The organism is Salegentibacter sp. UBA1130 (assembly GCF_002311535.1).
In the GTDB taxonomy this organism is placed as follows: Bacteria; Bacteroidota; Bacteroidia; order Flavobacteriales; family Flavobacteriaceae; genus Salegentibacter; species Salegentibacter agarivorans.
Genome location: NZ_DCAP01000002.1, coordinates 1 through 57671 on the forward strand (window position 1 = coordinate 1; position 57671 = coordinate 57671).

The following is a 57671-nucleotide window of genomic DNA, read 5'->3' on the forward strand; positions in this document are numbered from 1 at the left end:
GCGATTATTGCTTTTCATAGGATATGTTGTTAGCAAACGTTTCTTGTTTTATTGCGATTATTCTAATCCTTTTATAGTCAGCAAACCATTTCCCGTCAATTAAACATTTTTCTTTTATATTTTCTTGTACTTCATTTTTAATTTCCTCAATATGATTATTGGTGACTCCGAAGAAAAAACTCCCTGCAAACATTGAAATCCAATCCTTTATTCCAGAATTCTCGTCTGCAAGTTCTGTCGGTCGATCATAATGCTCTGCGAAAAGCACCCTGAAACCAGCCGATTCAAGTTCAGTTGAATATTCACCTATTGATGGGAAATACCATAAATCCAAATTAGATTGTTTTATATAACCTCTGTTTCGCAAAGAATCTCTCAATTGCTGCACTATAGTTTGCACATTTCCTTTTCCTCCAAATTCAACCACAACTTTTCCAGTCGGCTTCAGATTTTCATACATACATTTTACTGCACTCTTATAGTCTTTTACCCAATGAAGTGCTGCGTTTGAAAAAATCGAGTCAAATTTTTTATCGAAACTAAAATTTCCGGCATCTGCAACCTGAAATTTAACATCAGGGAATTTTAATTTGGCATCTGCAATCATCTCATCAGATTTATCAATGCCCACTGCTTCTTTTGCTAGTTCGTTTATTTTAAAAGTCAATTGTCCAGATCCACACCCTAAATCCAAAATCCGTTCATTATTTTTTGGATCGAGCAATTTTATCAGATTTTCTCCGTAATGATAAACGAATGAATGTTTATCATTATACAGTTCGGGTTTCCATTTTGATATTGTATCGTTCATTTTTATTAATGTTTGCTAACGTCTCGTATAAAAACTGTGCGAGCAGGCGAGCGTGATTGTCCGAAGGACAATCAGCGCAGCAAGCGATTACGAAACTTCGATTTGGCATTAAAATAGCATTGTTTTTATATATTGTTACCCACTTTTGCGACACGTTTGAGTAAGCACGTTACCTGATCCGTAACTTTATAAGTGGCTGAGTGAAAGTCCGCCCAATTGTTAAGTCCTATTCCATCCCCAGCAATCAGATCCGATTTTTTTTATTCGGTCTGCTAATAAGTCCGATTTGCTACTTTTAAGATCTATTTCTAAAGCTCGGAATTTTCTTTTTGATCCTTACTAATTTGAGAATATAATCCTGCAATTATTATTACTCCAGTAGCGATACTTACACCTTTTCCATTGGTTCCATTATATATGAGGTAACTTCCTATAATCCATATAAAAATAGAGACAATCCCGATAATTTTAACCTTGGTAGATATTTTCTTCATTATTTATTTTTAAATATTATTCGGAGCAATTGTGGGTAACGTCCCGTATAAAAACTGTGCGAGATGGTGAGCGTGATTGTCCGCAGGACAATCCGCTATGCAAGCGAACACGGGGTTTCGATTCAAGAACAAATTGAGCATTGTTTTTATATATTGTTGGCAACTGGCTTTATTTCAGTGTTTTTATCGATTCATCAAAAAGTTCTTTATCAGCTGGTGAAACATTTAGATAGCCAATAAACTCTTCACCTACTTTTATTTCTTTCCAAAAAAGTCCATTGTCCTGTTGTCCGTGAACAATTGTATCTTTTTTCTTATTCAAAAGATCAAATCCCAGCCAACCTATAGTTTCATAGTTCTTGAAATTTGGAGTTGCGATAGCGTCATCATTGGTATAATAAATTATTGAAGAGTCCGCATAAACAACTCTAAATCCGTGTCCGTGCCCTCCGAATTCTTGGAGTATTGTCTTTTCGTTTTCCTCAAGATCGGGTACTCGAATCGTGTAGGTTTTTCTAATTCCAGTATCTTCTGGTTTAAAAACTATTTTTTCTTTTTCTAATCCGTTATTTATGCTTCCACAGCCAATAATGGTCAGAAGAAATAAAGCGAATATGAAATGTTGTCTTTTCATTTTTCGGAGCTTGTTGCCAACGTCCCGTATAAAAACAGTGCGGCGATCGCAGGCGATGATTTTCCGCAGGAAAATCAGACGCAGCAAGTACGCACAGATTTTCGATTAGGTACTAAAATAGCATTGTTTTTATACATTGTTGCCAAATGCACCGCACGCCCGAGTGAGCCGCTTCGCTCTTGAATCCGCTGCGTTTTGCTTTTTAAAGTTTAAATTTTCTTACCTCTCAAAAAGGGCATTTTTACGTCCGTTTTTTTCTCCGCTTGAGTAAGAAAGTCCGCTGTATTTTAGTTTGAAACTTTGATGTTCTTACCTCTCCAAAATGATATTTTTAGTGCTTCTTTTTTTCTTCGCTTGAGTGAGAAATCCGCTGCTTTTCAAATCTGTGTAAAACTGGCACACTGAAAATCAGAATAAAACCAAATGTAAGTGTGTATTTATTTATATAATTATTGCCAAATATGTAAAGGGTGAAGATTATAATACTAACAACTAAAAATAGATACTTTAAGTAAGGCAAAAATTTCATAACTCTTTAAAATTGATTATTTACGTCCTGTTTATCAGCGGTGTTTTTGGCAACGTCCCGTATAAAAACTGTGCGAGCGGGCGAGCGTGATTGTCCGCAGGACAATCCGCTGAGCTAGCGAGCAATGATTTTCGATTCAAGACAAGATTTAGCATTGTTTTTATATATTGTTGCCAGCAGTATTTTTTTCGAGAGGCACTATTGAATCTTTAAAATTAACTCTCAAGTAGATTAAAGCCAGGATCATTATTAAAGCCACAAGGTTTATTAGAAGAAAGTGAGACTCAGAGTCATCCCGAAGGTAGATTATAGATGTCCCCGTAAAATATTCGTAGTCTATCCAAAAGTTATAATCCGAAGTGGCAGGTTTTTGGTATCCAAAACTAACATAAGGTCCGATAAAATAATACCAATAAATTCCAAAGAAACTAAACTGAAATAATTGTAATGCAAAATTAAAAATAGAAAGAGCGATGCCTATTGGTCTATTAAGAATCAAATGCGTTCCTGCATATATACATATACCAATTAGAATTAATAAAGGCAAGGTAACTGTGAGAAAACTAACCATTCCAACTTCTGCTAATCTATTAAAAAAGGCGTAAACTAATATCAATCCGCCTACGATTTGAATAACACCAATAAAAAGTCTTAGAATTTTATCCATTTATTTTTTCCTTTACCTGTTTGGTTATATTGCTGGCAACGTCCCGTATAAAAACCGTGCGAGATGGCGAGCTTGATTGTCCGCAGGACAATCAGGCGTTGCAAGCGAGCATGGAGTTTAAATTCAAAACCTAAGTAAGCATTGTTTTTATATGTTGTTAGCAAACGGTGTTTTGTCCGCTGGCAGATCCAACTTCGAAAGGATTCGCTCGAGTTCGATTAAAGACTTTTCATCAACCACCCCCGAATTAATAGTTAATTCCTCCGTGTCAGTTTTTAAGATATAATCACCAGCGAATTTTTTAATCCAGTTTATATCGGATAGGTAGAGTTTTTTTCCAGAAAGAGAATTTTTCTTGATCGATTTATCATCGATGGTCAGGTATTGATTGCTTTTTTCGTAAAAAAAACTACTCCAGTAGAGTATTGCTATTACTAAAAATCCGTAATCCATCCAGTTATTTTCAACGGAATAGTTCAAATTAAGAAAACCTAAAATTGTCCATAGAATTCCAAAAATAAGGTATCGATTGAACCGCTTTTTCTTGTATTTTATTTTCATTTTTTTACTGTTTGCTAACGGTCTCGTATAACCGTCAGTTACGGGTTAATATGTGTTAATTTTCGGTTTGGCACAGACGTTAGCAATTCCGAGTGGATTCGGACGTAGTCGAATCCGCCGTAATTGCGGTTATACATTGTTGTAAAACGTTTTTTATTTCCAAAATTTCCAGCTCTTTTTGTTTCCTCCATTTTTCCATTTACTGTATCGTTTGTCAAGAACTTTTGAAAGTCGGTCATAATTCTCCCAGGTATTTGGAATTTCATAAAGCGATTCACAGTCAATATCGTCAAATTCGTCAAGATAATCGTCAAGGTATTGTCCATAAGATTCTTCAGGGTCAGAACTTTGATAATAGAATTCGGTAAATTTTAGTCCTTCTTCATTAAAATCTTCTTCCCATAATTTTTCATCGCATTCCGAAAACAGAAAATCTCTACCTGTTTTTTCTCGTTTTTTTACTTTTTCAATTTCCGATTTTGAGTTTTCAATATGAGTTTGTCCAATTAAATCATTATTAATTATCCAAGTCAAATACATTCCAATATGGGTTCCACCATTCTCAATTGGTAAATCTTTCGGATAATCTCCACCATAATGCCAATCAGCTCTGTCAATACTTGCCATAGTTTTTCTTAAATGTTTTACAACGTCTCGTATAAAAACTGTGCGAGCGGGTGAGCGTGATTGTCCGCAGGACAATCCGCTGAGCAAGCGAGCACGCATTTTCGATTTGAGATGGGGTTGAGCATTGTTTTTATATAATGTTGGCAACTGGCTTTGGCCGCTTTATTTTTCTAGAAGAATAAATACTACAGCGATTAAGTTTCTTAAAGAATGAATAGAAGTAGTAATCCAAAAACTTGATTCCTTTCTTTGTTGGAATATAATGTAAGACTTTGCTAATATTATTCCTGTTGGAAATGTTAATAAACTATACCAGGAACTGTAACCAAAATGCATTAGTGCAAAAAGCACCGAAGAAAATAATATTATCAAAATTTCATATTTTCTTTTTAAAAATCCTTGTAAAAGTTTTATTGGAAATGCTTGTAAAAATAAGGTTTCCAAAATCGGGGCAAACACAACCGCCATTAAAAAAAGGCTAATTGGAGTATAGTTGTCGGAGTCAATCCCTCCTACTTCATCATCAGAAATATTCAAATATTCTAATAAAACCGCGAAAGGTATAAGTGAAATTAAAATTAATAAAGTAGTAGCTAAAATGAAATTGAAATAGCTTAAACCTTGCCATTTTATATATCCGCGATTTACTAAATCCATCATTTAAAGAATTTCAGCTTGTTGCCAACGTCTCGTATAAAAACTGTGCGAGCCGGCGAGCGTGATTGCCCGCAGGACGATCAGGCGTTGCAAGCGAGCGCAGAGTTTCGATTCAAGACAATATTTGAGCATTGTTTTTATATTTTGTTGTGCAATGTTTGTTTTCAAATTTCTTAATTGGGGAATAAAATATTCTTATTAATAGCGCACATCAAAACGTCCGTTTCTAACTTTTACAATTTCTGCATTATTATTAACTGCATCAAACCAAAAGGTACCGCTTAAAATCCTATTACTTTCATCTAAATTGGTTATAGTAAATTCTCCTGTTACTTCATCTGTTGTAGAGTAGCCAATTAAACCATTTAGATAAACACCTGTTGTACTTATGTCCGAAGATTTTTTCATAGAATAGGTATCACCTTCTTCTAATTTCTCATCCTTTGATTCTATCATAACCATTTTGTTACCATTATTTCGATTACGAATAGATACTCCAAAAATATATTTTCCGTTATGAAAAACATATTGGGCTTTTAAAACCGAGCCACTATTTAAACTTTGTCCGCCTGGTAAAAAAACTTGTCCATCCACTAAACAACCCGCAGTATTAGCTCCCGTTTGGGTAGCAGCTGGTAGACAATCCACAGGATTGTAACAATCTTCTTCTTTGGAGCAGGAAGAAGTAAGCAGAAACATAATGAATAACAGAGGAATTAACGTAGGTTTCATAGGTTTATGATTTTTTGCAATATTGCACAACGTCCCGTATAAAAACTGTGCGAGCTGGCGAGCTTGATTGTCCGCAGGACAATCCGCTGAGCAAGCGAGCACGGAGTTTCGATTTGAGACAGGTTTTAGCATTGTTTTTATATACTGTTGTAAGTAGTGCTTGCCGCAGGGTTATTGAGCTTTATATAAATCCGTTACTTTTTTTAAATCGGTTGAATAAGTAATTTCGTGAAAATAGTTTAACTGCCATTTTTGAGTTTTTCCCGCTTGTTTATTATTTGCAATGACCCAACTCGGATAAACTCGAAATGCCCTTTTCCCTTCTTTTTTGTCCGTTGATATTATTCCTTTTTTTATCAACACAGATTTTGGAAAAACAAATTGTCCGAACTGGTTTTCGGTCCTTACGTTCACAACAAAAAAATCAAATTGGTCATTTACTTCAAAAGGTTCAATCGGTCCGTTTCCATTCCGTTTCCAGAATGTTACAAACTGTCCTACTTTTTTAGGGGTAATTTTAGCGTTTCTGCTTATAATTTTTCGTCCGTTTAAATCAAATCGGCAAGCAATATATTCTTTACTTTCTGTTTCAAGTTGGAAATCCGATATTTTCAATCCGCATTTTTCATAAATTTCCATTTTTATTCGGTTAAGATTACAATCCATATTCCTTACTTAGTTTGATTTTAAACGAAATTATGTCTGCATTACTTACAACGTTGATCTAACTGCCGTAGTCGCATTTTTGCGGCTATTGCAGTTAGATGGTGTTGTATGCTGTTTATCTTATCTGCCAGGATCAGGTTAACAGAGACTGTTGATTGAAGCGCAAAAATAAAAATACTTCTTTTAAGGTCCGTGCCCCGTTTACATTGTGTTTAGAAGTAGATCTAAACATCCGTGAAATAAGGGGAGGGCTTTTCAAATTGTCCGTATAGCTAAAGTAAAAAATTAAGGGAGTTGCCCCATAGACTATTTCCAAAACTTCAACTACCTTAACCTCAAGTATTAGTAACGTGATAACGTTTGGATAGTTAAAAAACTCTCCACGATCTCATCGCTAAATACTTGGGGACACTACCAAAAAGTATGTCCTTCTCTTTCCTTTAGCTATACCTCCTAAAATCAGCCCAGGATCCTCAAAAGAAGACCATTCGCTGCCAGCAATAGTATACAACGTACGTATAAATGCAGTATTACATTTATATCTATTATGTCTTTACATGACTAATCTAATGGATTTTTAATCTTAAAAAAAATATTTGTAGCCACGTGCGTGTAAATTTCTGTTGTTTTGGTGCTTCTATGCCCAAGGAGTACCTGGATATATCGTAAATCGGTTCCACTCTCCAAAAGATGGGTTGCAAAGGAATGTCGTAACATATGGGGTGTCACCCGCTTCTTGATCTTCGCTTTTTTCGCAGCATTCTTTACTATACTCGAAACACTTTCGGGACTATAGGCTTTCCTGCCCGGGCCTTCAAACAAAAAATTAGTCGGTCGCCATTCTTTATAGTATTTTCGTAAATCACCAAGTAGTTTTTCGCTTAAGATTGTAAACCTATCTTTATTTCCTTTGCCCGATCTTACCTTAATCACCATTCTCTTACTATCTATATCTTCCAGTTTTAAATTTAAGAGCTCAATTCTTCTTAAACCGGCCGAATAAAGCAAACTTACTATACATCGGTGTTTAATGTTATTAGTATGCTCAATAATAGCCATTATTTCCTCTTTTGCCAGGACCTTCGGCAGTTGTTCTATAGGTCTGGGACGTTCTATGGCATAAAACCTATTGGGCATTTCCAGTACCACTTCATAATAGAATTTAATAGCATTAATGGCCTGGTTAATATAGGAATGAGAAAAATCCTCTCGTATCAATTTCTGAAGATATAATCTTATATCCTCTTCGTTCAAATCCTTTATCTCCCTGTCACTGTAATGATTTATGAATGTTTCGAAACAAGAAACATAGGTTTTGATCGTGCTATTGGCATACCGTTTTAATTCTAATTTTCTAAGGTAGCTTCCAGGGCAATATCGCTTTCCGCTTACCTCTTCCCTATTTTGCAGCTGTTGAATGTTCACAGGCTCTTCCTCTCTTCCAAAACTAGCCTTGGAATAAAAATGATTGCAATTGATCCAGGCAACACCACGAAAGGTCTTAAAAACAAGCTCCAGGTTAGCCGGTGTGTTTAAGATATAATTCATGCGAAACTTCTCACTCCACTGTACATCGGGTAAGTTGTCCACCATAACCTGCACTACTTTATCGGTAAAGAATTTTAACCCTATACATTTTTCTTTATCAATGATTAAATTCTTTAGAGTAATATACTTCCTATCCATATGGCCTGCGCATTTATTGGTATATAAATGTAAACAGACTTAAACCCTAAAACGTTTATTATCCGTATATTATACGACTAAAACGGCTTTATAATTATGGAAACTGAAAAACATTGTCTGGCCTGTAATAAAAAACTGGAAGGCCGTCCAGATAAAAAGTTTTGCGATCCCTATTGTAAAAGTGCCTGGCATTATCAAAAAACCAAAGAAGGAGCTGCCGGATTCTATGCAAAAGTAGACCGCCAATTAAAAACTAATCGAAGGATTTTAAAAAGCTTCAACAAAGCAGGGAAAGCCACGGTTAGAGCTGACATTTTAAAACAACACGGCTTCGATCCTAATTACTTTACGCACTATTGGAAAAACAGCAAGAAGGAAGTTTATCTCTTTGTATATGAATTTGGTTTTCTAACCCGGTATGAAAACGGAAAAAAGAAATATGTTCTTGTAACCTGGCAAAACTATATGGAGAAAACTACTTAACCTTTATGCCTATATATCAAAATTCATCCTGGTTATTCTCTTTCTTAAAGCATAAATCTTAATCAAAAAATTACATGGCTTCGCCACAGTCACTCCCATTGGTCTTTCTTTTAAGCAATTACGAATTACTTACAGCTATCAACCTCAAATTGCCTTAAATTTAATTCGAGATAGCTTTAAAAATAATCAATGTATAAAGTAAAATTGGTGGTTAATTAAATGAGTAGGGATTCCAAATTTAAAAAATATCTAATTCTAGGTTTATATTACTATCTATAGTTATTAACAAGATATTAAGAATAAAATAGAGAATTGAATAATTTTTGGAGTTAAATGAGGGGTTTTCATTCCATTCAGCACTTTAGTCTTACGTACCTCCAGGCTAAAGAGCCTCATTCACTGGCACCGGACACAAGCGAAAAATCTTCACCTTCCATTTCGCTTATTCCGCAAAAACGGCGGAATGCTTCATTCTCGGTTCTGGTTTTCCACTTAAGTCCTCAAATTGGATTCCATAATTAATTTAATTCCACTTCCTGCTCCTTCCCTACTCTTCCATTTACCTATTTGAAGTATTTTCGGCCTTCACTGTTACCTTTTTCTGTAATGCAAAATACCAAGATTTAGAAGTTAGTCCGCACTGCATAAAGCCAGTCCCTGCGCTCCCTTTTTATAAGTCCTCCCTAATTCTAAATCTTGAAAATGTATCAGCATCAGAAAAAGGTAACAGTGAAGGCGCTACGGGAAGTAAATCTAAAAACGGAAAAATGAAATCATACAAAATCTACAAAAAAGGAAGCGGAATTAAAAAAATCAAAAAAGGAAAACGCTCAGGATACAATAAGTAAATCAGTTAAAAATCAATTATAAACCTTTAAATCTTTTAATTATGAAAACGCTTAGAAACACAGTACAGTTAATTGGAAACGTAGGGGAAGATCCAAAATCTCACAGGTTTGAAAATGGTATGTTGGTTTGCCGATTCTCTTTGGCCACCAATGAACAATTTTTTAAAGACGGAGAGAAAATTCAGGAAACACAATGGCACCAGCTTGTAACCTGGAGTAAGCAGGCAGAACTTGCCAGTAAGTATATCGCTAAGGGAAAGGAAATTGCTATTAAAGGCAAATTAACTTATCGCTCGTATAACAACGAAGCTGGGGAAAAACAGTACATCACCGAAATTCTGGTAAATGAGATCCTTTTATTGAGCAGCTCAAAACGGGATAATAATTAATTAAAAGCAAAGAGGGCGTCATCGTCGAAAATTGCGCCCTCTTTCATTATTTAACTTTAAACAAATCAATAATGGAAACCAAAGTTAATGAAATCGCAATAAGTTACAGCGGAAGTATTAAAACAAAATTACTTCCAAAAATATCTTCTTCCCGTGATGCTGCTAACCTTCTATTCGAGCATTGGGATAAACACAACATTGAACTCTTTGAAAATTTTTAAAATGTTGCTCCTTAATAATTCTAATAAGGTAAAAGGTATTTACACCCTCTCTACAGGAGGCATCACCGGAACTTTAGTGGATATAAGAATCGTATTCGCGGTAGTCCTAAAGTCCGTTACGACCTCTATAATTTTAGCACATAACCATCCATCGGGAACCCTTCAGCCCAGTCAACCCGATAAATTGCTAACGGAAAAGATCAAAAAAGCAGAGGAACTTTTTGATATTAAGGTATTGGATCATTTAATACTAACTCCCGATGGGGATTACTTCAGCTTTGCCGATGAAGGCATTTTATAACAGGAAATAATTAGTTTCTCAATTATTCTTCCAATTCTCTACAGTTAATTTTAAAGATTTTCTTTTCCAATCATAAAAAATGGGATTCAGTTTCTCACTAATTAAAGCGCTATTAAATTCAATTTAAAAGTTGAAATTTTTGTCCCTGCGGGACGAAAAGGTAAAGGAAAAGGTAAAGGAAAAGGTAAAGGAAAAGGTAAAGGAAAAGGTAAAGCAAGAGGGTAACGGGCAGAGCCACGTTAAGAATTACCTTTTAAAATATAAACGACTGTTTAACAGCTATTTAAATAATTTTATCCAATGGTAAAAATTAAAAAGAGGCTGTTTTATTACTAAAAACCCTTGAAACCCATTGAAAAATGGTAGAAATTTTACTAAAAAATGGATGAAGAATATAAAAAAGAGAAGTTCGAGACTCTAAAGATCAAGACTTCCGTAGCCAAAAAATTTAGAAGGTTCAGCCGGGTGTAAGCTTCCCTTAAAAACGAACTGTTTAAAATTATAATATATTTTATAACTTTAAACAGTAATTATGAAGAAGAGTAGATATTCACCACAGCAAATCGCAAAGATTTTAAAGGAGTTTGATAACGGAAAAACGGCCGCAGAGATCAGCCGTGAATATAGCATTAGCACAGCTGCATTCTACAAGTGGCGGGAACGCTATGGCGGGATGAACGGCAAAGAGCTTAAGCGCCTGAAGGACCTTGAGGAGGAGAACCGAAGGCTGAAGCAGATGTATGCCAATCTATCCCTGGATCATCAAATGGCCAAAGAAATCATCGAAAAAAAGCTTTAAAGCCCTGCCGTAAAAGAATCATAGCCAAAGAACTTACGCGTTACGGTATTAGCAGGGCGTGCCGTGTTTTAAATATGAGCAAAAGCGTTTTTTATTACAGGCCAATTCCAAAGGACGATACTGCTATCGAGGAGGCTTTACAACAGAAAGCTAAAGAACATAGCGAAGAAGGCTTCTGGATGGCTTACGATCGTCTAAGGAGTGAAGGCAAGCCCTGGAACCATAAACGGGTGTACAGGGTCTATAAAAAGCTTGGCCTGAGTTTGAGACGCAAGGTTAAAAAGCGTTTAACTGCCAGGGTCAAAGAACCCTTGGAGGCTCCCATAGCTCCCAATCACAGCTGGAGTATTGATTTTGTGACCGACGTTTTAGAAAATAAAAGGCGCTTCCGCGGCTTAACTGTAATCGATGATTACAACCGGGAAGCATTGCATATAGAAATTGATTTTTCACTGCCCAGCAAGCGCGTCGTCTGGGTACTAAACCATTTAATTAATCGCAGGGGAAAACCCCAAAAAATAAGAATGGATAATGGTCCTGAATTTGTTGCTAAGATCGCTTCAGAATGGAGCCAGATGCAAGAAATCGACTTTCAGTATATTCAACCCGGAAAACCAACCCAGAATGCTTTTATAGAGAGATTCAATGGAACCTATCGAAGAGGCGTTCTCAATAAGTACCTCTTTGAAGATCTCAATCAGGTAAGGGAACAAACCGAGACCTGGATGAAAGATTACAACAATGTAAGACCACATAATGCACTGGGAAAAATGGCCCCCGTAGCATACGCGAAAAGTCATTCTCCTGGCGGTACCGCCAGGAGAATGAAAAATGATATTTTTGGACAATCAAGCAGTTCTAATTAGGGGAAGCTTACACGGGCTTTATCTAAATCTCAATCAATGACATTATTATCGAGGGTCGAATTTTTTGAAATGAATAGTATTTCTCCCAATGAAATGATGGGTCCAAAAATGGAGACTCTGGAAAACCTTGTCAAAAAAAGAATAAATGCAGTAATCGCAATTTTGAAAGATATAGAGAAGAATAAAGTAAACCCCACTTTAGGCATTTTGGAATCTCTAATGGAAGCTGCAGATCCCAAAAATAACTACGAAAATCGAATAAGGGACTATGAGGAAGACGATATTCATCCTGATTTTTATAAATAAAACCCCTGGTTAAAATTGCAGGTTTTATTTCGGTTATTTCTTTTCCAACACCTTACCTTTTGCTACGAAAGCACCAAGCTTTGAAATTAACCGGACCGCATAAACCGGCAGGCTATTTATAGCTCCTCTATAATTTCAAAGCTTGAAAATGAAAGAGCATCAAAAGATAATCCGAAAGCGCTGAAAGAAGTAATGAAAAGACGGACTCAAAAACTGTCATTTCAATCTACTTTTTGCTCCTTTCCGACGTCAAAAAGGAAAATGCTCCAGATGAAAATAGTAATTGTTAAAAAAGCTATCATTTTATTTAGTGTCATTTGGTTGATTTTGTGATCTTGAAGGCAGCTTTCTAAGTTTTAGATTTTCAAAATATCCCAAACGGTAACAAATTTAATGTTACCAAAAAAATTACTCTTAAGTGTTTTATAATCAATTTATTGCATATTTTTAAAGAGATGAATTACAGTAGTTTTTTAAAGTGCTTAGTTGTCCATTTTTTGTTTGACTTCGAAGACATAAGCATATAAATATTAAAAACGTTTTTGGTTTTTTTACTGGGTTAACCACTTGTTGGTTAAGCTAAGCTTGTATAAAATTTTTGCTTCCTAGAACAATTTTCTGAAAAAAGAAAGCTGCCAGAAGGTAAAAAAATTAAGTAATGGTAATTTTTAAAATAATAACAGATCATAAACTAATGAAATTATGAAAGAAAGCATCCATCCATTTATGGTCAGTATGCATTCCCTGGAAGCTAAAATAGAACAGCTCACCAGGGAATTCAGGATCAGGCAGATTAAAGATCCCTGTCTCATCCTTCTGGATAATGCTGATTTTATCCAGCTATTTAAAATAAGTGCGAAAACAGCTCAAACCTGGCGGGAAGAAGGGCTGATTGAATACGCACAGGTGAAAGGAAAGATCTACTACAGTCTCAAGGATATCCAGGCATTTATAAATCGTCACCGAAAAAATAGGAAGGATGCTAACTCTTAAGTAAGATGACTCCGGAGATTTCAGTTCCCATTCAGCTATTTATTGATGCACAGCAAAAAGGCTATGCTAAAAAGCTGCAATTCTTTCTATCCTTGAAGCTAATCTACAAGTGCGGAAAGGCAAAACTGGATGATGGGGAACTGTTATTTTTAGAATTAACCGAAGAGATCAGCTCTCGAAAAACTACATTAAAGTATATTGACTTTCTGGTAGAGAAAGGTTGGTTGCAATACAATAACAGGACGGGTTATTACATCATAAAATCTTTTGAAAGGATACGAAGCGAGAATAACTGGAAGCTCAGGCTTTCCTATCCGGTAGATTTTTATTCTTACCGAAACATTAAAGCAATTACAGGGGCAATTATTTATGGATATCTACATAAAGACTTCTGGAGAAAAGTAAGGAGAAAGAAAAGCGTACAGATAAAAGGCAGTACCTATCATTTTCTATCCCCTAACTTTAATTATATAGAAGCACCTGCTCCATTATCTGTACTTGGAATCTGTAGGATATTTCAAATTTCACCGTCAACTGCTTCCAGACTTAAAGAAGCTGCTGAAAAGCAAAAATTGCTGCAGGTCAAAAAGAATTACGGGGCTTCAGTACCCAGTAAAAAAGCTATGGAGCTGTGTTTAGACTACAATGATAAGCGGAACAATATTGTCATTTACCAGGGAAATTACCGATTCCAGTTAATTGATACTATTTTACCTCTTTTTCTTTTTAAAAAGCGGAAAAAACTGAAAACATAAAGGAAAGGTTTATAGTATGAAAAAAATAAAAAACTTTTTGGCCAAAGTTTGATCAAGTTAGGCGCGATAGCGCGTTTGTTTCTCTTTGGAACAGAACCGGAGCAAAGCCGGTTTAAAGCTAGGCTATAGCTTCTGCACTACTTGTTTCTTACTTGTCCATTTTTTGGACTAGTTAAAGCGAATAGCTTATACATTGATAGCCATTCAAGCTAAAGCCGGTATAGAATAGCAATTAAGCCTTTCTCCAAAAATTTTTGGATTCTAATCGTTCTTTCAATACAGCCATATCGTCACCCACTTTTCGATCTAGAATTTTTGCATAGTGCTGAGTTGTACGAAGATTTTTGTGTCCTAGCATTTTACTCACACTCTCTATAGGAACTCCATTTGCAAGCGTAACAGTAGTTGCAAACGTGTGCCTGGCCAAATGGAATGTAAGATTTTTGTTGATGCCGCAAAGATCTGCTATTTCCTTAATATAAGCATTCGTTTTTTGATTACTTAGAATTGGAAGTAACCGCTTCTCGCTCACATCGGGATGCGAAGAATATTTTTCCAATATAGCCTCTGCCACAGGAAGAATTGGAACGCTGCATCTGGTCTTAGTTTTTGTTCTCTTAGTTTTAATCCATTTATTACCATCAATACCAATTACCACTTCCTTTTCTGAGAGTTTTTTTACCTCAGCATAACTAAGCCCAGTAAAGCAACTAAACGTAAAAATATCTTTAATTAAATCCAGTCGCTCATTTTTAATTTCTTTGGAGATCAGCGCCTGAAGTTCAACTTCAGTTAGAAACTCCCGATCTACCACTTTTAATTTACCTTTCCAGTTCTGAAAAGGGTCTTTTGCTATCCATTCGTTTGATAATGCTATGCGAATGATTTTTTTAAAGTTTGTTACATATTTAATGGCGGAATTATGCGCACAGTTCCTTTCTGTCTTTAAATAATATTCAAAGCCGGTAATAAATTTGAGGTTTACCTCTTTTACTGGAATATCCGAAACTTTGTACTCCTTTTCTATATATTCCCCTACGTGATTTTTAGCCGTTCTATATCTTTCAGCTGTACCGGCGGCAAAATCTTTACCTACAAGTCTATTAACCCGATCATTGTGTTCCTGGAAAATATCCAGAAGCATCCTTTCCTGGTCTTCTTTTTTCTTGTCTTTTCCTAAAAATGTGTCCACCAAGTCCTGAGCAGTAAACTTCGTTCCCTTTTCTAAAAGTTTTTGATGAGATATATAGAGGTCGTTTTCAACTTTGGATAAATATCTATTAAGAATTTTCGCTTTCTCAGTATTCCCCTTGGCCCTTCCTGCTGAAGAATTCCAATCTTCTTTGGAAATTTTTCTACGAAGACTAGTGGCTGCTCGCTTACCTCTTAGTGTGACTCGAAGGTAGATTGGTGATAAAGAATTTTTTGCGCCACCTCTTAGATAAAAAATATGGAAGAAATTTGTATCCATGACTTTAGATTTTTTAGATTAATACATTTCTAAAGTACGAAATTACATCAATCATAAAACACTAAATATCAAATTGTTAAAATATTTTTGTAGGAATATTCATCATAAAGGTGTCACTAATTTCAGTTATTCAAGTGACACCGAATTTGACACCTCCTAGCTTGATATTCTTTGGGATATTTTGAAATATTGTAAAATAAAAAAGCCCCAAAACCATAGGGTTTGAGGCTTTTTGCAATATTTTGTAAGTTAAGTAGCGGAGGAAGAGGGATTCGAACCCCCGGACCTGTTACAGTCAACAGTTTTCAAGACTGCCGCAATCGACCACTCTGCCATTCCTCCAATAAAATGCTAAGCTTTTCTGCTTAGCGGATGCAAATATAACAAGCTTTTACAAATACACACAAGCTTTTCTATAAGTTTTTTCAGGCTTTTCTCAAACCGCCTAATTATCAGCCTTTAGCATATTTAATATTTCTTTAGCCCTAAAGTCCCTAATAATTTCTACATTACTGTTTATTAAGCTTTCACCTCTTTTAAAAAATAAAAACCAGTACATTTTTAAAAGCCTGATGCATTTTAATCCAATGTTTTTATGAGAAAATTGTCATCACCTATTCATCTCCTTTCCTTAATATTTCTTTTGTCCTTTTTAAATATAGACGCCCAGGAACGCTCAGAAAATTTAAATAATCCGGAATCAACATCCAGTAATTTTTACACCTCACGATACAAAATACAAAACACTTTTGATGGCTTAGGCTATTATAAATTAAACAATCAAACATTTAATTATGAAACCGATAAACTCCTAATCACTTTAAGCGCGGGCATCCTGGAGCAAAACACTATTTTTAATAACAAGGCTCCCGGATTTCACGGCAGCTTTAGTGCCAATTTTGAATACAAATTTAACCAGCGGTTTAGCTTTTATCTTTTTGGGCGATATTTAACTCCGTCCTTGAATAATGAAGAACGAATCAGCACTCCACATATGGATCTTCTGTATCCTCAAACAGAAGTTGGTGCCGGGCTAAGAGGAAATTTTAATAATGTGAATATAGATGTTGGGGCAAGTACCATTTTTGGCAATCAACCCGATATAAATACTTTATTGCGTACAAAAGTATCGGTGGGGTTTTAATACTTTTTTTGATCAAATTTTTGAGACAGAATAAATTCATTTTTATACTTTTAAACTTATGAAAAAAGTAATTTTAATTTCTGTTGTAATACTTTTAAGCAATTTCTCATTTGCGCAAAAAACAGAATACCGCGAACTTATGGAACAGGATTGGGCCAATCTTAAAAAGTATAAAACTGAAAATGAAAAAATAATTGAAACTAAAAATTATCCCGATGTGGTCTTTATGGGTAATTCCATAACCGAAGGTTGGGTAAATGCACAGCCCCAATTCTTCGAAAAAAATAATTTCGCCGGCCGCGGAATAAGTGGACAAACAACCCCCCAAATGCTTATTCGGTTTATACCAGATGTGGTAGCACTTAACCCCAAAGCGGTAGTAATTCTTGCTGGCACCAACGACATAGCGGGAAACACTGGATTTTCTTCCGTAGAAATGATTACCAATAACATTAAGGCAATGGCACAACTTGCCCAGGCCAATAATATTAAAGTTATTCTTGCTTCTATCCTACCCGTTTACGATTATCCCTGGCGCCCCGGATTGGAACCAGTTCAAAAAATAGCCGAAATCAATACCTGGTTAGCAAAATTTGCCGGGGAAAATAACCATACTTATCTAGATCTTTTTACGCCGCTAAAAGATAAAAAAGAAGGTTTACCCAAACAATATTCAGAAGATGGGGTTCACCCAAATCTAGCAGGTTATAAAGTTATGGCTCCACTTACAAAAGAAACAATAGAAAAAGTACTAAACTAGCAACAATCACTGGAAAAGCTAATTAAGAATTATGGGAAATATATTCCCAAGTAAATCTTAATTTATATAGATCTCCATTGTCGTTGGGAAAAGAATTTTTTGAAGACCTCTCTGAAAATTAATCCGAAACTGCTATCTTGCTGCGACTTTAATAAAAACTTCGGGATTATTTAACGAAGTATCTAATAAAAAAATTACATAAACTATGAAAAAAATGCTTTTAGTGGCCGTAACTGCCGGAGTGGTAGCCTGTGGCACACAAAAAAATGTTGAAAATGCAAACCCGATGGAGTATGCTGAAACCATTACAACATCTGAATTACAAAATAATCTTACCACTTTTGCAAGTGACGAGTACGAAGGTAGAAATACCGGAGAACCGGGACAGAAAAAAGCAGCCGAATTTATTGTAAATGAATATCAAAAAATGGGGATTGAAGCGCCAGAAGGATATTCAAACTACTACCAGGAAATTCCAACTGAATTCTTTAACGGAAATCTTAAAGCTTCAGAAAATGTATTGGGATATATTAAGGGAAGTGAAAAACCTGAAGAAATCTTAGTGATCACCTCACATTACGATCACGTAGGTGTAGATGATGAAGGGAATATCTTTAATGGAGCAGACGACGGTGGTTCTGGCCCAATGGCTATCCTGGAAGTTGCTGAGGCGTTTAAAGAAGCTCAAAAAGATGGATATACTCCTAAAAGATCTATCCTTTTTATCCATTTAACCGGTGAAGAAAAAGGCCTTTTAGGCTCAAAATATTATGTAGAAAATCCTGTATTTCCTTTAGCTAATACCGTTGCCAATCTTAATATGGATATGATTGGCCGTATAGACAAGGATCACGAAGGGAACGATAATTATATTTACCTTATAGGAAGTGATAAATTAAGTACAGATCTTCACGAACTTAGTGAAAATGTGAATTCAGAATATATGAATATGGAACTGGATTATACTTATAATGATGAAAATGATCCTAACCGTTTTTATTACCGAAGTGACCATTACAACTTCGCGAAAAATAATATTCCGGTAATTTTTTACTTTAACGGGGTTCACCCAGATTATCACAAACCAACAGATACCGCTGAAAAAATTGAATATGAAGCTTTAAAGAAAAGAGCACAATTAGTTTTTCTTACTGCCTGGGAAATCGCTAACCGCGATGAAAGACTGGTTGTAGATAAAGCTGAAGAATAAATTTTCTTTCGTCAAGCTGAGCTTGTTTCAGCTTCTAACTTGTTTTTATTGACAATTTAGATCTCCGAAAATTTCGGAGCAGGCTCTGAAATAAATTCAGGATGACATTTAAAACTTTTAAGTACCAACTAAAAAAGCCCCAGAAATTAATTTCCCGGGGCTTTTACCTTTTATTAAATCAATCAAAAATTATTCAGCAGGAAGCAGAACAGTATCTAGCGCGTGAATTACACCATTGGTAGCCTGAACATCGGCTGCGATAACTGTAGAAGTTCTTCCTCTTTCATCGGTAATTACAACATTATCTCCAAGGTTTACGGTAAATTCGCCACCCTGTAAAGTTTCAACCACCATATCATCAGATAGGTCTCCAGATCTTACATTGGCTCCGGCAACTACGTGGTAGCTTAAAACAGCTTCTAAAGTTGCAGCATCAATATCTGCAAGAGAATCAACTCCAAGTTCATCTAATAATCCGACAAAAGCATCATTTGTAGGAGCAAAAACAGTAAAAGGAGCAGGAGCTTCACTCATCATAAGTGTTTCAACAAATGTAAAAGACTCTTCTCTTGTTAGGGCCTGTACAAGAACATCAAAATTAGGATCGGCAGTAGCAAAAGTGGTAACATCTGGTAAGCCAATTACAGCATCTACTGCGTGAATTACACCATTATCAGCTTCAACATCTGCAGTAGTTACAGAAGAAACTCCATTAATCGTTACGCCGTCATCAGTATTAATATACATACTTAAAGGTTCTTCTGAAGCTCCCCATACGGCCAAACCTGGAATATAACCTGTACTTAAATCAGCAGCCATAATTGTACCCGGTTGAACGTGGTTTAATAGTACCTGGGTTAATAAGGCTTCAGGTACTTCATCAAGACTATTGAATCCGTTATCATTTAAAAAGGCTGTAAAAGCAGCGTTATCAGGAGCAAAAACAGTATACTCATCTGTACCGGTAAAGGTTGAAGTTAAACCTGTCTTTTCTAAAGCAGCAAGCAAAGAAGAATAATTCTCGTTTCCGGCTACGAAATCTGCGATAGTATTAGTTTCTATTTCAATCGCATCATTTTCAGGAAGAAGTACAGTATCTAAAGCGTGAATTACACCATTATTCGCCTGGATATTGGTAGCAATAATTGTTGCTGTTCTTCCGTTTTCATCAGTAATAGTCACATTATCTCCCAGGTTGATAGTGAAACTTCCTGTTTCAAGAGTTTCTACCATCATACCATCACTAAGATCACCTGCACGAACATTTGAACCGGCAACTACGTGGTAGGTTAAAATACTGGATAAAAGATCGGCTGGAATATCACCCAAACCTGCTAACTCTAACTCGGCAAGTACATTAGCGAAAGCAGCATTAGTAGGGGCAAAAACAGTAAATGGTGCCGGAGCGTCTGTCATCATTAAAGTTTCTACAAACGTAAAAGACTCATCTGCAGTAAGTGCCTGTACAAGAATATCAAAATTAGGATCGGCAGTGGCAAAAGTGGTTACATCAGGAAGTCCAATAACAGCATTAACAGCGTGAATCACTCCATTGTCTACTTCCACGTCGGCAGTAGTTACGGTTGAAACTCCGTTAATCATTACCCCGTCCTCGGTATTAATATAAAGGCTCAAAGGTGAATCTGAAGCCATACCGGTAGCCATACTTTCAATATAGCCGGTTGAAAGCGCACCAGAGGTTATTTCACCTTCCTGAACGTGGTTTAAAAGAATTTCCGTTAAAACATCTGTGGGCACTTCATCAAGACTACTGAATCCGTTAGCCGACAGAAATGAATTAAATGCAGCGTTGTTTGGGGCAAAAACAGTGTAATTAGCAGAGCCATCTAAAGTAGCATCCAATCCGGTTACTTCTAAAGCAGCCTGTAAAGAAGAATAATCATCATTTTCGGCCACAAAATCAGTAATTGTGTTTGTTGGCATAATAACATCTCCTCCGTCGTCATCGTCACTACAGGAAAAGAGGCCAAAAGCCAGGAATGCCAGTAGGGCAAGTTTTGTAAATTTAATAGTTTTCATAGTTCTAATTTTTTGTTATAGCGTAAAAGTAAACGAGAAACCCATTATTAATTGTTTAATGTTTGTTAATTATTTTGAGACAATAGTTAAATGTTTAATCAATAGATTATTTAAACAAAATAGTAATTACTTTTTAGCAATTTTATACAATAATTAATCCCTGATTAAGCTTAATCCTATTACTTACTTAAAATTGTATATTTACAAAAAATAAAAACCTACGTTATGAAGAAACTTTTTTTAATGCTTTTTAGTATTGCCCTATTAACATCCTGCAGTGAAGATGATGATGCTAATGGAGAAGATCAAATTCTGGGTTTGTGGTATGCAGTCGAAATTAATAATTCGCCAATTGAAGGCCTTGATTTAAGCGAATGCAACCAGAACTCAAATATCACATTTAACTCAGATTTTTCAACCTATTCAGAATTCCACACCGTTGTAGAAGGGGAATGTGAAATAGAAGACACAACAGAAAGTACCTGGAGTAAAAGCAATGAAATATATACCTTTACTATTCCTTTTGAAGGTCTTGGTCAGGTAAACGGTACTGCGACTTTTGAGGGTGACACATTTATTTTTACCCCTATAGGTTCTCCAGACACCAGTATTGTTTTTGAAAGATAACTAAAAACTATATTTTCTAAAAAAGCTATCCAGAATTAAAATTTTGGATAGCTTTTTTATTTTATCCCTATTCCCTTCTCCTCCACCTTTCTCCTAAAATTTCGTAATTTTGCACTCCCTTTTCCGACTTTATGCGGAAAGGATTTCAATTATAGGTTTATGAAAAAGAAAGTAGTCGTAGGTTTATCGGGCGGAGTGGATTCCAGTGTTTCAGCGTATCTTTTGCAACAGCAGGGTTACGAGGTAATTGGGCTTTTTATGAAAAACTGGCACGACGATTCGGTAACTATTTCTGACGAATGCCCCTGGCTGGATGACAGTAATGACGCCATGATGGTAGCCGATAAACTTGGTATACCTTTCCAAACTGTAGATCTTAGCGAGCAGTATAAAGAGCGTATCGTTGATTATATGTTTAACGAATACGAACGTGGCCGTACGCCAAATCCCGATGTTCTTTGTAACCGTGAGATCAAGTTTGATGTTTTTATGAAAATCGCGCTTTCATTAGGGGCCGATTATGTAGCTACCGGTCACTATTGCCGAAAAGGAGAAATTCAGAAAAACGGGGAAACCATTTATCAATTACTTTCCGGAAAAGACAATAATAAAGACCAGTCTTATTTTCTTTGTCAGCTAACGCAAGAGCAGCTTTCAAAAACCTTATTTCCCATAGGCGAATTACAAAAATCTGAAGTAAGAAAAATTGCTTCAGAACAAAACCTGGTTACTGCCGATAAAAAGGATTCGCAAGGATTATGTTTTATAGGAAAAGTAAGATTACCAGATTTTCTTCAGCAAAAATTACAACCTAAAGAGGGAAAGATCATAGAAATTGAAGCCGAAAAAGACTTCTATTCTTATGAAACACCAGAATTCAGCAACAAAAAGGAAGAACTCGATTTTCTTACTAAAAAGTATGAATACGCTGCTGAAGACGGAAAGGTTGTAGGAAAACACCAGGGTGCTCATTATTTCACCAAAGGACAGCGAAAAGGTCTTGCTGTTGGTGGCACGCCAGAGCCGCTGTTTGTTATCGATACCGACGTGGTAGATAATGTAATTTATACCGGGCAGGGAAAAAACCACCCGGGAATTTATAGAAAAGGACTTTTTATCAATAAAGACGAAGTGCATTGGGTTAGAAAAGACCTTGCTATAAGTACTGATGATACTTTAAAAGTAAAAGCCAGGATTCGTTATCGCCAACCCTTACAAGATGCAACATTGCATCAAACCGAGGCTGGAATGTATGTGATTTTTGATGAACCTCAAGCCTCAATTACCGAAGGTCAATTTGTAGCCTGGTATGAGAGCGAAGAATTATTAGGTTCGGGGGTTATTTCTTAAATTCGAGGAAAATTTAAGCAATGCTCAACAATAAAATCACACAGCTTTTTAATATAAAATATCCAATTATCCAGGCCGGTATGGTTTGGGCTAGCGGCTGGAAACTTGCCAGCGCCGTTAGTAATGCCGGCGGATTAGGGATTATTGGCGCAGGTTCTATGTATCCTGAAATCCTTAAAGAACATATTGAAAAATGTAAAAATGCTACTAATAAGCCTTTTGCGGTAAACGTACCCCTACTCTATCCGGATATTGATAAGATTATGGAAATTATTATCCAGGAAAAAGTGGAAATTGTTTTTACTTCTGCTGGAAATCCTAAAACCTGGACCAAACATTTACAGGAACACGGAATTAAAGTGGTACACGTAGTTAGCGGAGTGAAATTCGCACTAAAGTCTCAGGAAGCCGGCGTAGATGCTGTAGTGGCTGAAGGTTTTGAAGCCGGAGGACATAATGGTAGAGATGAAACTACCACTTTTACTTTAATCCCAATGGTGAAAGAAAAAATTGATATTCCCTTAATTGCCGCAGGCGGAATTGCCACCGGGCGGGGAATGTTGGCAGCAATGGTTTTAGGTGCCGACGCGGTACAGGTAGGTAGCCGATTTGTTGCCACTCCTGAAGCTTCTTCACACCAGAATTTTAAAGAAATGGTGGTGAAAGCCCAGGAAGGTGATACTAAACTGACCCTTAAAGAACTTGCCCCCGTAAGATTACTGAAAAATAAATTCTTTGAGGATGTTCAGAAATTGTATGCTGAAAATCCTTCAAAAGAACAACTTATTGAACTTTTAGGTCGCGCCAGGGCAAAAAAAGGAATGTTTGAAGGCGATTTAGAAGAAGGAGAGCTGGAAATTGGCCAAATCTCAGGATTAATTCACGAGATAAAACCTGCTGTAGAAATTGTAAAAGAAATGATGGAAGAATTTGAAACTGCGAAGAAAGAAGTTTCAACATTTTAGCTGGAAAATTCACTTAATTTTTCTAATTCCTGCTTTATAAACACACGCCATTTAAACTCGGCTTCCTTATTAATACTGTGGTTGGTTTCTTTATCAAACCGATTTTGCAATTGCCGGCGCTGCTGTTCTATTTCAAAATAAATATCGTTTAATTCTTTTTTCATCTTTGGGCCGGGCTCGTAATTTTCCAGCGCTTTTCTAAGTTTCCTGGCGTGCAACTCGGTAATATCAAAATGTAATTGCTCGTGTGCTAGCAGATAATCTACCTCTTCAATTTCTTTCACCCAGGATCTATTCGGATAAAAATTACTGCCAACTTCATAATTAAGTTCTATTCCGCTGCTATTTTCGGTAGCATTCCAGGAGAAGGATAGGCCCGAATTGGTATTCGCTTTATATGGAAGATGCTTTTTAGGACTTGCTTTAAAATCGTTCCAGCTTAAAGATTCTTCTACATTCCAGCTTATTTTATCATTTTCCTGCGCAAAAACCGGAAGGGTAAAAATCAAAATTAGAAGGTAACAGTAGCCTTTCATAAATAATTAAAGCTAATAAGCTTTTCCATATCTGGATGGAGACTTTGTAGAACCGGGCAGGTCTTTGCAGTATGTTCCAGGATTTTCTTAGATTTTTCCGAATATTTTTCGGGAAAAGTTATTACAATTTCCACTTTAGAGATTCTCCTGGGATTTGCCTCCATGGTTTTAGTAACTTCAGCCATAGTGCCTTTTAAATTGAGTTTTAGATCTTCGGCTTTAATTCCCATAACGGTAAGCATACAACTCGCTAAAGCGGTGGCCACAGTGTCTGTAGGAGAAAACGCCTCGCCTTTACCGTGATTATCGGTTGGGGCATCGGTAATAATTTTAGCACCACTTTTAAGGTGTTCGGCTTCAGTCCTTAAACTCCCGGTATAAATTATTTTGCTGGTCATTGACAACTTTTAAATTAAGTTCCTCATCTAAACTCATAATATAAACGGCATCATTAAAGAAACCGCCATTGCGCTTTGAAGTATAATGAAATTTATTCTCATGGTATTCGGTAAAACCGGTATACTTTTCAAAAGAATCGTAAAGATCTTCAGCAGAAGCTAATCTCAACAACACATCCATAGTAAGATCGTAACCTCTAATTACATATTGATTTGGAATCATATCAAATTCCTCTTTATAAGCTTCTATAAATTCTTCCGAAGATGTAGTGTCAAATTCTTTGTCTACCGAAGGATAATGGAAGTTAAGTCGGCCTAAATGCTCATTATCTACATTATCATCTTCGTAACCACTATTCTTCTCTGTAGTAAATAATTTAATTTGGTGATTTCTTGCCAAACGGTTTAATGCTGAAGTTGCACTACTCAACAAACCAACATTAGAAGACTCAAGAATTACCCAGTTTTCCTGGGTCTCTGAAAGTTGAGCCTGAATTTTTTCTGCACTTAAATAATTCGCTGAAGGAAGAATTACTCTTGAATTTGGTAAAACTTGAGTCAGTTCATTCTTTACCTGGTTTTTAGCTCCATCGGCAATAATAACTATATTTTTGCCACCCGAATTTTTCTGCAGGTAATCGAACATCGCATTTTTCAGAATTTCGTCGGTTGGACGGGACTGAAAAAGATTTGGGTAAGATCTCATCTCGCGGTTGGACAACGGACTTATTACCGGAACATTATACTGCGTTAATTTAGAAGCCGTAGCCTCTATGGTATTTTGTAACAATGGTCCAATTACAGCATCTACATTACTAAAATTATTGCTATTAATAATATTAGTAACCTCCTGCACACTTCTACGAGTATCAAAAGTTTTAAGTTGGGTAGAAATTCCAAGGCTTTTCGCCTCTTCCACCGCCATAAGTACACCACTATAAAAATCCAGGGAAATACGCAAAACCCGATCTTCTAAAATCGCGTCTTTATAATTAGCAATAGAATCCTGGTCTATTTGATTCAAATTATAGGGCAAAAAGACTACCAATTGTTTTGTGTCAAAATTGCTTAGCTTATTAGTTAAATCTAACCTTTCACCTGCATCTGTACCTTCGGTATCACTGGCTAATTCTTCGGTTTCGCCTTCCTCAAGATTTCCTTCTCCTGCACCGGTATTAGGAACTTTTAAAACCATTCCTATTTTCAAACCATCTTCTAAAGCCGGGTTCAAAGAAATTAGCGAATCCTGCGGAACATCAAACTTTCTTGAAAGGCCGAATAAAGTTTCTTTAGGTTTAACCTCGTAAAATTCAAAAACCTCATCGGTTAGAATTACCGGTTCGTTTAAAACATCGGTACCCACACGAATCATTACACCGGGTTGTAATACATCTACTTTTGGATTTAATTCCTCAAGTTCTTTTACCGTAAGGCCATATTTACGGGCAATCCCATATTTGGTTTCTTTAGGTAAAACAACGTGCTCACGGGTTTCAGAAATTTGTGGCTTATTGGCAGCCGGAATATCTAAATCTTTTGAAGAAGCTATTTCAGTATTTGTAGTGCCTTTTTTTCGCTGCGGAATTAAAATCTCTTCACCACGCTGCAATTCTTCAGAATAAAGGTGTTTATTAAACCTTTTAATCTCATCAATTTCAACATTATAATCCTTTGAAAGTCTATATAAAGTTTCTTTTCGCTTTACCGTATGGGTAATAAACTGAATATCTTCAGTTTCAGCTGAAACTTCTTTCTCCTGCTGACTTAATGGGATCACTAATTTTGAAGATACCTCTAGATTGCCTTTAGCATCGGGATTGTATTTATAGATCGCTTCTTCTGAAATATTGTAGGCTTTAGCGATGCTGTAAACGGTTTCCCCGGCTTCTACCGTATGGTATTTAAATTCCTGGGCGGATGCCGAAAGAGTAGACAGCTGAAATAAAAAACAAACTATTAAAAGGTACTTCATATTTATTGGTTTAATCTCTCAAAGAGAGTTTAATTAAGCTCAAATTTTATTCCCATTCTATAGTAGCCGGTGGTTTTGAGCTTATATCATACACTACTCTATTAACGCCTTTAACCCGATTTATTATAGTATTCGAGGTTTTTTGCAGAAATTCGTAAGGTAAATTCACCCAGTCTGCCGTCATTCCATCGGTAGATTCTACGGCCCTTAAAGCTACTACTTTCTCATAAGTACGCTCATCTCCCATAACTCCTACAGAGCTTACCGGTAGCAATATAGCGCCGGCCTGCCATACTTTATCATACAACATCCAATCTCTTAATCCCTGGATAAAAATATGATCAACTTCCTGCAAAATACGAACTTTTTCAGCAGTAATATCTCCCAGAATCCTAATAGCAAGTCCCGGTCCCGGAAACGGGTGTCTTCCCAGTAATTCCTTATTAATTCCCATTTCGGCACCTACTCTCCGTACTTCATCTTTAAAAAGCATTTTTAAAGGCTCTACCACCTTTAGCTTCATAAAATCTGGTAATCCCCCAACATTATGATGTGACTTTATGGTTGCTGAAGGACCGCCATTTACCGAAACCGATTCAATAACATCTGGATAAATAGTTCCCTGAGCTAAGTAAGTAACATCTTTAATTTGGTGCGCTTCATCATCAAAAACTTCAATAAACGCATTTCCAATAGCTTTTCGTTTTTCTTCGGGATCACTTACTCCTGCAAGGGCATCCAGAAATCGTGCCGAAGCATCAACTCCCTTCACATTTAGCCCCATATCTTTATACTGGTCTAAAACGCTTTCAAATTCTCCTTTACGAAGCAAACCGTTATTTACAAAGATGCAATACAGGTTTTTCCCGATGGCTTTATGCAATAAAACCGCAGCAACACTAGAATCTACGCCACCGCTTAAACCTAAGACTACTTTATCGTCTCCTATTTTTTCTTTTAATTCTGAAACCGTTAGATCAACGAATTTACCCGGAGTCCAGGTTTGCGCTACATCGGCAATTTTCACTAAAAAGTTTTCCAGCAATTGTTTCCCATCGGTAGAATGATAAACTTCGGGATGGAATTGTATTCCAAAAGTTTGTTCGCCTTCAATTCGGTAAGCTGCATTCAAAACATCTGTAGTACTGGCAATTCTCACGCTGTTCGCCGGCAATTCTTTTATGGTATCACTATGGCTCATCCAAACCTGGGAGTTTTCCATAATCCCGTCAAACAAGGTTTCGCCATCTCTTATTACCGAAAGATTTGCTCTACCATATTCCCTGGTTTCTGAAGCTTCTACTTTTCCGCCGTGGAAATGAGCAAAATACTGCGCTCCATAACATACTGCCAGGATTGGTAATTTTCCACGAATCTTAGAGAGATCTGGATGCGGAGCATCTTCTCCCCGTACAGAAAACGGACTCCCCGAAAGGATTACCGCTTTAAAGCTTGAAATATCGTCTGGAATTTTGTTGAATGGAACAATTTCGCAGTAAATATTGAGTTCTCTTACACGCCTTGCAATCAGTTGCGTGTACTGCGAGCCGAAGTCTAAAATGAGTACGTTTTTTTGCATAGGCAAAAGTAAGAATTTGAGCCAAAAATAAAATAACCATTGGGTTTATTTTCTATCTTTATTCTGAACAAATTTTTATTAAAAAAATGAAATACATAAGTGCTATAATTTTTGCCATTGCCATTGTGCTTGCCGCTTGGTTCCTGGGTGAATCCTATGTAAGTCGTGCAAATCCGGACGGCGTAATCTCGGTAACCGGCTCAGGAAGTGAAAATTTTACTTCAGATCTAATTGTATGGGAAGGCAGTTTTAGCCGAATGAGCGCAAACCTGGAACAAGCTTACAATGAATTAAACCGGGATAAAGAAACGGTTAGAACTTATCTTATAGATAAGGGAATAAACGAAGAAAATATCGTGTTCAACTCGGTGCAAACTTCAGAGCAGCGGGAAAATCAATACCAGAATGGAAATTATGTAGGTAGCATCTTCCAGGGTTATCAACTTACCCAAAATGTAAAAATTGAATCTAATGATGTAGAATTGGTGGAAGGAGTTGCGCGCGAGATTACAGAATTATTAAATAAAGGAGTTCAATTTAACTCTACACCTCCAAGATATTATTACACTAAAATAGCCGATTTAAAAATTGAAATGATTTCAAAGGCGACTGAAGATGCCCGATTAAGAGCGGAGAAAATTGCAGAAAATAGCGGTGGAAGTTTAGGTGAACTAAAAAATGCCAATATGGGCGTTTTCCAGATCACCGGTCAAAACAGTGGAGAAGATTACAGCTGGAGCGGCACCTACAATACCGCAGATAAAAAGAAAACCGCATCTATTACAATGCGGTTAGATTATGAGATTGATTAAAGTAAGATTTTAAAACAATTGTCATCCTGAATTCATTTCAGAGCCTGCTCCGAAATTTATTCGGAGATCTAATATTTTATCGAATAATAACACATATTAGAAGCTGAAACAAGTTCAGCTTGACGGTTATAGAACTATTTCTAATCCATAGTATCCAAAATCATATCAATATCTTCCTCAGTAGTATCAGGATTAATAAAACAAAAACGAACTACGGTTTCTTTTTTCCAGGTAGTTGGAGTTACTAACGCCAGACCTTCCCGATGATTTTTATACGTCCAGTCTTTATATTCTTCAGGGCTCCATCCTTTTCTTCGGAATAAAACTACCGATAAACTCGGCGGTCTTACCAACTCCAGGTTATCACGCTCTTCAATTTTTTTAGCTGCTTTTTTAGCAAGTTCAATTCCTGTTTCGATGGCCTGTCGGTATTTATTAGTACCATGCATCGCTAAAGAAAACCAAAGCGGCATTCCTCTAACCCTTCTTGTTAACTGAATTTGATAATCGGCCGGATTGAAACCCTGGGCTCCTTCATCTTTAAAAATTTCCAGGTAAGCACCTTTCTGAGAATGCGCATTTTTCGCCAATTCCAGGTCTTTATATATAACCGCTCCACAATCGTAAGGAGAAAACAACCATTTATGCGGATCAATCGTAATACTGTCGGCTCGCTCCACTCCATTAAATAGATGCCTAACCGAAGGAGCGGCTAAAGCGCCGCCACCGTATGCGCAATCTACGTGAAACCACACATTTTCTTTTTCACAAACATCGGCAATGGTATCTAATTGATCTATAATACCTGCGTTTGTGGTACCACCCGTAGCGACTACTGCAAAAAGACGATTTCGGTCTTTTTCTTCCAATTCATTAATTGCATTCTGTAGTTCACGGCCAGTAAGATTTTCTTCTTCACAATCTATCATAACCACATCGGCATCAATCACCTTTGCCATCGCCTGTATAGAACTATGCGCGCCGTGAGAAGTAAGCATCAACGCTTTTTTCCCTACGTTCTGGCTATCGCGGTCACGCCAGGCTTCTCTTGCCGCCACCATAGCCGAAAGATTTGCCGCCGTACCACCGCTGGTAAAAACTCCAAAAGCACCTTCGGGTAATCCTGTAAGTGAAACCAGCCATTTCATCGCCTGGTTTTCACAAAAAATTCCGCCGGCACCTTCCATCCAGTAAGCACCGTGAATGCTGGAAGCCGAAGTCACTAAATCGAACATAATTGCCGCCCGGGTTGGTGCAGCGGGAACAAAGGCCAAATGCCGTGGATGATCTATTGGCACCGTAGCTTTCACCAAAACGTCACGAAAAAGCTGGAAAGCATTCTCTCCGCCAATCCCTTCCGGAGTTACGGTTTCACCAACAATTCTAAATAATTCTTCTTCTTTTTTTGGGGCTCCCATTTCGGGAGTAATGTTAGAGATACGGTCTATGGTATATTTCATAACGTCCAGCGTCATTTCTACCAGGTTCATATCTATAGTGTGCATTTTATTCTTTTCCAAAAGTCAAAATTTTAAATTCCGCCTGCAGCGGGTCTAATTCTTTTAATAATACTGAAATCAATTCGGGGCCGTATTCTGCATAAATTTCCGAAAAATTGGTTTGGCGTTCCTGTAAACCATTATTAGGAAAGAGCTCATTTTGAAGCTCTGCAATTCTACTTACCTCATCTTCCAGTTTTCGTTTTTGTGCTTTTAAAAGACGTTTTTCGAGATTATCAAGGCCTTTTAATTGTTTTACTTCCTGGGCTTTTACCGCGCCAAGAAAAGATTTATCGGTTTTTTCTGCCAGCTCATACATTTGCTGAAATTGCTCCACCAAATGTTCTTTCTGTTTGGAGAAATCGATATCTATATTTGAAATTTGCCGCACTTTCCTGTTGATGAGTTCGTGCTGTTTCAGAAACAATTCTTTATTCGAAATATTTAATTTTCGTCTTTTCTCATCAAGTTTTTCAGACTGAATCATAGCCGAATTCCGAAGCAATAAAACAGGAAAAACAATATTTTCAGCTGCAAAATATTCTTTTAATTCTAACCAGTACGCGATCTCTCCACCACCACCTATATAACAAAGATTGGGTAAAATTACTTCCTGATATAAAGGACGAAGCATCACATTTGGACTAAAGCGTTCGGGAAAATGCTGTAATTCTTCCAAAATTTCAGCTTTGGTAAATTTAATTTCTGTTTCGTGTACGAAATATTCACCCTGGCGTTCTATAATGCGTTCCCGCAAACCATTATGCAGATAGAACAAATTAATCTCCCGCGGATTCACCTGAACATTATAGCCTAGATCATTTAGTTTCTCAGCAGTTTTCGTGGTGGTTTTATGCGAGATTTGTTCTAAAAGTTCATTTTTGGCGTAAGGAATAAAAAGTTCTTTCAAAGATTTTTGCTGCGCATCTATTATCACCAAACCTTCTTCTTTAAAAAGTTCATTGGCGAGATATAAAGTTGCCTCGGCAAGATTATCGTGCTGCAGGTATGCTTTTTTGAATAATTCCTTTAAATAATCGGCATCTTTACCTCCACCAATTTCAGCTGAAAAAAGCTTAAAAACATCTTTAAGACCATCAGTAGATAAATTTCCTACGGCATCATTCTCGGCATTTTGAGGTGCATTGGCCCACTGAAACTTTTTTCCGTTTAAATTAAAGAAATTGATCTCCTCAAAATCGTGATCTTCGGTCGCCATCCAGTAAATGGGCACAAAATTATTTTCAGGATATTCTTCCTTTAATTTTCGGGTAAGATTGATTGTGGAAACAATTTTATATAAAAAGTAAAGCGGTCCTGTGAACAAATTAAGCTGATGCCCGGTCACTACCGTAAAGGTTTTTTGGTTTTCCAGGGCATCGATATTTCTTTGTGTAGCCTCTGAAATCTCCAGCCCGGAATATTGTTCCTTTAAAGCTTTTACAAGGATTTCTCGATTTTTTATCGGAAAAGAAGACTTTTCTTCTATTTGCGCTTTAAAATTTTCCAGGTTCGGAAAGCGATTATAAAAAGTTTTTAATTTCTCTTTTTCAGCGAGATAATCTAAAATAAGCTCGGTAAAATAATTGGTTTCTTTGTACGGAATACACTCGGTTGGCATTAGCAATTTTTTGGATGGTAAAGATACCGAAGTTAAGAATTTTATTCGCTAATTTTTAGTTAATTTGGCGCTAGATACTGTTTTTACTCGATTATCGGTGGTTTATAATCAAACTTCAAGCTGAACTTGTTTCAGCTTCCAAAGTAAATCGAATTACTATCAACTTTATATCCTGAAACGAGTTCAGGATGACGATAAAATGACTTTTTGAATAACAAGGAACTTATTAAGCTTAAATTCAACATTTAAAATCAATAAATGAAATCAACTTTACTCGCTGTCGTCTTTCTCTTTTTAGGTTTACAAATCAATGCACAATTACAAAGTCCGGAAGAATTCCTGGGCTACGAGATTGGGGAGCAATTCTCCCGTCACGCCGATGTAGTGAATTATTTTGAACAGGTAGCTGAGAATTCTCCGCTGGTTGAATATCATACTTACGGAAAAACCAACGAAAGGCGCCCACTTACCTATGCGGTGATTTCTTCGGAAAAAAATTTGCAGAACCTGGAAGAAATTAGAAACAATCATCTTGGAAACACCGGAATTTCTGAAACTGATGGAGAAGCCGATAAAGCCATTCTTTGGTTAAGCTATAATGTGCACGGCAATGAAGCTTCCAGTACCGAAGCTGCGATGAAAACTTTATATGCCCTGATCACCGAAAAACAGGATTGGCTGGAAAATACCGTGGTAATTATAGACCCCAATGTAAATCCTGATGGGCGCGATAGGTACGTAAACTGGTACAACCAGGTAAAAGCAGAGCCCTACAGTCCATTGCAAGCAGCAGCGGAACATCACGAACCCTGGCCGGGCGGAAGACCAAATCATTATTTATTTGATCTTAACCGCGACTGGGCCTGGGCCACGCAGGTGGAAACCCAGCAACGACTTAAAATCTATAACCAGTGGATGCCACATATTCACGTAGATTTTCACGAGCAGGGCATCAATGAACCTTATTATTTTGCACCCGCGGCAGAACCTTTTCACGAAATTATCACCCCTTTCCAAAGGGAGTTTCAAACCGAAATAGGGAAAAACCACGCCGAATATTTTGATGAAGAAGGCTGGTTGTTTTTTACCAAAGAACGTTTTGATTTGCTATACCCAAGTTATGGAGACACTTACCCAACTTATATGGGCGCCATTGGAATGACCTACGAACAGGCGGGTCACGGTCGTGCCGGATTGGGAATTAATACCGATGAAGGTTACGAACTCACTTTAAAAGATCGGGTAGCGCATCATCACACCACCGGACTTTCAACTATTGAAGTTGCTACTAAAAATATTAATGCTTTAAATTCTGAATTTAAAAAGTATTTTGATAATGCAAATCTGGAATACAAATCTTACGCGGTAAAGGGAAATCCCGATAAAATTGCTTTACTAAAAGAATTGCTGGATAAGCACGAAATTAAGTATCAAAATGCAGCAACTGGAAGAATAAAAGGCTTTAATTATTCCGAAGGTAAAAGAGGAAATTTGAATGCTGACGAAAACACTTTGGTGATCAATACAAACCAACCAAAAGGTAAAATGGTAAACGTACTTTTTGAACCTTCCACTACCCTAAGCGATTCTCTAACCTATGATATTACTGCCTGGAGTTTGCCTTATGCTTACGGTTTGGAAGCAGTAGCGAGCCCACGCGAAGTTTCTTCAGAAGCAAATTCTACAAATGCTGAAATTTCCAATACGGCAAATCCTTCGGGAGCCGGTTATGTTTCAAAATGGAATGCCATCCAGGATGCCCAATTTTTAGCTGGATTGCTAAAGGAAAATATTAAGGTGCGTTTTAGTGAAATTCCGTTTAAAAGCGAAGGAAAAGATTATGATCGTGGTAGCTTGATCATCACAAAAAGCGACAACAGAACTAACGAAGATTTTGATGAAACTGTAGTTGAAGTCGCAAATAAACATCAAAGAGAACTTGTAGCGGCAAGCACAAGTTTCGCTGGTAGCGGACCCGATTTTGGTTCACCTGAAGTAAAACTAATTAATTCACCAAAAGTTGCGGTTTTAAAAGGCGAAGGCACTTTTTCTTTAAATTACGGAGAAATATGGCACTTTTTTGAGCAAGACCTCAACTACCCGCTAACTTCAATAAACACCGATTATTTTAAAAATATTGACCTGGCTCAATTTGATGTTCTGATAATGCCAGAAGGCAATTACGCTGATATTTTAGATGAGGATACTTTAAAACAAGTAAAAGACTGGGTTAGCAATGGCGGTAAACTTATTGCCATTGGTCGTGCTGTAGGCACTTTTGCAGGAAAAGATGGCTTTAATCTTAAAGAGAACAAATCTGAAACCAAAGATTCTACGGCTACAGGGAATTTAATTCCGTATGCACAAAGAGAGCGGGAAAGCGCACAAAATATGATCACGGGAAGCATTGTAAAAAACAAATTGGACAATACCCACCCAATGGCTTTTGGCTACGGCGATACGTATTTGAGTTTAAAATTAAGTAGCGATAGCTACAAACTCCTGGATAAAGGCTTTAATGTTTCCTACATTCAACAACCGGAAATAGTTGCAGGTTTTGCAGGAAGTTCAGCGGTAAAAGATCTTGAAAATTCGCTGATTTTTGGGGAAGAAAGAATGGGAAGCGGAAGTGTTATTTATATGGTAGATAATCCCTTATTCCGGGCATTCTGGGAGAACGGGAAATTGTTCTTCGCAAATTCAGTTTTTTTGGTAAATAATAATAAATTCAGACTTTAAAAGATTAGAATTCTTTTGCCACGAATGCACGAATAATTTTATTGAATTATCCTGCGAGGTTTCTTTTAACCTCGTAGGTATTTTTCTTAACGAAACTCTTACTCTTACCACAAATTCACTAATTTATTCTATACTCATTTGGGGGTTTTTAAGCTTAAAATTTAAAGTAAACAACAAACGCTAAACAGGTCTCGCAATAACAAAACTTAATATTCGTGTATTCGTGGCTTTTTATTAGGACTCCAATGATTTAATTCTGAAACAATCGAAATAAACACTAATTTTGGTTTGCTAAAATTGAACTTAATGAAATTCAGAATTATACTTTTATTGCTTTGCAGCTTTGCAATTTCTCAAAATATCCAATCCCAGGAACCAACCGATTTTAATGTAGATTTTGAAACTTTTACTCTGGAAAATGGCTTAAATGTTATTTTTCATATCGATAAATCAGATCCCGTTGTAGCGGTAGCATTAACTGCACACGTAGGTTCTGCCCGGGAAAAAGAAGGCCGAACAGGTTTTGCCCATCTTTTTGAACATCTTTTATTTTTAGAATCAGAAAATCTTGGGAAAGGCGGACTTGATAAACTGAGTGCTCGCATTGGAGGCTCTGGTGCCAATGGTTCTACCAGCCGGGATCGTACCAATTATTTTCAAACCGTACCAAAAGACGCTTTGGAAAAGATGATCTGGGCTGAAGCCGATAAACTCGGGTATTTTATCAACACAGTTACAGAACCCGTGCTTGCCAAAGAAAAACAGGTAGTAAAAAACGAAAAAAGACAGGGTGTGGATAACCGCCCTTATGGCCATACTATGTATGTGATAGATAAAAATTTATATCCCGAAGATCATCCATATAACTGGCAGGTAATTGGCTCGCTAGAAGATCTTCAAAATGCTACGCTTCAGGATGTAAAGGAGTTTTATAACAACTGGTATGTACCAAACAATGTAACATTAAGTATTGCTGGCGATTTTGATAAAGAGCAGGCCAAAGAATGGATTCATAAATATTTTGATGGAATACCGCGTGGTCCCAAAATTGAACGAGAAGAAAAGCAATTGGTAGCACTTTCCGAAACCAAAAAACTCTATTACGAAGATAATTTTGCGCGGCTTCCGCAACTAACTATCGCCTGGCCGGCCGTATATTCCTACCACGAAGACACCTATGCTTTAGAAGTGCTGGCAAAATATTTAAGCGAGGGAAAAAACGCGCCGTTGTATCAAAACCTGGTATCAGAAAAAGAACATACAGATCGGGTTAGAATGTATAATTACACTTCAGAATTAGCGGGACAACTAATGCTGCAGGTTACCGCTTATAATGAAGTTGATTTAGATTCCGTAGAAAGCGCGGTTTTTGAAACCTTTAAAAATTTTGAAGCCGAAGGTATTCCCGAAAGAGATCTAAAACGAATTAAAGCACAACAGGAAACCGACTTCTATAATAGCCTGGCCAGTGTTTTAGGCAAAGGGTTTCAGCTGGCACAATACCAGATTTTTGCTAACGATCCGAATTATATTAATAAAGATGTAGAAAAAATACTTGCGGTTACGCCGGAAGATGTAAAACGTGTTTATGAAAAATATATAAAAGGAAAACATTTTGTCGCTACAAGTTTTGTTCCGCAAGGGCAGGTGGCACTTGCTTTAGAAAATTCTGAAGAAGCTGGAGTTATAGAAGAAAAAATAGTTAAAAATGCTGAAGAAGAAGTGAATGCATCTGCAGACGCCTCTTACCAAAAAACTCCTTCCAGTTTTGACCGAAGTGTAGAACCTCCATATAGCAGCGCACCTGAATTGACAGTTCCAGAAATTTGGGAAAATATACTTCCTTCCGGGCTTAAAGTTTACGGAATCACTAATAATGAAGTTCCACTGGTAAAATTTAGTTTGGAGATGCAAGGCGGATTATTATTGGAAAGCCCTAATAAAGTAGGCGTTTCTAATCTTTTGGCTAATCTAATGACCAAAGGAACTAAAAATAAGACTCCCGAAGAACTGGAAGAAGCCATTCAATTATTAGGAGCCGATATTAATGTAACTGCGGAAGATGAAAAAATTGTTTTAAGTGGCAGCACCCTCGCAAAAAATTATGCTAAAACCATAGATTTGGTTCAGGAAATATTATTGGAACCTCGCTGGGATTCTACCGAATTCAAACTGGTAAAACAGCAGGCACTTAGTAGAATTCAGCAACAAAAAGCCGATCCAAATAGTATTGCTAATAATGAATTTAGGAAGCTAATTTATGGCGAAAATCATATTTTAGGACATAATAATTTAGGTACAGAATCTTCGGTAAATAATATCACCCTGGAAGATCTTAAAGATTATTATTCAGCAAACCTTAGTCCTAAACGCAGTGTTTTTCACGTAGTGGGCGCAATAGAAAAAGAAGATGCGGTAAAAGGTATTCGGGCGCTTTCGGTAGCCTGGCCACCAAAATCGGTTAAAATGCCAGAAGTTGCTCAGCCTGAACTCCCACAGGAATCTCAAATTTATTTTTACGATGTTCCCGGTGCCAAGCAATCGGTTTTACGCTTTGGTGCTCCTGCCCTGGCCGCTACCGATGATGATTTTTATGCCGCCGAAGTAATGAATTATCGTTTAGGCGGCGGCGGATTTGCCTCGCAGCTCACCCAGGAATTACGGGAAAGCAAAGGCTACACCTACGGAATTCGCTCTGGATTTAATGCAGGAAAAAATAAAGGTCTATTTCTAATTTCCAGCGGTGTTCGTAGTAATATTACTTTTGATGCCGTAAAACTAATCAAAGAAATTATAGAAAATTACCCGCATAATTTTGACGGGGAAGATATGGAAGTCACCCGCGGATTTATGATTAAAAGCAACGCCAGGAAGTTTGAGACTTTAAATTCAAAACTGGATATGCTTAGTGAAATTAGCACTTTTGGCCGTGAGTATAATTACATTAAGCAGCGGGAGAAAATGGTAAATGAGCTTACCGTTTTAGATATAAGAGAATTGGCTGAAAAATATATAGATCCTGAAAAAATGTACTTTTTAATCGTGGGAGATGCCGCAACACAGATGGAAAAACTGGAAGAGCTTGGCTTAGGAAAACCAGTTTTATTAAACGAAATTAACGAATAATGATATTACCTGCAATTTTACTTGTTTTAGGACTGATAGTCCTAATTTTTGGAGCCAACTATATGGTTGAAGGTGCTTCTGCCCTGGCCAAAAAATTTAATATTTCTAACCTTGCTATTGGTTTAACCATTGTAGCTTTTGGAACTTCTGCACCAGAGTTGGTGGTGAACACCTTTGCCGCGGCCGATGGGTATTCAGATATCGTTTTTGGAAATGTGATAGGTAGTAATAATTTCAACCTGTTTATTATCCTGGGGATTACAGGACTTATCACTCCGCTGGCAGTGCAATCCAGTACTGCGTGGAAGGAAATTCCTATTTCACTTATAGCGGTAGTAATTCTTTTTATGATGGTAAACGATCAGGTTATTTCTCCCGACCACCCCAGTATACTAAGTACTTTAGACGGGTTTATTTTACTATTTTGTTTCTTGGCATTTCTATTTTATGTATATAAACAACTCAAAAATGACGATGTGGTAGAAGAAGATAACATCAAACTTCTGTCTCCCTTAAAAACTACCATTTTTATTATTGGGGGCCTCGCGGGTCTGGTTTTAGGTGGCCAACTGGTAGTTAATAATGCAATAGAAATTGCCGAAAGTATGGGAATTAGTCAAAAAATTATTGGTCTTACTGTCGTGGCTGCGGGAACTTCCCTGCCAGAGCTGGCCACGTCTGTGGTAGCCGCGGCCAAAAAGAATGCCGACATTGCTGTGGGTAATATTATTGGTTCTAACATCTTTAATATTTTCCTTATTCTATCTGCAGCATCAATTATAAATCCAATTAATTTCAATTTAAATTTCAACCAGGACCTTTATATCCTGGCCGGCGGAACATTATTTCTACTTTTAGCTATGTTTACCGGTAAGAGAAGAAGACTGGATCGCTGGGAAGCTTTAATTCTATTAGTGGCCTACCTTGCTTATACTACTTATTTAGTAATGCAGGAATTATAAATAAAGACTGGACTTATTTTATTAACTGAGGTTTAAATCCTAATATAACAATCTGAAAATCCTTTATTTTTTATGAATTTCTTTTCATTTGCCAGAGATTAATTCTATTAATTTTGACTTATGAAAAAGATATTTTTACTCCCAGCAATAGTATTATTACTTAGTTGCACTAACGAAGCGGAAAAGGAAAAAACAAAATTGCGAATAGATAATCTTGAAGCCGATCTTAACGATTTAAAGATTGAAAATGATTCGCTGGAAAAAGAATTAAGATTATTGAAAAGTCGGAATCCTATAGTTTTTACTGAAGACTTTGATACGATGCAAAACCCTGAAACTTTTATTGTAACCTCTTTAGAACGAAATGCTCAACTTATTCCTAAAGAATCTGTTTTAGGCGGAACGATGCGTTTTATAGATACTGAAATTTTGAATCAGCGTTTTATTTGGGCCGCTTACGAAGATGGGCATATAGCCGGAGAAGCTATTTTTCAATATAAATTAAATAAAGCTGATAGTATTGATTTTAAACTGGTTTCAAAAATTAGAGATTAGGCCATAATCTGCTTCCCAAATTTTTCCCGCAGTAAATCTAAGTCCTCTTCTAAAAATCCTTTTAATTCAACCATATCTCCTTTAGCTTTTGGAGCTTTAATAATCAAGTGGTAATTGCTTACGTGAATATTTAATTCCGGGCCAAATTTATAAGTTTTAGGTTTTTGATGTAACCTCGCTAGAATCAATTTTTCATCGTCCCAGGCAATATATTCTGTATTTCTATCTTTTTGTTTATACGCAAGCCAGGAATACAGTAAACCGGAAACTAAATACAGGGAAGATATTAAAATCGCTACACTTCCCTCAACAAAAATATAGTTTGCCAGGCCCAAAAGAAGCCAGAAAACCGCGAGAATAAAGTATAGATTCTTCTTAAAAAAGCTGGTATGTTTTACTATTTTTTGCATCAGGCAGTCGCTAAAGTTTGCGCGGGAATCAATTCGGTTTTTAGTTTTTCAATATCGGTTTCGGTATAAGCTTTAAGCTCCACCATAGTACCATCAACCGGTCCCGATTTAATAGTTAGATTAGTTGATGAAACATTAATTCCGTCAATATTCTCCCATTTATAAGATCGTGTGCTTTGCTGCCACTCACTAATCTCTATTTTTTCATCATCCCAGCTTATAAATTCTAATGCCAGATCTCTTTTCAAATATCCTACAACGGCATAAATGAGTCCGATAAGCGTGTAACCATAAGCCATAACGTCCATGACCTGAAAAATAATAATTAAAACTCCCATTAATCCCCAAATTCCTCCCATAATGAAGAAATAGTTTCTTCGGAAAAAAGTGACTTTTTTAGAAATTTGTGGCATAAGTTTTAGAATATTACAGGAAAGATAATAATTATTTTAAAAATTTAAACTGAATAAAATAATGATGACTTTCAAATCCATAACAAAAACAAAAGCTGAATTTTCCATGATATAATCTTTGTCATTCTGAGGTACTAAGCAATCTGTAGACCATTAATAGAATTTGACAGATTACTTCACTCCGTTCGTAATGATGATTAATTTTATAAAAAATGACCTATTTACGTTTTATTCTTATCAAACTAGAAATATGATAAACTGAACGAAATTCAATATCTTAAAAGAATGAAACAAGCTTTACGCTACTTCTTCAAATTCCTTTTGATCCTTTTATCTCCCGTTATAGTTTATCAGGTGATGGCATTAATTGGTTCGTTAATTCCCGTAAATTCTAAATTTGAAACTAAAAACGCAAATATTGATATCTACCTCTATAAACAGGATATGCATACCGATATTTTGCTTCCGGTACATTCTAAAATCATCAATTGGGATAGCATATTTAGACCTAAGCACACCCTATCAAATCCGCAGAATTCTGAATTTATAGGGTTTGGTTGGGGTGATCTTAATTTTTACCGAAATACCCCGCAGTGGGAAGATATAAAACTCAATGTTGCTTTTAAAGCGCTTTTTCTAAGATCACAAAGTGCATTACACACGCAATTTTATCAAAAAGTACCAGTTTCAGAAAACCTGGTTAAAATTTCAGTTTCAAAAGATCAATATAAAAAGCTAACTGACTATATTTTAGAAACTGTAAACGCTGAAAATAAGGGAGAAATTCAACCTGTTTCAGGTTTACACTATTATCAGGATGATGCGTTCTATTTAGCTGAAACTTCTTTCCACCTTTTTAAAACCTGTAATACCTGGACGAATTCTGCATTAAAAGCCTCCGGACTTAAAGCCTGTTTATGGACGCCATTTCCGCAGGGAATTTTCTATCAGTATAATTAAAACAGAGAGCCAAAAGGAGGGGAATTTCTACTTTAAAAGCTATTAAGTTTAAAATCAATCTTATATAATTTTGTAACTTTTTATTTCTATTTAAAATTATATAAGGTTTGAAGAATTCAGCTTCCAAATATTCTTCTTTTATTCTTTCGGGGGTAATATTACTTTTATTACTAACAGCTTACTTTACACTCCCAGGTTTCAAAGACTTTGTAGATACCACTGTAAGGGTTTTAACCAACGGTAATACAGAAATAACCCGGGCATATTTCAAGGATTTTGGCGTTTGGGGGCCGGTAGCTATTATTCTGTTTATTATTCTTCAAATGTTCTTAATTATTTTTCCTTCCTGGATTCCCATAATCGTGGCGGTTATGGCTTACGGTGTTTGGTGGGGAAGCCTTATTTCATTAACGGGTGTGGTACTTGCTTCCTATATTGGATATTTTATTGGCGAAAAATTAAAAGGTGTATTTCTTACTAAAATATTTGGGGAGGATAATTTGAAGAAAATGGATTTCTGGATTGGAAATTATGGATTTGGATCGGTAATTCTATTCAGGATTTCCCCCTTTTTATCTAACGATTCTATCAGTTTTATCGCGGGTATGCTGGGAATGGATTTAAAAAAGTTTATTTATGCCACCCTCTGCGGAATGGTGCCTTTAACTATAGCCATCGCTTATTTTGCTGAAGACCCTTCTAAATTAAAAGACGGGCTCTACTGGATAGGTGGAATAGGATTGGTTGCCTATCTTATTTATATATTACTGGATTATAAAAAAAGGAAGAGGAACAGCAACTCCAAATCCTGAAATTCTTATCAATAACTTCTCCTCTTAATCTGAAGGATTTTATACTTTTTTTATAATCTCCCAAAATCCTGTTTTCTGCATAAATGCTTATCTTAAGACTATTAACCTAATATGCTAAGTTTGTCTTCAGATAAAATTCAAAAGCCTGAAATTGAAAAATTTTATCACCGGCTGGAAAATTCTGCCGATTTAGATCCTTTACTGGAAAAAATAGGAGATGCAAAATATGTACTTCTGGGGGAAGCCAGTCATGGAACCCACGAATATTATACCTGGAGAGCACAAATATCAAAACGTCTTATAAAAGAAAAAGGATTCTCTTTTATAGCGGTTGAAGGAGACTGGCCAGATTGTTATAAGATCAATAAATGGATTAAATCTTATAAGAATTCAGGAGAAAATATTCAGGAGGTATTAAAAGAATTCAATCGCTGGCCTACCTGGATGTGGGCAAATTGGGAAATTGCCGCTTTTGCAACCTGGTTAAAAGATTTTAATTTGAAGAGAAAGCAGGAAGAAAAAATTGGATTTTATGGTCTTGATGTCTATAGCCTCTGGGAATCTATGAATTCTATAGTTAATTATCTCCAGCAAGAAGACCCGGAAACGGCTGAATTAGCAAAAGATGCTCTTAATTGTTTTGAACCTTTTAAAGCAAAAGATTCTTATGCTTCTGTTTTCTCTACTTCAAAAGGAGATTGTAAAAATGAGGTGGTACAATTGCTAAAACAAGTGAGAGAAAAAGCGCATAGTTATGACGGCGCAGAAGAAGCAGGTTTAAATGCCGAGCTAAATGCTTTGGTTATGGCAAACGCTGAAAAATATTATAAAGCTATGGCCGGGTTTGGTGACGATTCCTGGAATGTTCGCGATCGGCATATGGTTGAAACATTAAACCGACTTATGGATCATCACCCTGATGGGGCTAAAGTGATTATCTGGGAGCATAACACTCATATTGGAGATGCAAGGGCTACAGATATGGCCGCAAGCGGTTTGGTAAATGTTGGCCAATTAGTAAGGGAACAGCACAGCAAAGAAGGTGTGGTACTGGTTGGTTTTGGTTCTTATTCAGGATCTGTTATGGCCGGTAGAAACTGGGGTGCACCCATGCAAAAAATGAAAGTTCCAGAAGCAATCCCAAACAGTTTGGAATATAGATTACATAAAAGCGGGGCGGAAAATAAACTTATGATTTTTGATGAAGATCAGGAATTAAATGATGCTTTTTCTGAAAAGATAAAACACCGTGCGATTGGGGTAGTTTACCACCCGGAAAGGGAGCGTGGCAATTATGTTCCGTCAAGAATATCGGCTCGTTATGATGCATTTATCCATATTGATAAAACCACGGCACTGCACCCTTTAAAATTGCAACCACAAAATGAATTAACACCAGAAACCTATCCTTTTGGAATTTAATAAATTCAAAGCGGTAGATTTCTCCCTTAAAATGACTAAGCTTTTCACCCAAACGGAAACTAAAGCCAGGAGATTTTAAACGCTCTTTACTTTCAATTCCTTTCTTTGTGGTTTTGGAGCTGCGTGAATTGGTTCCGCATATAGATCGAAATCAGCGGCATCGGTCACTTTTACTTCGTAGAATTCCCCGGTTTTTAAGTAAACGGAAGTGGCATCGATTAAAACTTCGTTATCCACATCCGGTGAATCAAACTCGGTTCTACCTACAAAGTAGTTTCCTTCTTTTCTATCGATCACCACTTTAAAGATCTGACCAATTTTTTGCTGATTTAATTCCCAGGAAATCTGGCTCTGTATTTCCATAATCTGGTTGGCACGATCTTGTTTTACCTCTTGTGGCACATCGTCTTCCAAATTATAGGCGTGTGTGTTTTCTTCGTGAGAATAAGTAAAGCAGCCTAAACGCTCAAAACGCATCTCCTCTACCCAATCTCTCATTTCCTCAAACTGCTCCTGGGTTTCTCCCGGATAACCTACAATAAGTGTGGTTCTAATGGCCATTTCAGGTACATACTTCCTGAAATCTTTTAGCAGTTTTGTAGTTTTTTCGCTCGTAGTTCCGCGCCGCATAGATTTCAACAAATCAGTATTGATATGCTGCAACGGAATATCTATATAATTACATATCTTAGGCTCACGCTTCATCACATCCAGCACATCCATTGGGAAACCGGTTGGGAATGCATAGTGCAAACGAATCCACTCAATGCCTTCAACCTTAGCCAGGTTTTCAAGCAATTCGGCTAAATTTCTTTTCTTATAAAGATCAAGCCCGTAATAGGTTAGATCTTGTGCGATAAGTATTAATTCTTTTACGCCATTTGCCGCAAGATTCTTCGCTTCTGTAACCAGGTCTTCAATTGGAGTCGATTTATGGCCACCGCGCATTAGCGGAATCGCACAAAAAGAACAGGGCCTGTCACAACCTTCGGCAATTTTAAGATAAGCGTAATTCTTAGGTGTTGTGGTTAGACGCTCCCCAAGCAATTCGTGTTTATAATCGGCTTCCAGCGCTTTTAATAAGCCGGGAAGTTCTGTAGTTCCAAAATACTGGTCTACATCAGGGATTTCTTTTTGAAGATCTGGCTTGTAACGCTCGCTTAAACACCCGGTTACAAAAACTTTATCTACCTCTCCCTGTTGTTTTTGTTCTACAAACTCCAGGATGGTATTCACCGATTCTTCTTTGGCATTGTCTATAAATCCGCAGGTATTAATCACCACAATATTGCCGTCCTGCTCGTGCACCACGTCTTTATTGTTGCCCTTAAGCTGCCCCATCAACACCTCACTATCATACACATTCTTGCTGCAACCAAGGGTTACTACATTAATACGGTTCTTCTTTATCGACTTTGTCCTCATAATTATATTGTATTTTCAAAGCTGCTTCTAAATCTTTTTTTCGTCAAGCTGAACTTGTTTCAGACTTTATCCCGAATTTGCTTCGGGATTCTAATATGATTGCATTGTGACCAACCTAGATCCTGAAACAAGTTCAGGATGACGTTTTAAAAACTTTTTTACAGTCTCCCAAAAGCGGGTGCAAAGATACAATCTATAATTTGAACTACAGCAGGTTAATATTGAAAGGAATAGCATAGAATATATTTCTCTATGTTCTTTTTTGCATTGCTCAAAAAAGAACCAAAAAACGCCAGACTTACTTTTCTCTCCTTGAAAACACTACGCTGATTGCCTATCTTGCTCATTGCAACCGCTGCGCCAGGCAATGCTTCACTGCCCACCGTTTACAATCAGCCTGGTTTTGCTACGGAAATAAAATTAGGCCGTTATGGTTAAAAACCCGTTCAGTAATTTCAAAATATACCATAAGAACTATTTTGTAACTTTCCATTCTTTGAACAACTCAACAATCGAATCGTTAATGAAAAATTATATCCTCCTCACTTCCCTCCTGTTTTTAATGCTGAATACCTTAAACGCACAGCAGCGTGTAGAAGAAATTCCGTTGAAAATTGGGGTAATGCAAAGAGGAACGCTAAACGCGATTACCGATGTTGAAGGGGTAAAAGTTGGGCATACTACGCTGGTTAAAGGAGATTCGGTGCGTACCGGCGTGACGGCCATTCTTCCGCATGGTGGGAATATTTTTCAGCAGAAAGTACCCGCAGCGGTTTTTGTGGGAAATGGCTTTGGAAAACTGGCCGGCAGCACACAAATTAATGAACTGGGAAACCTGGAAACTCCTGTGATCCTTACCAACACCTTAAACGTTCCCACCGCGATGGATGCGTTGATAAAATATACACTAAACCTGCCCGGCAATGAAAACGTGCGCTCGGTAAACGCTGTGGTAGGCGAAACTAATGACGGCTATTTAAACGATATTCGCGGACAACATGTGACCAATGCAGATGTAATTTCAGCAATTCAAAATGCAAAAATCGGGAAAGTGACTGAAGGAAATGTTGGCGCCGGCACGGGTACCATCGCTTTTGGTTATAAAGGCGGGATTGGCACAGCTTCCCGAAAACTGCCTGAAAGCCTGGGCGGTTATGCTTTAGGTGTTTTGGTGCAGAGTAATTTTGGCGGGGTTTTGCAAATTGCCGGCGTACCGGTGGGACAAAAGCTGGGAAACTACAGTTTTAGCAATAATTTACAGAATAATGTAGACGGTTCCTGTATGATGGTGGTAGCTACCGATGCACCACTGAACAACCGAAACCTGGAACGCCTGGCTAAACGAGCATTCCTCGGACTCGCAAAAACCGGTGGAATTGCTTCCAACGGCAGCGGCGATTATGTGATCGCTTTTTCTACTGCGGAAGGTGTGAGGGTTCCGTATAAAATAGAAACTAAAACCCTGGAGCAAGAACTGGTTCCCAACGATTTGATGTCACCGCTTTTTATGGCTGCCATTGAAGCCACCGAAGAAGCCATTTTAAATTCTTTATTTATGGCCGAAACCACTACCGGATTTAAAGGCCGAACTATAAAAGCTTTACCTAAAGAGGAAGTTTTACAATACTTAAAAGAAGCCGGGGTTTTGGAAGATTAGCACTAAGGTTGTTTTAATTATTACCGATTCATCAACAAAACTCGCTATTGTATTAATAAAAAAGTTAAAAACCTGTTGGTAAATAGCCCAAAAATTACGGTTTCCCACAGTTTTAAGCCTTGACAATAATTTATATTTGAAAAGCTAAGCATATCCCGGTAGGCTTTTAGTTAAACCTTTGGTTTAAACGGGATAAGAAGAATTGTAGCGCATTTATGAAGACAATTTTTAGAATAATAGTTCCAATAATCTTAATTGCAGTATTTGTAGTTCTAAATATTATTGATAAAGTTAATTGGAAAGCAACAGATTATTTGAGTTTTGGAATGATAGTTCTGACTTATTTCTATGTAGTATTTACTTGGGAAATGTTACAAAGAATAGAAACTCAGAATTATTTAGAAAAGAGACCATATATAATTGCAGATTTTTACAAAGAAAGACAAGTTTTAAAGATTTATGTAGAGAATATTGGTAAAACACCTGCAAAAAATGTCAAAGTTAAATTACAACCAGATATAGTTACCTTTCAAAGTAAATCTTTAAATCAAACTCTATTTGAAAATCCAATCCAATTTTTTCCGCCAGGAAAAAAAGTTGAAACTGCAATTAATTCTATGAATACATTTTTCAAAGAAGAAGAAAATAGAAATTTTCAAATTAAAATTCTCTACGAAGATGTTGCTACAAATAAGGAATTTAGCGAAGTAATTGATATTGATTTAGATCATTTAGCACAAGAGAATGATATAATAACTAAGACAACCCATGATTTAGTCAAAAGTATTGATAAACTTACTAAAGAAATTAAGAGAACATAAACGCGCAACAATAACAACGATCACTTGCCAATAGCAGATAGCGTTAGAAAATAATTAACTTGACCAACAAACCAGGTCTAAGCCAACAATGCGCGTCACTACACCCGCCAACTTACAAACCATAACCGTTAGCCACCAATTCAAGTCAGAAGACTAAAAAATTTCAATTAAAAACAAATACGGAAATTATACCTGCGTAAACGGCTATGTTTACACTACATTAGCCGGATATGAATAAGCAATTTATATTAGACAGCTTAAAATTCAGGAAATATGAGTGACCCAACAAATATCTGTTTGGCTTGTGGTTTATGTTGTGATGGTACTTTAATTGGTTTTGTACAGCTCGATAGAGAAGAGCTAGCACCAGTAAAACAGCTGATGGATATTGAACAAACGGGTGAAAATGGAATGTTTTTTCTACCCTGTAATGAACTTGGCTGCAATGGTTGTAATATTTATTCTCAAAGACCGAAAGCATGTAGAAATTTTGAGTGTGGAGTTTTGAAATCTGTAGAAAAAAAGGAGTTGACTTTTGATAAGGCCACTGAAGTGATTGCTGTAGTTAAGCAAAAAAAGATAGCTATTGAAAAACAAGTAGCAACTTTACAAATTGAACTACAATCCAAATCATTTCACTTTAAAACGCTTGAATTGAAAAAGTTGCTTCGGAAAGATAAGTCTGAATTATCCTTATCAGAAAACCACCAGGAATTGAAATTGGAGCTCGAGGAACTTGAGGAGTTATTATCAAAGAGTTTTGGTGTTTCGTTTTAATCAAGAACCTCGGGGCAAGCCCACGAGGTATGAGTGGAAAAATTATCTTTTCGTTCGAGGCAAGCCTCGGAGCATTTAAATCTCGATTATCGAGTAAAAAAGAAGAAGCCTGAAAACTATTTTCCCGGAAACAATAGACGCCAGCAATCGGCAAACATTTGCTAAAATTCCAGAGCTTTTCTAATTGTTAGTTAAATTTTAGTAGATTTATAAAGATTCCTAAGGAATAATTTCCTTTCTAACCCATACTTCCAATTCTTATGGTAAAATCATATTTAATAAGTCTGCTTTTATTAATTCCCTTGTTGGGGTTCTCGCAACAAAAAGACAGTCTGGGTGAACCTCTTATCCCATCAAACAAAATAGAGCTCTTAAAAAATATCAATTTTACCTTCGGTATGCGTATGGGATTCCAGGCATATACCTTTAGAGGTGGAGATAACTATTACAATGGGATCCAATTTCTTAATGGTTTTACGGCTCTGGGAATTTCCGGAAAATTACACGAAAGGGTAAATTTTACATTTAGAAACCGCTTTAATAGAAATAGCGATGTACAAACCCTGGATAGATTAGGCAGCGATATAGAACTGGCGTTTATAGATATTAAAGCCAGCCCAAAGCTGAATATTAGACTTGGAAAAATGAATCCATTTTACGGCGGTTATGAATACGAGTTCAGTCCGTTGTATGTTTTGGAATATAATGATGTTTACAACAATGTTTTGGCTTTTGTTACCGGGGCCGGAATTACCTACCAGGCTTTAGAGAATCATAATTTTGGTTTCCAGGTTTTAAACTCCCGAACGATGCATTACGATGATCTGTATGGGGATATTGTTGCTGAAAATATCCAGGAACCAGATTGGCCGGTGGCTTTTGTGGCAAACTGGCGCGGAAGTTTTTTTGATGGTAAACTGGAAACCATTTATAGTTTAAGCCATTCTTATGAAGTTAAAAAAAGAGGAACTACTTTTTTTACTTTAGGACACAAATATCAAAACAAGAATTTCAGCCTAATGTATGACTTTCACTACAGTTATGAGGAAGTAGATACAAAAGGCATTCTCACCAGTATTGTTGATGACGAATCTATAGCCGAAGATGTTTTATATATAGAAAACTGGATAAGGGCAGAATACCGTTTTAGTCCAAAATTTACCGGTTTACTAACGCTAATGACGAGCAGTGCCTACGATGATATAAAAGCAAGCAATGAGCACATAAGACGAAGCTACGGAATGATCCCAACCGTGTATTACAGCCCATTTAAAAATATTGATCTCCGGTTTTTCTTTGCTTATATTGGCCGTTATTTTGATTATTCTGAATTTGCTACACAAAATTTTGATGTCTCCAGTTATAATAAAAATGAAGTAAGGATTGGTTTTATTGCTCCGTTGTTATTATTGTAATCGAGTTTTTCCTTTTATTTTTCTGAATTCTATGAACGGATTATTATAAAACCTACTCCCTCGTCCTCTTAATAAAAACCTCCTGTAATTTTTTTGTAAGGCTGTCTTTTTGAGCGCTGTAGACTTTTTTGTTTTTGTGAGTAATAGAACTTATAGGAATAATTTGCGTGGTGGTGCCGGTAACAAAGATTTCCTCTACTTCTACCAATTCGTCAATATGTACAGGTTTTTCAACCACTTTTATATTTAAGTCGGCACAGATGTTAATCACCTCGGCGCGGGTAATACCAGAGAGTATCTTATGGCCTTCGGGATGGGTATGTACTACGCCATATTTTACAAAAAATAAGCTGGAATGCGAACCTTCAGTAAAATAACCTTTGCGCACCAATAGGTTTTCGGCAAACCCGGCAGCGATGGCTTCCTCGTTGGCCATAACATTCGCCAAAAGTGCTGTCGACTTTATATCGCAGCGGTGCCAGCGTTTATCTTCTGTGGCTATTACTTCCCAGGTTTTCTTTTCAAAACCTTCTAAAGTCACGGGAAAGGCGTACAGCAACACGGTGGTTTCAATCTTCTCGGGAACAAAATGGCTTCGGGCGGCAACTCCCCTACTTACCTGTATATAAACCGCCGCATCAGCTTCATTTAAATTGGCGCGTTCTATAGCTTCGTACATTAATTTTTCAAGGGAAAATGCATCAAAAGCAACCTGTATCTCGTCCAGGCAATATTGCAGGCGTTTTAGGTGTTCTTTCAGCTTAAAGCCTTTTCCATTATAAAATGGAGTTACTTCATAAATTCCGTCGCCAAACATAAATGCACGGTCAAAAACCGAAACAAAAGCCTCATCGGGTTTCAGCCATTTTCCGTTTAAATAAACTTCCGAAGGGTACTTTTTTTCAGGTTTCATAGTAATAGATTTGTTCTCCGTAAAAAGTCATAATTTAAAATGGTCGTCATCCTGAACTTGTTTCAGGATCTAAGTTGAGTGTATCCTCATGCTATGTTAGATGCTGAAATATCCCGAAGGGTCGGGACAGCATGACGATTTATTCATGATTTTGACCATATGAGTAAAAACGGACATACTTTAATTAAAATACTGGTGCAATTGCTGCAGCCATTGCATTTCGTAATACCGAACTATACTTATTACAATTACCCCTGCAGCTACATAAACCCAGGAATAAGTATCGCGTTTAAGCATAATCCCGCCTATAACGGCAAAAATCACAAATGGAATTGCCATAATAAGGTTTGGCATGGGCCAAGCGTCCTGAAATAAAACGGCAATAATCTTCATAGCGCCATAAAATATGCTGTAGAACAAAATGATCTTGCTAATTAGCGCTTTCAAATTCCGTTGTTTCATTTACTCGTAATTTTTTGGGGATTGTCGACGTTTGGAAGCCTTTTCGTAAGCAAAAGCCCACTGATAAAGTTTATTTTCTTCAGATGATTTTGCGAAAAATGTAAGACCTTTTGGGGCGCCATCTTTGTTATAACCCATAGGAACGGTAATTGCGGGATAATGAGCAACCGCTGCGAAACCAGCGTGATAATTATTTATGGATAAAATTCCGTCTAAATTGTGTTCCTGCATGGGAGTATCAAAATACTTTTTTCCTTTCTCGCTTAAATCATTCTTTATAGAATCAAGATTGGTAGAATCAGCCGACTCGTGTAAGATTCCATCAAACAGGGTTTGGCCGTACGGCATTCTGCTCACAGAATCTTTTAAATTGAATTTCACAATATCGTCTACCGAAGCAAAACCTGTTTTACCACCATATTTTTCAAAATACTCGGGTAGATCTTTATTCATATCCAGGCTTAGCAAACGCAAAAAGTTTTCCAGCTCAATTTCTTCGGCTTCAAATTCTACAATTTCGGCTCCTGCATTTCTTAGATCGTTCACCGCCAGTTTGTAAAGAGAATCCTCTTTTATTAATTGTTTAAAAGCACCAAATCGTTTTCCTTCCAAACTTGTATTTTCAAAATTGAAATCGGTATCCTCTACTTCTACTGAAAGCGTATCTTCAACATCTTTCCCAGTCATTGCTGAATATAAAATTGCATTATCTATAACTGATTTTGACATAGGTCCGGGAGTATCTAAATAGCTGGAAATAGGCACAATCCCACCCCGACTTAAATTACCGATAGTTGGTTTTAACCCTACTACCGAATTCTGGCTGGAAGGCGAAAGAATAGATCCTGAAGTTTCAGATCCTACTGCTACAGGAGCAAGATTTGCCGCCACCGCCACTGCACTACCCGAACTGGAACCACCGGTATCAAAAATCTTTCTTCCGTATGGGTTTAAGGTTTGTCCGCCAACCGCCGAGTAACCGCTGGGACATTCTCCACAAAAGAAATAAGCCCATTCACTTAGGTTGGCTTTTCCAAGAATTAGGGCACCGTTTTCTTTTAATTTTTGAACTATAAAAGCATCTTCGGTCTGATTATTTTGCAACGCAATAGCTCCCGCTGTTGTTGGCATATTTTGCGTATTGATATTATCTTTTAACAAAACCGGAATTCCGTTAATCAAATGATTTTCTGCTGAATTATTTAATTGCTTATCTTTTTTTCGTGCTTCTTCCAGCAAGTTTGGATTCAGAGAAATAACCGAGTTTAAGGAAAGTTCATTCTCACGGTCAATTTTTTTAATTCGATATAAGTAAAACAGGGAAAGTTCCTCGTAAGTAAGCTCCCCCTTTTTGACTGCTTCCTGGATTTCAGGAATATTTTTATCGAAAATAAGCGGTTTTATCGATTGATATTTTTCTTCAGAAAATTCTGCTAAATCGTTTTCAAAAGGAGACCAAAGAGAATCCTGGGAAATATTTTTTGAATCTAAAACTTTAAATTCCTCTTCCTTTTCGGTTTTTAGCGAGTCCTGGGTTTCGGTATTTTCAGCTTCAGAATTTTTATCATTTCCGCAGGAAATTAAAGCGGGAAGCAGAAGAAGGAATAAAAGTTTTTTCATTTATTATAATTTTAAAAACTGGAGGTTAAATGAAATATTAATCAATAAACTACCGATTTTCCGGGCACCGAAAAATAAGCTTACTGTCTGAAGAAAGAATCTACAAATTCGTATTTATTAAAAACCTGCAAATCTTCTACACCTTCACCTACACCAATATATTTAACCGGAATTTTAAACTGATCGCTTATACCAATTACAACGCCGCCTTTTGCTGTACCATCTAATTTTGTAACGGCAAGAGAAGTTACTTCTGTAGCCGCTGTAAACTGTTTTGCCTGTTCAAAAGCATTTTGCCCGGTAGAGCCATCTAAAACCAATAGAACCTCGTGCGGAGCATTAGGAATCACCTTTTGCATTACACGTTTTACTTTGGTAAGCTCGTTCATTAAATTCACTTTATTGTGAAGTCTCCCGGCGGTATCTATAAGCACTACATCTGCGTTTTGTTTTACTGCGCTTTGCACGGTATCAAAAGCAACAGAAGCAGGATCGCTGCCCATTTTTTGGCGCACTATAGGCACATCGGTCCTATCGGCCCAAATTTGCAACTGGTCTATGGCCGCTGCTCTAAAAGTATCGGCTGCCCCTAAAACAACTTTTTTCCCGGCGCTTTTAAACTGGTGAGCAAGTTTACCAATTGTAGTAGTTTTACCTACGCCATTAACGCCAACCACCATAATTACATATGGTTTTACATCTGGCAACTGGATATTTGCTGCTTCGCCAGTTTCAGATTCAGAAAGCAGGCCGGCAATTTCCTCCCGCAGTATTTTGTTAAGCTCTTCAGTACCCAAATATTTATCACGAGCTACGCGATCTTCAATTCGGTTTATAATTTTAATGGTAGTAGCCACACCAACATCACTGCTTACCAGTACGTTTTCCAGATCGTCTAAAACTTCTTCGTCTACTTTGGTTTTACCGGCAACGGCTTTACTCATTTTAGACATAAAGCTGGTTTTGGTCTTTTCCAGCCCTTTATCCAGGTTTTCTTTTTTGTCTTTAGAAAATATCTTTTTAAATAAACTCATTTTTTGGAAGGTTTAAAATCAACAAATTCTGGAAATGTTTTCCCGAAATTTTCAGCTGTAAATATAAGCAAATTACTTCGAGGCAAGCCCACGAAGCATTAAGAAGAACTAATTTACGATATCGAAACAAATCCCGGAGCATTTAAATTTCGATTATTGAATAAAAACAAAAAGCCGTCTAGAGTTATCCAGACGGCTTTGTAAATGTTTTCAAGGAAGTTTGCTTAGCTTACTTTTTGTTCAAAAAGTCGTTCACTTCTTCCGGAGCCATAATTTGTTCAACAAAAGTATAGGCACCAGATTTTGGAGATTTCACCATTTTAATTGCTTTGGTCAATCTCTTAGACCCTGTTTGTATCGATGCTACTGATTTCTTAGCCATAACTTATTATTTTATCTCTTTATGAACCGTCATTTTCTTAAGGATTGGATTAAATTTCTTTATCTCCAATCTATCCGGTGTATTCTTTTTATTCTTGGTAGTAATGTATCTTGAAGTTCCCGGTTGTCCGGTAGCTTTATGCTCTGTACACTCTAGTATAACCTGTACCCTGTTTCCTTTCTTTGCCATTGTAATGTGTTTTTATGCTTAAGGATTATTTCTTCAAAAATCCTTTTTCTCTTGCCTCTTTAATTACAGCAGAGATGCCTTTTTTATTAATATCTTTAAGTGCAGATGTAGATACCTTTAAAGTGACCCATTTATCTTCCTCAGGAATAAAAAAACGTTTCTTTACCAAATTGGCATTAAATCTACGTTTGGTTTTGTTCATAGCGTGAGAAACATTGTTCCCAACCATCGCTCTTTTACCAGTAAGTTCACAAACTCTTGACATTGCTCTATTCTTTTCTCGTTATTTCAAAACAGGCTGCAAATTAACGATTTTTTCACCTAACAAACAATATTAATTTAAAAAAATATTCCAGCTTTTTGAAATATGGAAATCAAGTCTATTTCTTAGCTAAAAACTCCCTGTTTTTGTTGTGTTAGAAAGCGAACAAACTTTTTCGCTTTGCAAATTTAGCCATTTTTGAAGCAAAAACTATTTAAAATACTGAAATTCAAACCTTAATGTAGGTGATTTCAAAACTTTAAAACTAAAAAATGTGATTAAGGATAGGTCTTTATTTGCTGAAATAACTCTTCCCGAATCATTTCCATGCTTTTGTTTACCGCCTTCCCAATTACTTTATCCCGATGATTCCCAAAGATGAATTTTTTAGCATAAACCTTATTTGGGGCGGCAATTCCTATAAAAACAGTACCAATTTCGGCATCGCTGTCTCCTTTTGCCGGCCCTGCATTTCCGGTGGTAGAAATGGCATAATCGGTTTTAAAAAGATCTCTCACATTTTTTGCCATAGCCATTGCCACTTCCTCACTCACCACCGAGTGTTCTTCTATTAGCTTTTTATCTATTTGTAAAATATCTTCTTTAACACTCGTGGCGTAACTTACCACGCTGCCTTTATAATAATTTGATGCGCCGGGAGGTGTGGCAAATAAATTGGCCAATTTCCCACCGGTACAACTTTCCGCCGTGGATATACTGGCATTAATTTTTAGTAATAATCTTGAAATTTGAATTTCTATAGGCTCATCGTCTTCATACCCAACAATAATATCGCCTATAATCCCGTGCAAATCGGTAATAAGGCTTTCTACACTGTTTTTAAGATGTTCTTCGTTATCGCCTTTCGCAGTTAAACGCAAACGCACCCTGCCCAGGTTGGGCAAATACGCCAGTTTAATGTATGGCGGGAAATTGTTTTCCCAATCTTCAATTTTATCGGCAATGGCGCTTTCTCCCATCCCGTAGGTTAAAACGGTTTTATGCAGAATAACCGGCCTTTTAAACGTTTGCTGAAGCTTAGGCACAACTTCATCTTCTATGAGCGCTTTCATTTCAAAAGGAACGCCTGGCAAAGAAATATAAGCTTTTTCCTCGCTTTCAAACCACATTCCTGCTGCTGTACCATACTTATTTTTTAAAGCCAGGGCTTTAGAGGGTAACATGGCCTGTTTTCGGTTTAAATCGGAAATTGGAGTGTCTATATATTTATCAAAAAGAAATTCTATATGCTTGAGTACTTCCTCGTTTTTCACGAGTTTATCATTGAAAAATTCGCATAAACAATCTTTGGTAATATCGTCTTTGGTAGGCCCAAGACCGCCAGTAATAATTATGATATCGGCACGGTTTTTAGCCTCGTACAAAGCTTCCAGGATATGACTTTTTTCGTCTTCTACCGTAGAAATTTGTTTTACCGAAATACCAATTTTGTTTAATTCTTTAGCGATAAAAGCTGAATTGGTATCTATAATCTGGCCAATTAGAATCTCATCTCCAATGGTAATTATTTCTGCTTTCATTCCAGTTCAAAATCTCTTTTAAGGGCAATGCTGGCCACATTTACTTTCTTGGTGATTTTAGATGCCGCGGTGGGAACTTCGTCTTTCTTTTTCCCGGCTTTTGCCCAGGCCTCAATCACCTTTACCTCGTCCATAAGTTCCAGGCCAAACAGCTGTAAATTAGGTTTCATTTTATGGGCAAATTGATAAGCAAGATCAGGATTATCGTTAGAAATAGCCTCGTTCATCGCTTCTACATCTGGCGGAATTTCTTCTAAAAAGGTTTGTACCACTATTTTCATGAAATCTTCGTCGCCACCGGCCATTTCTTTAACCTCACTTAAATCGTAGTTGCTCATAGTACTATTTTATTTGAATTGAAAAGATTTGTTTGTCTTCTAAAAATCCGGTTAATCTATCTTCTGGCGTTACTTTGCCAACACCGGCCGGGGTCCCGGTAAAGATAACATCACCTATTTTTAAAGTAAAAAACTGTGAAATATAGGCAATTAGCTCATCTATTTTCCTCAGCATCAATCGGGTATTGCTTTTTTGAACGGTTTCCCCGTTCTTTTCTAAACTAAAGTTAAGCATATTTATATCGCCAACCGCATCTTTGGGCAACCATTTTTCTCCTATTACCGCAGCTCCATCAAAAGCTTTTGCTTTTTCCCAGGGCAATCCTTTGTCCTTTAATTTTTGCTGAAGATCTCTGGCGGTAAAATCTATCCCAAGGCCAACTTCCTCATAATATTTATGCGCAAATTTCTCCTGAATATGTTTTCCTACTTTTTTGATCTTCACCAAAACCTCAACTTCATAATGAACATCGTTAGAAAAATCAGGGATAAAAAAGGGCTGTTTTTTTAATAAAATAGAAGTATCTGGTTTCAGAAAAATTACCGGATCTTCGGGTTTTTCATTTTGTAATTCAGAAATATGATCGGTATAGTTTCTGCCAATGCAAATTATTTTCATAAGTAGGCCTGGTAAAAATTATTTCAACTTGGTATTTAATTTTCTCAATTTTATAGCGGTAAGTACTTTTTTGGTATAAAGTGGAAAATCGGCATTCTGGATCCATCCAAAATAACCCGGTTCCTCCTCCAACACCTTTTCTACATTTTTACCACGGTATTTTCCAAAAGCAAAAACTTCGTTTCCTTTTTTATCATACGCGATAAATCCGGCGAAATCTGCAAATTTATTCCTCGCAGAATAATCGGCAAGGTATTTCATATCATTTTGCAAATCGTCATACCTATCTAACTGCGATTTTAAAACCTCGTAGGTTGCCGTGGTATCTGCTTCAGCACTATGGGCATCTATAAGATCTTTTCCGCAGTAAAACTGGTATGCGGCTGCCAAAGTTCTTTGTTCTTTTTTATGAAAAATAGTTTGTACATCTACAGCCACCACGTTTTTCATTTCAAAATCTATCCCGGCGCGTAGAAGTTCTTCTACCAGTAAAGGAATATCAAATCTATTGGAATTGTAACCACCTAGATCACAACCTTTAATCATATCGTGCACCTGGGAGGAAAGTTCTTTAAACGTGGGCTCATTAGCCACTTTCTCGTCTGAAATTCCGTGAATTGCCACCACTTCTTTGGGAATAGGCATTTCTGGGTTTACCAGCCAGGTTTTGCTTTCCTTGTTTCCGTTAGGAAAAACTTTAAGGATAGCGATTTCTACAATACGGTCTTTTGCCACATTTGTTCCCGTGGTTTCGAGATCAAAAAAACAAATGGGTCTCGTTAGGTTTAATTCCATAAAGGAGCTTGAT

55 protein-coding genes, 1 tRNA gene and 2 pseudogenes are annotated in these 57671 nt (G+C 36.9%); 25 read left to right on the plus strand and 33 right to left on the minus strand.

Translation table 11 applies throughout. The features are described from left to right. Positions 1-4: 4 nt before the first annotated feature. The 10 genes from B4F31_RS00355 to xerA form a co-directional block, all read right to left on the minus strand. Positions 5-811 (minus strand): class I SAM-dependent methyltransferase, encoded by an 807-nt coding sequence (locus B4F31_RS00355; protein WP_286760327.1) that lies wholly within the window; start codon positions 809-811, stop codon positions 5-7. 308 nt (positions 812-1119) lie between these two features. Continuing rightward, complete coding sequence (locus B4F31_RS00360) at positions 1120-1305, minus strand: hypothetical protein (RefSeq protein WP_075327357.1); 186 nt, start codon at positions 1303-1305, stop codon at positions 1120-1122. A gap of 169 nt (positions 1306-1474) precedes the next feature. Beyond that, positions 1475-1939, minus strand: coding sequence for a hypothetical protein (locus B4F31_RS00365; protein ID WP_037320339.1), 465 nt, complete (start codon positions 1937-1939; stop codon positions 1475-1477). A gap of 689 nt (positions 1940-2628) precedes the next feature. After that, positions 2629-3135 (minus strand): hypothetical protein, encoded by a 507-nt coding sequence (locus B4F31_RS00370; protein WP_037320350.1) that lies wholly within the window; start codon positions 3133-3135, stop codon positions 2629-2631. Positions 3136-3282: 147 nt separating this feature from the next. Continuing rightward, positions 3283-3696, minus strand: a complete 414-nt coding sequence (locus B4F31_RS00375; RefSeq protein WP_037320371.1) for a hypothetical protein — start codon at positions 3694-3696, stop codon at positions 3283-3285. A gap of 153 nt (positions 3697-3849) precedes the next feature. Next, complete coding sequence (locus B4F31_RS00380; protein ID WP_286760328.1) at positions 3850-4323, minus strand: hypothetical protein; 474 nt, start codon at positions 4321-4323, stop codon at positions 3850-3852. A gap of 162 nt (positions 4324-4485) precedes the next feature. Further along, positions 4486-4983 (minus strand): CPBP family intramembrane glutamic endopeptidase, encoded by a 498-nt coding sequence (locus tag B4F31_RS00385; protein ID WP_286760329.1) that lies wholly within the window; start codon positions 4981-4983, stop codon positions 4486-4488. Positions 4984-5178: 195 nt separating this feature from the next. After that, on the minus strand, positions 5179-5712 hold the full coding sequence (locus tag B4F31_RS00390) for a DUF6252 family protein (protein WP_286760330.1): 534 nt from the start codon (positions 5710-5712) through the stop codon (positions 5179-5181). Between the two features lie 171 nt (positions 5713-5883). Next, positions 5884-6351 (minus strand): MepB family protein, encoded by a 468-nt coding sequence (locus tag B4F31_RS00395; protein WP_349675907.1) that lies wholly within the window; start codon positions 6349-6351, stop codon positions 5884-5886. Positions 6352-6939: 588 nt separating this feature from the next. After that, positions 6940-8064 (minus strand): site-specific tyrosine recombinase/integron integrase, encoded by a 1125-nt coding sequence (gene xerA, locus B4F31_RS00400; RefSeq protein WP_057481320.1) that lies wholly within the window; start codon positions 8062-8064, stop codon positions 6940-6942. A 96-nt stretch (positions 8065-8160) separates the two neighbouring features. On the opposite strand from xerA, the gene B4F31_RS00405 reads away from it, so the two are divergent. From B4F31_RS00405 to B4F31_RS00435, 7 genes and pseudogenes are all read left to right on the plus strand, one after another. Next, positions 8161-8547 (plus strand): hypothetical protein, encoded by a 387-nt coding sequence (locus tag B4F31_RS00405; protein WP_037320331.1) that lies wholly within the window; start codon positions 8161-8163, stop codon positions 8545-8547. Between the two features lie 889 nt (positions 8548-9436). Continuing rightward, on the plus strand, positions 9437-9784 hold the full coding sequence (locus B4F31_RS00410) for a single-stranded DNA-binding protein (RefSeq protein WP_286760332.1): 348 nt from the start codon (positions 9437-9439) through the stop codon (positions 9782-9784). A 71-nt stretch (positions 9785-9855) separates the two neighbouring features. After that, a pseudogene (locus B4F31_RS00415) lies at positions 9856-10306 on the plus strand (JAB domain-containing protein). A 532-nt stretch (positions 10307-10838) separates the two neighbouring features. Next, positions 10839-11971 (plus strand): IS3 family transposase gene (locus B4F31_RS00420; protein ID WP_286760333.1). Its coding sequence is split into 2 segments (ribosomal slippage): positions 10839-11100 and positions 11100-11971, totalling 1134 coding nucleotides; the frame shifts between segments, so codons are not numbered across the junction. Positions 11972-11989: 18 nt separating this feature from the next. Further along, positions 11990-12277, plus strand: a pseudogene (locus B4F31_RS00425) (BfmA/BtgA family mobilization protein); the annotation flags it as partial. 702 nt (positions 12278-12979) lie between these two features. Continuing rightward, positions 12980-13270, plus strand: coding sequence for a helix-turn-helix domain-containing protein (locus B4F31_RS00430; protein ID WP_051935865.1), 291 nt, complete (start codon positions 12980-12982; stop codon positions 13268-13270). Positions 13271-13275: 5 nt separating this feature from the next. Beyond that, the gene (locus B4F31_RS00435) at positions 13276-14025 is read left to right on the plus strand and encodes a hypothetical protein (protein ID WP_286760334.1); all 750 of its coding nucleotides are present in this window, start codon (positions 13276-13278) and stop codon (positions 14023-14025) included. Between the two features lie 232 nt (positions 14026-14257). Here the strand turns inward: B4F31_RS00435 and B4F31_RS00440 are convergent, their stop codons facing one another. Together B4F31_RS00440 and B4F31_RS00445 are read right to left on the minus strand one after the other, a co-directional pair. Further along, positions 14258-15496, minus strand: coding sequence for a site-specific integrase (locus B4F31_RS00440; protein WP_057481325.1), 1239 nt, complete (start codon positions 15494-15496; stop codon positions 14258-14260). A gap of 257 nt (positions 15497-15753) precedes the next feature. Beyond that, positions 15754-15838: transfer RNA gene (locus B4F31_RS00445), tRNA-Ser, on the minus strand. Between the two features lie 253 nt (positions 15839-16091). On the opposite strand from B4F31_RS00445, the gene B4F31_RS00450 reads away from it, so the two are divergent. The 3 genes from B4F31_RS00450 to B4F31_RS00460 all read left to right on the plus strand — a co-directional run bounded on the left by B4F31_RS00450 (position 16092) and on the right by B4F31_RS00460 (position 18610). After that, positions 16092-16640: a hypothetical protein gene (locus B4F31_RS00450; protein WP_075327362.1), complete on the plus strand. Its 549-nt coding sequence runs from the start codon at positions 16092-16094 to the stop codon at positions 16638-16640. A 58-nt stretch (positions 16641-16698) separates the two neighbouring features. Further along, positions 16699-17400, plus strand: coding sequence for an SGNH/GDSL hydrolase family protein (locus tag B4F31_RS00455; protein ID WP_286760335.1), 702 nt, complete (start codon positions 16699-16701; stop codon positions 17398-17400). Between the two features lie 205 nt (positions 17401-17605). Further along, positions 17606-18610 (plus strand): M28 family metallopeptidase, encoded by a 1005-nt coding sequence (locus tag B4F31_RS00460; protein WP_075327364.1) that lies wholly within the window; start codon positions 17606-17608, stop codon positions 18608-18610. 189 nt (positions 18611-18799) lie between these two features. On the opposite strand, the gene B4F31_RS00465 is transcribed toward B4F31_RS00460, so the two are convergent. Beyond that, on the minus strand, positions 18800-20650 hold the full coding sequence (locus B4F31_RS00465; protein ID WP_075327365.1) for a fasciclin domain-containing protein: 1851 nt from the start codon (positions 20648-20650) through the stop codon (positions 18800-18802). Between the two features lie 225 nt (positions 20651-20875). On the opposite strand from B4F31_RS00465, the gene B4F31_RS00470 reads away from it, so the two are divergent. The 3 genes from B4F31_RS00470 (at position 20876) to B4F31_RS00480 (ending at position 23592) form a co-directional block, all read left to right on the plus strand. Beyond that, the gene (locus B4F31_RS00470; RefSeq protein ID WP_075327366.1) at positions 20876-21277 is read left to right on the plus strand and encodes a lipocalin family protein; all 402 of its coding nucleotides are present in this window, start codon (positions 20876-20878) and stop codon (positions 21275-21277) included. A 159-nt stretch (positions 21278-21436) separates the two neighbouring features. Beyond that, a complete protein-coding gene (gene mnmA / locus B4F31_RS00475) occupies positions 21437-22627 on the plus strand; it encodes a tRNA 2-thiouridine(34) synthase MnmA (RefSeq protein WP_286760336.1) in 1191 nt (396 codons plus the stop codon). Between the two features lie 20 nt (positions 22628-22647). Further along, positions 22648-23592 (plus strand): NAD(P)H-dependent flavin oxidoreductase, encoded by a 945-nt coding sequence (locus tag B4F31_RS00480; RefSeq protein WP_286760337.1) that lies wholly within the window; start codon positions 22648-22650, stop codon positions 23590-23592. On the opposite strand, the gene B4F31_RS00485 is transcribed toward B4F31_RS00480, so the two are convergent. The 4 genes from B4F31_RS00485 to guaA are packed head-to-tail and all read right to left on the minus strand — an operon-like array spanning position 23589 to position 28077. Next, positions 23589-24101 (minus strand): DUF922 domain-containing protein, encoded by a 513-nt coding sequence (locus B4F31_RS00485; protein ID WP_286760338.1) that lies wholly within the window; start codon positions 24099-24101, stop codon positions 23589-23591. The two genes, B4F31_RS00480 and B4F31_RS00485, sit on opposite strands and share 4 nt — an antisense overlap. A gap of 23 nt (positions 24102-24124) precedes the next feature. Next, the gene (locus tag B4F31_RS00490) at positions 24125-24526 is read right to left on the minus strand and encodes an OsmC family protein (RefSeq protein ID WP_286760339.1); all 402 of its coding nucleotides are present in this window, start codon (positions 24524-24526) and stop codon (positions 24125-24127) included. Continuing rightward, a complete protein-coding gene (locus tag B4F31_RS00495) occupies positions 24486-26498 on the minus strand; it encodes an amino acid ABC transporter substrate-binding protein (protein WP_286760340.1) in 2013 nt (670 codons plus the stop codon). Before B4F31_RS00495 ends, B4F31_RS00490 begins: the two co-directional genes overlap by 41 nt. A gap of 46 nt (positions 26499-26544) precedes the next feature. Then, positions 26545-28077, minus strand: a complete 1533-nt coding sequence (guaA, locus tag B4F31_RS00500) for a glutamine-hydrolyzing GMP synthase (RefSeq protein WP_075327372.1) — start codon at positions 28075-28077, stop codon at positions 26545-26547. Between the two features lie 86 nt (positions 28078-28163). Here guaA and B4F31_RS00505 point away from each other — a divergent pair, with 86 nt between their 5' ends. Continuing rightward, the gene (locus B4F31_RS00505) at positions 28164-28889 is read left to right on the plus strand and encodes an SIMPL domain-containing protein (protein WP_075327373.1); all 726 of its coding nucleotides are present in this window, start codon (positions 28164-28166) and stop codon (positions 28887-28889) included. A gap of 140 nt (positions 28890-29029) precedes the next feature. On the opposite strand, the gene B4F31_RS00510 is transcribed toward B4F31_RS00505, so the two are convergent. After that, entirely contained in the window at positions 29030-30394 is a 1365-nt protein-coding gene (locus B4F31_RS00510; RefSeq protein ID WP_093306180.1) for a pyridoxal phosphate-dependent decarboxylase family protein, read from the minus strand. Between the two features lies 1 nt (position 30395). Further along, positions 30396-32009, minus strand: coding sequence for a bacillithiol biosynthesis cysteine-adding enzyme BshC (gene bshC / locus B4F31_RS00515; protein ID WP_075327374.1), 1614 nt, complete (start codon positions 32007-32009; stop codon positions 30396-30398). A gap of 258 nt (positions 32010-32267) precedes the next feature. Here bshC and B4F31_RS00520 point away from each other — a divergent pair, with 258 nt between their 5' ends. From B4F31_RS00520 to B4F31_RS00535, 4 genes are all read left to right on the plus strand, one after another. Continuing rightward, a complete protein-coding gene (locus B4F31_RS00520; RefSeq protein ID WP_286760341.1) occupies positions 32268-34748 on the plus strand; it encodes a M14 family metallopeptidase in 2481 nt (826 codons plus the stop codon). A gap of 306 nt (positions 34749-35054) precedes the next feature. Continuing rightward, positions 35055-37874 (plus strand): M16 family metallopeptidase, encoded by a 2820-nt coding sequence (locus tag B4F31_RS00525; protein ID WP_286760342.1) that lies wholly within the window; start codon positions 35055-35057, stop codon positions 37872-37874. After that, complete coding sequence (locus B4F31_RS00530; protein ID WP_093306169.1) at positions 37874-38836, plus strand: calcium/sodium antiporter; 963 nt, start codon at positions 37874-37876, stop codon at positions 38834-38836. Before B4F31_RS00525 ends, B4F31_RS00530 begins: the two co-directional genes overlap by 1 nt. A gap of 120 nt (positions 38837-38956) precedes the next feature. Beyond that, positions 38957-39391: a hypothetical protein gene (locus tag B4F31_RS00535; protein WP_075327378.1), complete on the plus strand. Its 435-nt coding sequence runs from the start codon at positions 38957-38959 to the stop codon at positions 39389-39391. Here the strand turns inward: B4F31_RS00535 and B4F31_RS00540 are convergent. After that, the gene (locus tag B4F31_RS00540) at positions 39388-39801 is read right to left on the minus strand and encodes a hypothetical protein (protein ID WP_075327379.1); all 414 of its coding nucleotides are present in this window, start codon (positions 39799-39801) and stop codon (positions 39388-39390) included. The two genes, B4F31_RS00535 and B4F31_RS00540, sit on opposite strands and share 4 nt — an antisense overlap. Further along, entirely contained in the window at positions 39801-40214 is a 414-nt protein-coding gene (locus B4F31_RS00545) for a hypothetical protein (protein ID WP_286760343.1), read from the minus strand. Before B4F31_RS00545 ends, B4F31_RS00540 begins: the two co-directional genes overlap by 1 nt. Before the next feature lie 285 nt (positions 40215-40499). Here B4F31_RS00545 and B4F31_RS00550 point away from each other — a divergent pair, with 285 nt between their 5' ends. The 3 genes from B4F31_RS00550 (at position 40500) to B4F31_RS00560 (ending at position 43408) form a co-directional block, all read left to right on the plus strand. Continuing rightward, positions 40500-41174 carry a TIGR02117 family protein gene (locus B4F31_RS00550; protein WP_075327381.1) on the plus strand — a complete coding sequence of 225 codons (675 nt, stop codon included), beginning with the start codon at positions 40500-40502 and terminating at the stop codon, positions 41172-41174. A 107-nt stretch (positions 41175-41281) separates the two neighbouring features. Next, positions 41282-41986 (plus strand): TVP38/TMEM64 family protein, encoded by a 705-nt coding sequence (locus tag B4F31_RS00555; RefSeq protein WP_075327382.1) that lies wholly within the window; start codon positions 41282-41284, stop codon positions 41984-41986. A gap of 120 nt (positions 41987-42106) precedes the next feature. Then, positions 42107-43408, plus strand: coding sequence for an erythromycin esterase family protein (locus tag B4F31_RS00560; RefSeq protein WP_198036115.1), 1302 nt, complete (start codon positions 42107-42109; stop codon positions 43406-43408). 75 nt (positions 43409-43483) lie between these two features. Here B4F31_RS00560 and rimO read toward each other — a convergent pair whose 3' ends face one another. Beyond that, positions 43484-44833 (minus strand): 30S ribosomal protein S12 methylthiotransferase RimO, encoded by a 1350-nt coding sequence (gene rimO / locus B4F31_RS00565; RefSeq protein ID WP_075327383.1) that lies wholly within the window; start codon positions 44831-44833, stop codon positions 43484-43486. A gap of 523 nt (positions 44834-45356) precedes the next feature. On the opposite strand from rimO, the gene B4F31_RS00570 reads away from it, so the two are divergent. From B4F31_RS00570 to B4F31_RS00585, 4 genes are all read left to right on the plus strand, one after another. Next, a complete protein-coding gene (locus tag B4F31_RS00570; RefSeq protein WP_286760344.1) occupies positions 45357-46490 on the plus strand; it encodes a P1 family peptidase in 1134 nt (377 codons plus the stop codon). A gap of 215 nt (positions 46491-46705) precedes the next feature. Continuing rightward, complete coding sequence (locus tag B4F31_RS00575) at positions 46706-47311, plus strand: hypothetical protein (RefSeq protein ID WP_286760345.1); 606 nt, start codon at positions 46706-46708, stop codon at positions 47309-47311. Positions 47312-47584: 273 nt separating this feature from the next. Continuing rightward, on the plus strand, positions 47585-48088 hold the full coding sequence (locus B4F31_RS00580; protein ID WP_075327386.1) for a YkgJ family cysteine cluster protein: 504 nt from the start codon (positions 47585-47587) through the stop codon (positions 48086-48088). Positions 48089-48348: 260 nt separating this feature from the next. Next, on the plus strand, positions 48349-49503 hold the full coding sequence (locus tag B4F31_RS00585; RefSeq protein WP_286760346.1) for a porin: 1155 nt from the start codon (positions 48349-48351) through the stop codon (positions 49501-49503). Between the two features lie 52 nt (positions 49504-49555). Here the strand turns inward: B4F31_RS00585 and B4F31_RS00590 are convergent, their stop codons facing one another. The 11 genes from B4F31_RS00590 to B4F31_RS00640 all read right to left on the minus strand — a co-directional run bounded on the left by B4F31_RS00590 (position 49556) and on the right by B4F31_RS00640 (position 57658). Continuing rightward, a complete protein-coding gene (locus B4F31_RS00590) occupies positions 49556-50416 on the minus strand; it encodes an aminotransferase class IV (protein ID WP_286760347.1) in 861 nt (286 codons plus the stop codon). Between the two features lie 180 nt (positions 50417-50596). Continuing rightward, entirely contained in the window at positions 50597-50878 is a 282-nt protein-coding gene (locus B4F31_RS00595) for a hypothetical protein (protein WP_075327389.1), read from the minus strand. Beyond that, positions 50879-52498, minus strand: coding sequence for an amidase family protein (locus tag B4F31_RS00600; RefSeq protein ID WP_286760348.1), 1620 nt, complete (start codon positions 52496-52498; stop codon positions 50879-50881). A gap of 80 nt (positions 52499-52578) precedes the next feature. After that, positions 52579-53532, minus strand: a complete 954-nt coding sequence (gene ftsY, locus B4F31_RS00605) for a signal recognition particle-docking protein FtsY (RefSeq protein ID WP_075327391.1) — start codon at positions 53530-53532, stop codon at positions 52579-52581. A 229-nt stretch (positions 53533-53761) separates the two neighbouring features. Continuing rightward, entirely contained in the window at positions 53762-53914 is a 153-nt protein-coding gene (locus B4F31_RS00610; RefSeq protein WP_075327392.1) for a DUF4295 domain-containing protein, read from the minus strand. A gap of 6 nt (positions 53915-53920) precedes the next feature. Continuing rightward, the gene (gene rpmG / locus B4F31_RS00615) at positions 53921-54103 is read right to left on the minus strand and encodes a 50S ribosomal protein L33 (RefSeq protein ID WP_075327393.1); all 183 of its coding nucleotides are present in this window, start codon (positions 54101-54103) and stop codon (positions 53921-53923) included. A gap of 25 nt (positions 54104-54128) precedes the next feature. Further along, entirely contained in the window at positions 54129-54368 is a 240-nt protein-coding gene (gene rpmB, locus B4F31_RS00620; protein ID WP_057480126.1) for a 50S ribosomal protein L28, read from the minus strand. A gap of 275 nt (positions 54369-54643) precedes the next feature. Beyond that, positions 54644-55906 (minus strand): competence/damage-inducible protein A, encoded by a 1263-nt coding sequence (locus B4F31_RS00625; RefSeq protein ID WP_093306156.1) that lies wholly within the window; start codon positions 55904-55906, stop codon positions 54644-54646. Beyond that, on the minus strand, positions 55903-56244 hold the full coding sequence (locus B4F31_RS00630) for an Hpt domain-containing protein (protein WP_075327395.1): 342 nt from the start codon (positions 56242-56244) through the stop codon (positions 55903-55905). The genes B4F31_RS00625 and B4F31_RS00630 overlap by 4 nt, the downstream gene beginning before the upstream one ends. Before the next feature lie 4 nt (positions 56245-56248). Continuing rightward, the gene (locus tag B4F31_RS00635) at positions 56249-56863 is read right to left on the minus strand and encodes a fumarylacetoacetate hydrolase family protein (RefSeq protein ID WP_286760349.1); all 615 of its coding nucleotides are present in this window, start codon (positions 56861-56863) and stop codon (positions 56249-56251) included. Positions 56864-56881: 18 nt separating this feature from the next. Then, a complete protein-coding gene (locus B4F31_RS00640) occupies positions 56882-57658 on the minus strand; it encodes a 3'-5' exonuclease (RefSeq protein ID WP_093306154.1) in 777 nt (258 codons plus the stop codon). Positions 57659-57671: the final 13 nt, after the last annotated feature.

What these genes read in the sequence shown, in the direction of transcription:
- B4F31_RS00355 (WP_286760327.1), bottom strand. Translation starts at nt 811, where the DNA reads ATGAACGATACAATATCAAAATGGAAACCCGAACTGTATAATGATAAA.
- B4F31_RS00360 (WP_075327357.1), bottom strand. Translation starts at nt 1,305, where the DNA reads ATGAAGAAAATATCTACCAAGGTTAAAATTATCGGGATTGTCTCTATT.
- B4F31_RS00365 (WP_037320339.1), bottom strand. Translation starts at nt 1,939, where the DNA reads ATGAAAAGACAACATTTCATATTCGCTTTATTTCTTCTGACCATTATT.
- B4F31_RS00370 (WP_037320350.1), bottom strand. Translation starts at nt 3,135, where the DNA reads ATGGATAAAATTCTAAGACTTTTTATTGGTGTTATTCAAATCGTAGGC.
- B4F31_RS00375 (WP_037320371.1), bottom strand. Translation starts at nt 3,696, where the DNA reads ATGAAAATAAAATACAAGAAAAAGCGGTTCAATCGATACCTTATTTTT.
- B4F31_RS00380 (WP_286760328.1), bottom strand. Translation starts at nt 4,323, where the DNA reads ATGGCAAGTATTGACAGAGCTGATTGGCATTATGGTGGAGATTATCCG.
- B4F31_RS00385 (WP_286760329.1), bottom strand. Translation starts at nt 4,983, where the DNA reads ATGATGGATTTAGTAAATCGCGGATATATAAAATGGCAAGGTTTAAGC.
- B4F31_RS00390 (WP_286760330.1), bottom strand. Translation starts at nt 5,712, where the DNA reads ATGAAACCTACGTTAATTCCTCTGTTATTCATTATGTTTCTGCTTACT.
- B4F31_RS00395 (WP_349675907.1), bottom strand. Translation starts at nt 6,351, where the DNA reads ATGGAAATTTATGAAAAATGCGGATTGAAAATATCGGATTTCCAACTT.
- xerA (WP_057481320.1), bottom strand. Translation starts at nt 8,064, where the DNA reads ATGGATAGGAAGTATATTACTCTAAAGAATTTAATCATTGATAAAGAA.
- B4F31_RS00405 (WP_037320331.1), top strand. Translation starts at nt 8,161, where the DNA reads ATGGAAACTGAAAAACATTGTCTGGCCTGTAATAAAAAACTGGAAGGC.
- B4F31_RS00410 (WP_286760332.1), top strand. Translation starts at nt 9,437, where the DNA reads ATGAAAACGCTTAGAAACACAGTACAGTTAATTGGAAACGTAGGGGAA.
- B4F31_RS00430 (WP_051935865.1), top strand. Translation starts at nt 12,980, where the DNA reads ATGAAAGAAAGCATCCATCCATTTATGGTCAGTATGCATTCCCTGGAA.
- B4F31_RS00435 (WP_286760334.1), top strand. Translation starts at nt 13,276, where the DNA reads ATGACTCCGGAGATTTCAGTTCCCATTCAGCTATTTATTGATGCACAG.
- B4F31_RS00440 (WP_057481325.1), bottom strand. Translation starts at nt 15,496, where the DNA reads ATGGATACAAATTTCTTCCATATTTTTTATCTAAGAGGTGGCGCAAAA.
- B4F31_RS00450 (WP_075327362.1), top strand. Translation starts at nt 16,092, where the DNA reads ATGAGAAAATTGTCATCACCTATTCATCTCCTTTCCTTAATATTTCTT.
- B4F31_RS00455 (WP_286760335.1), top strand. Translation starts at nt 16,699, where the DNA reads ATGAAAAAAGTAATTTTAATTTCTGTTGTAATACTTTTAAGCAATTTC.
- B4F31_RS00460 (WP_075327364.1), top strand. Translation starts at nt 17,606, where the DNA reads ATGAAAAAAATGCTTTTAGTGGCCGTAACTGCCGGAGTGGTAGCCTGT.
- B4F31_RS00465 (WP_075327365.1), bottom strand. Translation starts at nt 20,650, where the DNA reads ATGAAAACTATTAAATTTACAAAACTTGCCCTACTGGCATTCCTGGCT.
- B4F31_RS00470 (WP_075327366.1), top strand. Translation starts at nt 20,876, where the DNA reads ATGAAGAAACTTTTTTTAATGCTTTTTAGTATTGCCCTATTAACATCC.
- mnmA (WP_286760336.1), top strand. Translation starts at nt 21,437, where the DNA reads ATGAAAAAGAAAGTAGTCGTAGGTTTATCGGGCGGAGTGGATTCCAGT.
- B4F31_RS00480 (WP_286760337.1), top strand. Translation starts at nt 22,648, where the DNA reads ATGCTCAACAATAAAATCACACAGCTTTTTAATATAAAATATCCAATT.
- B4F31_RS00490 (WP_286760339.1), bottom strand. Translation starts at nt 24,526, where the DNA reads ATGACCAGCAAAATAATTTATACCGGGAGTTTAAGGACTGAAGCCGAA.
- B4F31_RS00495 (WP_286760340.1), bottom strand. Translation starts at nt 26,498, where the DNA reads ATGAAGTACCTTTTAATAGTTTGTTTTTTATTTCAGCTGTCTACTCTT.
- guaA (WP_075327372.1), bottom strand. Translation starts at nt 28,077, where the DNA reads ATGCAAAAAAACGTACTCATTTTAGACTTCGGCTCGCAGTACACGCAA.
- B4F31_RS00505 (WP_075327373.1), top strand. Translation starts at nt 28,164, where the DNA reads ATGAAATACATAAGTGCTATAATTTTTGCCATTGCCATTGTGCTTGCC.
- B4F31_RS00510 (WP_093306180.1), bottom strand. Translation starts at nt 30,394, where the DNA reads ATGCACACTATAGATATGAACCTGGTAGAAATGACGCTGGACGTTATG.
- bshC (WP_075327374.1), bottom strand. Translation starts at nt 32,009, where the DNA reads ATGCCAACCGAGTGTATTCCGTACAAAGAAACCAATTATTTTACCGAG.
- B4F31_RS00520 (WP_286760341.1), top strand. Translation starts at nt 32,268, where the DNA reads ATGAAATCAACTTTACTCGCTGTCGTCTTTCTCTTTTTAGGTTTACAA.
- B4F31_RS00525 (WP_286760342.1), top strand. Translation starts at nt 35,055, where the DNA reads ATGAAATTCAGAATTATACTTTTATTGCTTTGCAGCTTTGCAATTTCT.
- B4F31_RS00530 (WP_093306169.1), top strand. Translation starts at nt 37,874, where the DNA reads ATGATATTACCTGCAATTTTACTTGTTTTAGGACTGATAGTCCTAATT.
- B4F31_RS00535 (WP_075327378.1), top strand. Translation starts at nt 38,957, where the DNA reads ATGAAAAAGATATTTTTACTCCCAGCAATAGTATTATTACTTAGTTGC.
- B4F31_RS00540 (WP_075327379.1), bottom strand. Translation starts at nt 39,801, where the DNA reads ATGCAAAAAATAGTAAAACATACCAGCTTTTTTAAGAAGAATCTATAC.
- B4F31_RS00545 (WP_286760343.1), bottom strand. Translation starts at nt 40,214, where the DNA reads ATGCCACAAATTTCTAAAAAAGTCACTTTTTTCCGAAGAAACTATTTC.
- B4F31_RS00550 (WP_075327381.1), top strand. Translation starts at nt 40,500, where the DNA reads ATGAAACAAGCTTTACGCTACTTCTTCAAATTCCTTTTGATCCTTTTA.
- rimO (WP_075327383.1), bottom strand. Translation starts at nt 44,833, where the DNA reads ATGAGGACAAAGTCGATAAAGAAGAACCGTATTAATGTAGTAACCCTT.
- B4F31_RS00570 (WP_286760344.1), top strand. Translation starts at nt 45,357, where the DNA reads ATGAAAAATTATATCCTCCTCACTTCCCTCCTGTTTTTAATGCTGAAT.
- B4F31_RS00575 (WP_286760345.1), top strand. Translation starts at nt 46,706, where the DNA reads ATGAAGACAATTTTTAGAATAATAGTTCCAATAATCTTAATTGCAGTA.
- B4F31_RS00580 (WP_075327386.1), top strand. Translation starts at nt 47,585, where the DNA reads ATGAGTGACCCAACAAATATCTGTTTGGCTTGTGGTTTATGTTGTGAT.
- B4F31_RS00585 (WP_286760346.1), top strand. Translation starts at nt 48,349, where the DNA reads ATGGTAAAATCATATTTAATAAGTCTGCTTTTATTAATTCCCTTGTTG.
- B4F31_RS00590 (WP_286760347.1), bottom strand. Translation starts at nt 50,416, where the DNA reads ATGAAACCTGAAAAAAAGTACCCTTCGGAAGTTTATTTAAACGGAAAA.
- B4F31_RS00595 (WP_075327389.1), bottom strand. Translation starts at nt 50,878, where the DNA reads ATGAAACAACGGAATTTGAAAGCGCTAATTAGCAAGATCATTTTGTTC.
- B4F31_RS00600 (WP_286760348.1), bottom strand. Translation starts at nt 52,498, where the DNA reads ATGAAAAAACTTTTATTCCTTCTTCTGCTTCCCGCTTTAATTTCCTGC.
- ftsY (WP_075327391.1), bottom strand. Translation starts at nt 53,532, where the DNA reads ATGAGTTTATTTAAAAAGATATTTTCTAAAGACAAAAAAGAAAACCTG.
- B4F31_RS00610 (WP_075327392.1), bottom strand. Translation starts at nt 53,914, where the DNA reads ATGGCTAAGAAATCAGTAGCATCGATACAAACAGGGTCTAAGAGATTG.
- rpmG (WP_075327393.1), bottom strand. Translation starts at nt 54,103, where the DNA reads ATGGCAAAGAAAGGAAACAGGGTACAGGTTATACTAGAGTGTACAGAG.
- rpmB (WP_057480126.1), bottom strand. Translation starts at nt 54,368, where the DNA reads ATGTCAAGAGTTTGTGAACTTACTGGTAAAAGAGCGATGGTTGGGAAC.
- B4F31_RS00625 (WP_093306156.1), bottom strand. Translation starts at nt 55,906, where the DNA reads ATGAAAGCAGAAATAATTACCATTGGAGATGAGATTCTAATTGGCCAG.
- B4F31_RS00630 (WP_075327395.1), bottom strand. Translation starts at nt 56,244, where the DNA reads ATGAGCAACTACGATTTAAGTGAGGTTAAAGAAATGGCCGGTGGCGAC.
- B4F31_RS00635 (WP_286760349.1), bottom strand. Translation starts at nt 56,863, where the DNA reads ATGAAAATAATTTGCATTGGCAGAAACTATACCGATCATATTTCTGAA.
- B4F31_RS00640 (WP_093306154.1), bottom strand. Translation starts at nt 57,658, where the DNA reads ATGGAATTAAACCTAACGAGACCCATTTGTTTTTTTGATCTCGAAACC.